We start from the raw sequence: 55,678 nt of genomic DNA, 5'->3' as shown, positions 1-55,678 counted from the left end.
ACGCTCACCGCAACGGGGAGACACATGGCGGCATCGAAGGACGTCATCTGGCCACGCGACCCGCACACCGCCGCGAAGCACGCACTGCTCCGGCGCTACCTCCAGGCCTGGGCACCCATCATGCTCAGCCACAACGAGATCATCACTTACGCCGAAGGATTCGCGGGCCCCGGCATCTACACCGGCGAGGAACCCGGCTCACCCGTCGTCGCCCACCACGTGCTCGCCGGAGCGCTCCGCCGGTTCCCCCGGCGGGTGAAGATGGTCCTGGTCGAGGAGGATCCCCGGCGCAAGACCGAGCTGGAGCGCCGCATCGCAGCAGCGGCAGGCACAACCCAGCAAACCGGCCGACTGGACGTGCACATCACCCAGGGCCAGTGCCATCCCGACCTCCTGCAGCAGCTCGCCCGGGCCCGCAGCCTGCAGCACCCGATGTTCGTCCTGCTCGATGGCTTCGGCGGCCCCGTAGTCCCCTTCCACCTCCTGCAACGGATCGCAAACCAACGCCGCAGCGAGGTCATGGTCACCTTCCAGCCGTCCTTCCTCGTGCGATTCGCCGAGAAGAACGAACACCACCGCGCAGCTGGCGACTCCTTCTTCGGCGACCGCGGCTGGCACGGCGTCTTCAGGGAACCGTCCTCCAGAAAGGCCGCCTACCTACGGGACCGCTACCGCGAGGCCCTCGGCCGGGCCGGATTCCAGCACACCCTGGTATTCGAGATGATCGACGAGGCGAGCCACCTGCTCTACCTCATCTTCGGCACCCGCCACGAACGGGGTGTGGAAAAGATGAAGGAAGCGATGTGGGTCGTCGACTCCACCTCCGGTGTCCGCTACCGCGACCCCAAGGACCCCAACCAGCAGGCCCTCGATCTCGAACTCGAACCGGACACCGGACCGCTACGCCGCATCCTGCTCGACCACCTGCGCACGAACCCGATTCCGCACACCGTCGATCAGCTCAAGAACTACACCCTCCTGGAGACCGTCTACCGCCCCACCCAGGTGATACCACTGCTGAAGCGGATGCGCGACGAGCGAGACATCGACGTCTCTCCAGGCCGGATCATCGGAACCAGCACAGTCGCAACCCTCCACCAGAGCGCCCTTTTCTGAGCTCCATCGGATCGGTCAGCAGTGTCAGTTCAGCGGTGCTCGGGGTTCTCGAAGTCGAAGCGGCAGCCGGCGTCCCACTCGGAGCGCTGGTTGCCGTGCGCCGGGATGCCGCCGGCGTCCTTCAGCATGCGGGCCAGGTGAAGCTGGTTCCACGTCATGAAGGTGGTGTTGCGGTTGGTGAAGTCGTTCTCCGGGCCGCCCGACCCCGGGTCGAGGTAGGACGGCCCGGGGCCGGCCTCCCCTACCCAGCCGGCGTCAGCCTGGGGCGGGATGGTGTAGCCGAGGTGTTGGAGGCTGTAGAGGACGTTCATCGCGCAGTGCTTGGCGCCGTCCTCGTTACCGGTGATCAGGCAGCCGCCGACCCGGCCGTAGTAGGCGTACTGGCCGTCGGAGTTGAGGATCGAGGAGCAGGCGTAGAGCCGCTCGATGACCTTCTTCATCACCGACGAATTGTCTCCCAGCCACACAGGTCCAGCTAACGTAAGAATGTCGGCGGCCATGACCTGCGAGTAGATCACCGGCCACTCGTCGGTCTCCCAGCCGTGCTCGGTCATGTCCGGCCACACGCCCGTGGCGATGTCGATGTCCACCGCCCGCAGGACGTCGACGGCGACGCCCTGCCGCTCCAGGATGCGGGTGCTGACGTCGATCAGGCCCTGGGTGTTGCTGCGCTCCGGGGAGCGCTTCAGCGTGCAGTTGATCACCAGGGCGCGCAGGTCGGCGTACGACGTCGTCGGGTCCGGCACGGGTTCCTCCTCCAGATGCCATGGGACGCCGGTCGGGCCGCGGGCTCCCCGCACAGCTCACCAGCCCGGCGTGCTGGGCGCCCGCGGGGCTGAGCCGGTTGCCTGACCGCCTCCGCCCGGGTGTGCCGTCTGGTGGCGGTCCCCCGGCCGGGCGAGGATGGCGGCATGGGTGTCGACGGCTCCACCGGCGGGCTGCTGGTGACGAACGTGGGTGTCTTCGACGGGATCGGCGCGGAGGCGGTGCCGGGGCACGTGCGGATCGAGCGGGACAGGATCGTGGAGGTGGTGCGGGGCGCCCAGCCCCCGCGAAGTACGCAGGGGGCGACGGTGCTCGACGGCGGCGGCCGCACGCTCATCCCGGGGCTCACGGACGCGCACGTCCATCTGTTCGCGATCGGCGGCAGCATGGCGGAGTTGCAGCTGGGAGCGACCGGCGCCGTCTACTACCAGGCGCTGACCTCGGCCCGCGAGATGCTGATGCGCGGCTTCACCACCGTCCGGGACATGGCCGGTGACACCGAGCCGCTGCGGCGGGTCCTCGACCGCGGGCTGTTCCCCGGTCCGCGGATCTACCCGAGCCAGGCGGCCGTGTCCCAGACCTCCGGCCACGGTGACTTCGGGACCGCCTACGACACTCCGACCGCCCTGGGCGGTCCGCAGGCCCGCACCGAACAGCTCGGGTTCACGCGGGTGGCCGACGGGCCGGAGCGGGTGCTCGCCGCGGTGCGCGAGCAGCTGAGGAAGGGCGCGGCGCAGATCAAGCTGATGGCCGGCGGCGGAGTCGTCTCCGAGTTCGACCCGCTGGACGTCCTGCAGTTCACCACCGCGGAACTCGAGGCGGCGGTGGCCGCGGCCGCCGACTGGGGCACCTACGTGGCCGCGCACGTCTACACCGCCGAGGGCGTGCGCCGCGCGGTGGACGCCGGGGTGCGTTGCATCGAGCACGGACACCTCGTCGACGAGGACGCCGTCCGCCACCTCGCGCAGAAGAACGTGTGGCTGAGCACCCAGCCGTTCGAGGTCGACGACCACCACTACGCCTCCCCGGACAGCGACCGCAAGAACCGCGAGGTGTGCGAGGGCGTCGCCCGTACCTTCGGCTGGGCGCTGCGGCACGGCGTTCGGCTCGCCTTCGGCACCGACCTGGTGTTCGATCCCGGAAAGGCCCACCGACAGAACGAGATGCTCGTCCGGCTCGGCAACCACCTCAGCCCCGTCGAGGCCCTGAAGCTCGCCACCTCCGGCAACGCCGAACTCTTCCGCATGTCCGGCCGCCGTGACCCCTACCGGGCGGCGCCGCTCGGAGTCATCGCACCGGGGGCCTGGGCCGACCTCCTGGTCGTCGACGGCGACCCGACCACCGACCTGTCCGTCCTCGCCAACCCCGCACGCAACCTGCGCCTCATCGTCAAGGGCGGCGTCGTCCACAGGAACGAACTCGACTGACCTCCCCACCGCACGGCGGAACACCGAGGGCCCGTCACCACGGGTGATGACCCTGCTCGGCGCACCGGGATTGCCGGGCCCCGCCGGTCCCGGGAGGCTGGGAGCCCGGGGGGAACCACCCGAGCACCAGGAGCCCCCGCGCATGTCCCCGAAGTCCATAGCCGTCGCCGTCGCCGCCCTCGCCGGCACCGTCACCCTGGCCCACTTCGCCTACGCGGGCGCGCCCGTCACCCTGAACATGGCCACCGGCAGCGCCGACTGCACGGTCTCCTGGACGAAGGACGGCGTCACCTTCAAGCCCCTCACCCCCGGCAGCAACGCCTCGGCCTTCCTGGACAAGGACGCCACCGGGACGGTCACCATCGACCTCACCGCCGCCGGCAACCCCGTCACCCTGGCCAACTCCGTCTACATCCGCACGGCGGCCAAGGGCGGCTTCACCCTGACCGACACCTCCGGCCACTACGTGCAGGCCACCAACCTCGAAGGCAGCCTCTCCGGCGACAGCACCTTCGTCGTGCAGACCAGCAGCGACCCCGCGGGCACCCGCATCCCCGTGTACAACATCCCCACCCGGCCCCAGATCACCCCCTTCGTCCAGTCCGTGGTCCCGCCCCGGGTCGACCTCGCGCTCTCCGACATTCGGATGAGCGTCCTGCCCGAGTTCGCCACCGTCATGAACCAGGCCTTCGGCGACGGCAGCATCCAGCCCGGCGACCGATTCGGCACCTGCACCGCCCAGACCAGTTCCTGACCCGACTGACCGGGCCTCAGCGGGGCGGAACGCCGGCACAACGGACACGGCGGCTGCTCGGGTTCAGCATCCCGGGAGGGAATGTTCCCGAAAGGGAAGTCCCCAGGTCAAAGGAGTGCACTGGAGCCGGAGTTGTGAAATGTGCACGCCCTTTCAGGGGCTTCTCCCCTGGCGCCGATGCCGCCAATTCAAGGAAAGATTCCGTTACTTACTCGATCGGTGCGAATCCCTTCCGCTCGCCGACCGAATCTGACAGCATCGTCCGCTATCCGGCGACCGAAGGCCGGTGATCGCTGCGCCGGTACGCCCGTGGGGAGCGGTAGTAGGACGAGGGGGAAATGTGACCACCCAGGCCGGCACCACCGGGCCCACCCCCGCGCCCACCCGCACCCCCACCCCCGACTCCGCCCACGCCCACCGCCCCGCCCCCTGGGTCCGCACCAGGCTGCGGGCGAACCCGCTGGCCGCGCTGCTCATGGCGGCCCTCGCGTTCGTCACCGTCTTCCTGGCGGCGGCCTTCCCCCGCGTCACGGACCGGGGCGCGGACACGGCGCTCCAGGAATTCGTCCGGCTGAAGGGTCTCCACCCAACCAGCCTGCAGACCACCTCCAAGACACGGGACGACGACACCGCCGCCGCACTCGACCGGGTGCAGCAGCAGCTCGTCGAACAGGTCGGCGGGCAGCTGACGCTGGCCCAGCGGAACCAGGCCTACGGCGCCCGCGCCCTGAGCGACCACTCCATGGCCAATCCGGGGTACGCCCACATCTCCGACAAGGAGCCCTACCCGGCCCTCGGCCTGCTCTACCTGCACGACCTCGCCTCCCGGGCCACCCTCACCGACGGCACCTGGCCCACCCCCGGCACCGTCGGCGAACCGCTGCCGATCGTGGTCAGCAAGCAGGCCGCGGAGACCATCCACATCAAGCTCGGTGACGTCATCGACAACGGCGCCGAGGGCTCGGGCGCCAAGCGGACCACCGTGGTGGTCGGCCTCTACCAGGTCGACGACCCCCAGGACCCGTTCTGGGACGAGCTCGGCTGCCCCGCCCGTGCCTGCCTGAACACCCAGGCCGACCACGAGCACTGGTCGACCAGCGGGTTCGTCGACGGCGGCAGCCTGCCCGCGATGGTCCGCTGGGGTTCGAACGCCGAGAACTTCTGGCGGCTGTCCGTCGATCCCGCCTCGCTGCGCACCGACCGGATCGACGACACCCGCGGCGTCATCACGTCCTTCCTGACCGGGCGCGACGCCACCGCCCTGGTCGACCGGACCAGGCGCGCCGACCTGCACACCGTCTCGGGCCTGCCCGAGATCCTCGCCGAGGCGGACCGGCGCTACCGGGCCACGCTGCCGCTCAGCGCGATCGGCCCGGCCGGTGTCGCGGGCGTCGCCACCGTGGTGCTGTTCCTGGCCGCCGCGCTCACCACCGACCGGCGCGCCGCCGAGATCCGGCTGCTCCAGGCCCGCGGCGGCTCCCGCACCGGGGTGCTGCGACGGCTGCTCGCCGAGGGCGCGGTCACCGTACTGCCCGCCGCCGTGCTCGGTACGGCCCTCGCCCTGGTGCTGCTGCCCACCGCCCGGTGGGAGCGCGCGGTGCTGGCGGCGCTGGTCGCGACCCTGGTCGCGCTGCTGGCCTTTCCGGTCCGCGCGGCCCTGCTGTGGTCCCGGCGGCGGCCGGTCGGCGGCCGCCGCCGACTGGTCGGCGAACTCGCCGTCCTGGCGGTCACCGTCGCGGCCGTGGCGGAGGTCCGGCGCCGGGGCGTCGGCCACCCCGGGGCCGGGGTGGACCCGCTGCTGGTCGCCGCGCCGCTCCTGCTCGCCGTCACCGGCGGACTGGTGCTGGCCCGGATCGAGCCGGTGGCGGTCGGCCGGCTGGCCGCCCTCGTCGGCCGGGGCCGCGGCCTGATCGGCTTCCTCGGCCTCGCCCGGGCCGCCCGCGACGGCTCGGGCCGCCGCAAGCCCTCCGTACTGCCGCTGCTCGCCCTGCTGATCGCCGTCACCACCACCGGCTTCGGCGCCACCGTGCTCGACACCGTCGACCACGTACGGACCCACGCGGCGCGCCTCGCCACGGGCGGGGACATCGCCGTCTCCCTCCCGGACTACGCCACCCTGACCGGGTCGTTCACCGAGGCCGCCGCCGCCCTGCCGGGCGTCCGGGCCTCGACCGCGGTCCAGATCCAGCCCAAGGTCCGCATCGTCGACGACGACCGGAGTGCCACCGAGGCCTACCTGGTGATGGTGGCCGATCCGGCGGCGTACGCGGAGATCGCCCGGACCCTCGGGGTCGACGGGTTCGACGCGGCGAAGCTTGCGGGGACGCCCGGCGGCCGGGACACCCCGGTGCCCGCGCTGGTCAGCCGCGACCTGGCGGAGCGCTTGGCCGCAGGGCCGTCCCAGGTCCGCACGCCCAACGGCAACGACCTGCGCCTCGGCGTCGCCGGGATCGTCGCCGCCACCCCCGCGCTGCCGGACCCGGGCAAGCCGTTCGCCGTCGTCTCGGCCGGCGCCGCCTGGGAGCGGCTGCCGGACGCCCGGCGGCCGAACCAGTGGTTCGCCGTCGGTGACATCGACCCCGAAGGGGTCAGGACCGCCCTGCGGGACAACAGCGGCGCCCGGCCGGTCGGTCTGGCCAAGCTGATCGCGGACAGCGCCACGGCCGTCGGCAAGGACACCCACGGCCTGCCCGCCGGATTCACGGTGCACAGCAGCCGGGAGACCGCCGCCGCGCTCGGCGACGACCCGCTGCAGCACGCCGCCGAGCGGCTGTTCTGGTACGCGGCGGCGGCCGGCGCCGGGTACGCCCTGCTCGCCGTGCTGCTGACGCTGGTCCGGGCCGCGGCCGACCGTACGGCCCTGCTCGCCCGGCTGCGCACCATGGGTCTGCGGCCCCGCCAGGGGCTGGCACTGATCGTCACCGAGGCGCTGCCGCGGACGCTGGCCACGGCCGTCGGCGGCGGCCTGGTCGCGGCCGCGGCGGTCGCTCTGCTGGGCGGCGCGTTCGACATCTCGACGCTGGTCGGCGTCAGGGTCGGCGAGGTCGTCACCCCCACCCTGCTGCCGGTGCTGCTGCCCACCGCGGGTCTGGCCCTGCTGGTCGGGCTCGGGGTGGCGGCGGAGGCACTGGTCGCCGGCCGGCGTCAGATCGCCACCGAACTGCGGGCCGGGGAGCAGCCGTGACCGTCCCGCCGGACAGTCCCTACCCCGGCAACCGCCTCCCGGCCCCCGCACTCCCCGGCACTCCGCTCAGGCCGCGCGGCCGTACCCTCCGACCGGCAGGCCCGACGGGAGCGGAGCCGGCGGCCCGGCCGGTCACGCTCCCCGCCCCGGGCACCGCGCGCCAGGCCCGGGCGGCCAGCGCACCGGAGGCGAGGGCGACACCGCCGAGGGCGACGGAGGCCGCGCCGAGGCCCAGCGTGGCGCCGAGCCAGCCGGCCAGGGGGTAGGTGAGCAGCCAGCAGCCGTGGGACAGCGAGAACTGGGCGGCGAAGACGGCGGGGAGGTCCTCCCTGGCCACCGAGTCGCGCAGGACGCGGCCGGTCGGGGTGAGGATCAGTGAGCCCGCCGCGCCGAAGGCGGCCCAGACGGCGAGCAGGACGGGCCAGCGCCAGGCGCCCGGCCCGGCGGCCGTGAGCGCGGCGAGCAGGGCGAAGAGCCCGACGATGCCGAAGGCCGCCGGGAGCATGACGATCCGGTCCGGGACCCGGTCCAGCACCCGGGGCAGCAGCAGCGCCACGGCCATCGACCCGGCCCCGTAGGCACCGAGCGCGATCGGGACGTCGGCGGCCGGTCGGCCGAGCTGGCCGCGGACGTAGACGACGGTGTTGACGATCACCATCGCCCCGGCGGCGGCGGCCGCGAGGTCCAGGGCGAGCATCGCGCGCAGCCGGGGCACGGCGAGGAACAGCCGGGTGCCGCGCCCGGATCTCGCGAGGACACCGGCCCGTTCCGGGCGGGCCGACTCCGGGCGGACCGACTCCGGGCGGACCGGCCCCGGGCGGACCGGCCCCGGGCGGACCGGCTTGCGCAGGACCGGCTTCGGCAGGACGGCGGAGACCACCAGCGCCGCGGAGGCGAGGAACCCGGCCGCCGTACCCCAGAACAGCCAGTTGTAGCTGACCAGGGCGAGCAGGGCGGCCGCCAGCACCGGGCTGACCAGGCTCTCGGTGTCGTAGGCGAGCCGGGACAGCGACAGGGCGCGGGTGTACTCGCGCTCCGCGGGCAGCACCTCGGGGATCACCGACTGGAAGGCCGGGGTGAAGGCCGCCGAGGCGGACTGCAGGACGAAGATCAGGACGTAGACCTGCCACACCTCGGTGACGAACGGCAGGGTGAGGGCCACCGCGGCCCGGGTGAGGTCGGAGGCGGCCATCAGCCGTCGCCGCGGGATGCGGTGGGCCAGCGCGGAGACCACCGGGGCGATGCCGACGTACGCGAGCATCTTGATCGCCAGCGCGGTGCCGAGCACCGATCCGGCGTCCGCTCCGGCGAGGTCGTACGCCAGGAGGCCGAGCGCCACCGTGGCGAGGCCGGTGCCCACCAGGGCGACGATCTGGGCGGCGAACAGGTGCAGACAGGTGCGGTTGCGCAGCACGGACAGCATGGAGGACCCCGCTCGACTGGGCGCGGCAGGACGACACCATCAGGATAGGTCAACATGTGCACGCATGTGCACATGTTGACCGGAAAGCGGCCCGCACCCAGAAGGGCACGGGCCGGAGAATCGGGTCGAGCGGGGGTCAGTCGTGCGGCGGGAGCCCGCCGATCTGGTGGTCGGCGACGCTCAGCGCCTCGTCGACCAGCCGCCGCAGGTGGCCGTGGCGCAGCGCGTACACGACGCGCCGGCCGTCCTTGCGGGTCGTGACCAGCCCCGCCAGCCGCAGCTTGCCGAGGTGCTGGCTGACCGACGTCCGCGGGGCTCCGGTCGCCTCGGTGAGCGTGGTCACGTCCGCCTCACCGGCGCTCAGCCGCTGGAGCAGGGCGAGCCGGGTGCGGTCCGCGAGCAGCGCCAGGATGCCGGCTGCGGCGTCCAGCCGCTCGTCGTCCCGATGCTCCTGCGCATGGTGTGCACCTGATATCCGAAGGCTCCCGCTCATGGCGACATCGTAGGGCCCCGGGCGCCGCCAGCCGAAGCACCGTGGCACCGGACCGGCACGACGAGGCCGGAGGAGCCGCTCGCGACTCCTCCGGCCGGTTGGTCACCTCAGGCGTTCTTCGCCCAGAGGAAGCCCGGTACAGGGGTGTACCGCGCGGCCGCACGCCAGTCGTCGTCCGGCGGGCAGGGGGTGGGCGGACACGGGGGCGGCGGGCACTCCTTGCTGTCCTTGACCGTGATCTCCACGCGCGGGCAGTCCTCGGTCAGCTCGACCGTGGCCACCGCGGGCTGCGGCAGCTCGTAGCCGGGAGGTGCCTGCGTCTCCTGCCAGTAGTACGTACCCAGCGGCAGGTCGGCGGCGGAGCAGACACCCGACGCGGGGGTCACGCACGGAGCGCCCACGGGGGTGTCCGGGTTGGTCCCGTCGGTCTGCAGGCCCGCGAAGCCGTTGGTCTCGCGCCACAGCTGGAAGGTCGCCCCCGCCAGCGGCTTCCCGGTGTCGGCGTCCACCTTAGTGACGGAGGTGGACCCGGTCGGGGTGGACGACTTCGCGTCCTTGACGGTGACCTGGACGTCCGGCCGGGCCGCGTCGAGCACCACCGTCGTCACCGCGGGCTGCGGCAACTCGTAGCCGGGCGGCGCGAAGGTCTCCTGCCAGTAGTACGTACCCAGCGCCAGGTCGTCCGCCGAGCAGACGCCCGTGGCCGGGGTGACACACGGAGAGCCGACGGCCGTGTCCGGGTTCGCCCCGTTGGTCTGCAGACCGGGCACGCCGTTGGTCTCGTGCCACAGCTGGAAGACCGCACCTGCCAGGGGGTGGCCGGTCCCGGCGTCCACCTTCGTGGCGGTGGTGGACCCGGTCGGCACGACCGACTTCACGTCCTTCACCGTGACCTGGATGTTCTGCCCGTCGGTGTCCAGCACCACGGTCGTCACCGCGGGCTGCGGCAGGTCATAGCCGGGAGGCGCCTGCGTCTCCTGCCAGTAGTACGTGCCCAGCGGCAGGCCGTCCGCGACGCAGAGACCCGACGCGGGCGTCACGCACGCCGAACCCACGGCCGTGTCCGGGTTCGCCCCGGAGGTCTGGAGGCCGGCCACGCCGTTGCTCTCGCGCCACAGCTGGAAGGAGGCTCCGGCGAGCGGCTGTCCGGTGACGGAGTCGACCTTGGTGACGCTGGTGGCACCGGTCGGAGCGACGGTCTTGGCGTCGGCGACGGTGACCGCCACGTTCTGCCCGTTGGCGTCCAGTTCCACGGTGGTCACGTTGAGGTCGGGCAGCTCGTACCCGTCGGGGGCCGAGACCTCCTGCCAGTAGTAGGTGCCCAGCGGCAGGCCGGTCGCGGAGCAGACACCCGACGCGGGGGTCACGCACGGGGAGCCGACGGCGGTGTCCGGGGTCGCCCCGGTGGTCTGCAGGCCCGCGACACCGTTGGTCTCGCGCCACAGCTGGAAGGTCGCCCCCGCCAGCGGCAGCGAGGTCGCCGAGTCCACCTTGGTCACGCTGGTGGACGCCGTCGGGGCGGCCGTCTCGGTGTCGGCGACGGTGACCGGGACGTTCTGCCCGTTGGTGTTCAGCACGACCGTGGTCACGTTGAGCTCGGGCAGGTCGTAGCCGGGAGGCGCCGCCGTCTCCTGCCAGTAGTAGGTGCCCAGCGGCAGGCCGGTCGCCGAGCAGACACCCGAGGCGGGGGTCACGCACGGAGCACCCACGGGAGTGTCCGGGGTCGCCCCGGTGGTCTGCAGGCCCGCGACACCGTTGGTCTCACGCCACAGCTGGAAGGTCGCCCCCGCCAGCGGCAGCGAGGTCGCCGAGTCCACCTTGGTCACGCTGGTGGACCCGGTCTCCTCGACCGGGCTCAGGGTGTCCCTGACGGTGACCGGAACATTCTGCCCGGCCGTGTCGAGGACCACCGTCGTCACCGCGGGCTGCGGCAGGTCGTAGCCCGGAGGCGCCTGGGTCTCCTCCCAGTAGTAGGTGCCCAGCGGGAGGTCGGCGGCGGAGCAGAGGCCGTTCCTCGCGGTGGTGCAGGGGGCGCCGACCTTGGTGTCCGGGGTCGCCCCGGTGGTCTGCAGGCCCGCGACGCCGTTGGTCTCGCGCCACAGCTGGAAGGTCGCGCCCGCCAGGGTCTGGCCCGTGACGGAGTCGACCTTCGTGACGCTGGTCGAGCCGGTCGGGGCCGGCGGGTTGCAGTCCGGGAGGTCGCCGTCGAAGGGGTAGGCGTGGAACTCGGTCCCGGTCATGCCGCCGCCGGAGTTGTGCAGCAGCGTGCCGGTGGTGAAGAACCGTCCGTTCAGACCGGGCAGGCTCATCGAAGCGGTGCTGGCCGGGTTGCCGACGAGCACGCTGCCCTGGAACTGCCCCGATCCCGTGAGGGTGACGGTCGTCGCGGTGGGGAAGTTCCACAGCAGGCGCTCGCGCAGCTGGTTCCAGGGGTCGGTGTCCTCGAGGCTGCCGCTGTACGTGTTGATGGTGCGGGCGGAGCCCACCAGGTTGACCAGCACGGTCGCGTTCGCGGGGATCCCGGCGAACGCGATGCCCTGGGTGGAGCCGCCGCGCCCGACGAGGTCGAAGTCGACGTTGAAGACCTGCAGTGCGGAGGTGCCGTCACCGGTGAACAGGGTCTGGAACCCCTGGTTGACGGCGGTTCCGGTGGCCGGGCGGGGCGCGCTGACCCCGGCGTAGCACTGGCTCGCGGTCTGCAGCTCCCCGCGCAGCGGCGTGTAGGCGGCCACCGCCTGGGCGTCCTGGATCTTCGTGCCCGTGATGGTGCCGGTGGCCGTGCCCGCGTAGCGGACGACGCCGCCCTCGGCCAGCAGCGACTGCCCCGGGGCCACGGTGACGTCGCCCCCGGCGGTGAGGAAGTCGGCCCCGTCCGGCGGGGGGACGCGCGAGCCTACGCCGACGATGCCGATGTTGTAGACGGAGCTGACTCCGGCGGCCTTGTTCACGTCGAAGCTGCCGAGGGTCACCACGTGTCCCTCGGCCTCCGCGGCCGACTCGCTCACGTGGAAGTCGCCGCCGACGAAGATGTTCACGCCGGCGTCGCGGCCCGCGAAGGGCCCGTTGTTGACGGGCGGGAAGGTCGCCGGGCAGTCGGCGCCCAGGCACGGCCCCAGGCCTCCCGGGAGGCCGGCCGCCTGCGCCGCCGTCGGTGAGACGAGGGACATTCCGAAGGGGACGAGTGTCAGGGCCAGGGCGGTGCCCACCGCCCTGCCGAATCGGCGTCTCCAGGTGAGCGTCGTCACCGGATCCTGACTGGGCTTCACCTCGGTCCTTTCATCGTTCGAGCACAATGTGGCCCTCGGAGTGTGATCAGCCGGCGCGCCGGGCGCGTGCGACGCGCGCGCGGTGTCCGCTGAACGCGGCGCCCGTTGCACCCGATCGGGTGCACACGATGCGGCGGCCGCGCGGCCGCAGGGTCTCCCGGCCCCGGATCAGGGCCCTCCGGCCCTGATGCGCCATCGGCGACGGCCCCATCCTGGACGCGTCGAGGCCCCGTCCCGCCGCCTCGCCCGAACGACACCACGAGTCCCGGAGGACCTGCATGTTCTGCTTCCAGTGCGAACAGACCGACCGCACCGGCGCCACCCCCGGCTGCGCCGGTCCGATCAGCAACTGCGGTAAGGATTCCCCCACTTCGGACCTCCAGGACCTGCTGATCCACGCGGTCAAGGGCATCTCCCAGTACGCCGCGAAGGCGCGCGCCCTCGGCGACCCGGACGACGAGGCGGCGGCCTTCGTCCTCTACGCGGTCTTCACCACGCTCACCAACGTCAACTTCAACCCGACCCGCTTCGCCGCCCTGATCCAGCTGGCCGTCGGCGTCCGCGACCGGGCCCGGGAGCGGTACGAGCGGGCCGCGCGGGCCGCCGGGCAGGAGCCGCAGACGCTCACCGGGCCGGCCGCCTGGACCCCGGGGGCGGACCCCGCCACGCTGGTCGGCCAGGCGCCGGGCGTCCGGGTGGACATCGGGCTCCCGCTGGTGGGGCCGGAGGTGGTCGGGCTCCGCTCGCTCCACCTCTACGCGCTCAAGGGCATCTGCGCCTACGCCCACCACGCCGACGTGCTCGGCCGCCGCAGCCCCGAGGTGCTCGGCGGCGTCGAGGAGGCCCTCGCCTACCTCGCCGGCGACCCCACCGACCCCGCCGAACTGCTGGAGCGCGCCGTCGGCCTCGGCCGGCTGAACCTCGCGGCGATCGAACTGCTCGACGCCGCCAACACCGGCACGTACGGCCCCCAGCAGCCCACCGCCGTCCGCACCACCCCGGTCGCCGGCAAGGCGATCCTGGTCAGCGGCCACGACCTGCGGGACCTGGAGGCCCTGCTGGTGCAGACCAGGGACCAGGGCATCAACGTCTACACCCACGGCGAGATGCTCCCCGCCCACGCCTACCCGCTGCTCAAGGCCCACCCGCACCTGGTCGGCAACTACGGCGGCGCCTGGCAGGACCAGCAGCAGGAGTTCGCCGCCTTCCCCGGCCCGATCCTGATGACCTCCAACTGCATCATCGAGCCGCACGTCAGCTACCGCCGCCGGATCTTCACCGCCGGACCGGTCGGCTGGCCCGGCGTGCGGCACCTCGCCGACCACGACTTCCGCCCGCTGATCCAGGCCGCCCACGCCCTGCCCGGGTACCCGGAGACCGCGGCCGAGGAGGAGGCCGTCACCGTCGGCTTCGGCCGGGACGCCGTGCTCGCCGTCGCCGACCAGGTCGTCCACGCCGTACGGCAGGGCGACATCCGGCACTTCTTCCTGATCGGCGGCTGCGACGGGCCCACTCCCGGGCGCGACTACTACACCGACTTCGCCCTCGGCGCGCCCCGGGACAGCGTGGTGCTCACCCTCGGGTGCGCCAAGTACCGCTTCAACCGGCACGACTTCGGCGAGATCGCGGGCCTCCCCCGGCTGCTGGACCTCGGCCAGTGCAACGACACCTACTCCGCCATCCGGATCGCCACCGCGCTGGCCGACGCCTTCGAGTGCGAGGTCAACGACCTGCCGCTCACCCTGGCGCTGTCCTGGACCGAGCAGAAGGCCGTCGCGGTGCTGCTCACCCTGCTCGCGCTGGGCATCCGCAACATCCACCTCGGCCCCTCGCTGCCCGGCTTCCTCACCCCCGCCCTGGTCGACGAGCTGGTGAAGCGGTTCGACCTGAGGGTGATCGGCGACCCGGCCGCCGACCTGGCCGCGGCCCTCGAACGGACGGCGTCGTGAGCACGGAGAGCCTCGTCGGCACGGACGCCCCGCCGGCCGCGGCCGGATCGCACCCGGTCGCCCTCACCACCAGCGACGGCGGCCGGTTGGAGTTCGACTGCGCCCCCGGCCGCAGCGTCCTGGAGGCCGCGGCGGAGGCCGGCGCCGCTCTGCCGGCCTCCTGCCGCCAGGGCACCTGCGGCTCCTGCCACGCCTCGGTCACCGGCGGGCCGTACGAACTCGGCCCGCACAGCGAGCAGGCCCTCCCGCCGGGCGCGCGCGAGCGCGGCGAGGTGCTGCTCTGCCGCACCTTCCCGTGCGGGCCGCTGACGGCCGTCCTGCCGTACGAGCAGTCCCGCATCCTGTACGGCGGCATCCCGGTCCGCGAGGCCGTCGTCTCGGCGCTGGACCGGGTGACCCCGGACACCGTCCGGCTGGAGCTGCACCTCGACGACCCGGACTGCCAGTTCGACCCGGGCCAGTTCGTGGAGCTCCAGGCCCCCGGCGACGAGGTCAGGCGCGCGTACTCGCTCGCCAACACCGGCAACTGGGAGGGCCGGCTGGAGTTCTACGTCCGGCTGCGGGAGGGCGGGCACTTCTCGTCCTACCTCGCCGACCGGGCCCGCCCGGGCGACCGGCTCACCGTGCACGGCCCGCAGGGCGCCTTCGGTCTGCACGAGACCGGCCTGCGTCCGCGCTGGTTCGTGGCCGGCGGCACCGGCCTGGCGCCGCTGCTGGCGATGGTCCGCCGGATGGCCGAGTGGCAGGATCCGCAGCCGGCCCGGCTGTTCCTCGGCGTCAACGAGCCGCAGGACGTCTACGGGTTGGACGAACTCGCCGCCGTGGCGGCCGAGTTGCCCGGCTTCCGGTACGAGGTCTGCGTGTGGAGGCCGGGCCCCGGCTGGTCCGGGCCGACCGGCACCCCGGCCGACCTGCTGGCCGCCGCTCTGCCCGAACTCGGCGGCGCCGCACCGGACCTGTACGTCTGCGGGCCGCCGGCCATGGTGGACGCGGTGCTGCACGCCGCCGCCTCGGCCGGGGTGCCGCCCGAGCAGGTGCACCGGGAACGCTTCCTGGCGACCTGACCGCCCGCACCGCTCCCCCGGCCTCACCTGACCGGGCCGTCGCCGACCCGCTCGGCGGCGGCCCGGTCCGCTTCCGGGCTCCCGTCCGCGCCGCCGGCGGAGTCGTACTCGGCGAGGGTCTCGCGGGTGAAGCCGAAGAAGTAGGTGGCCAGGAAGCCCACCAGGTAGCCGGTCAGCAGCCCGCCACCGTAGACGGCGGCGGCCGCGAGCAGTCCGTGCGGACCGGCCAGCAGCGGGAAGAGGGCCCAGCCGGAGGGGCCGATGGCGGTGGAGCCGACGGCGCCGCCGAGCTGGCCGGCCACCCCGACGAAGGCGCCGCCGGCCGCGCCGCCGACGCAGGCGGTGACGAAGGGGCGCCCCAGCGGCAGGGTGACGCCGTAGACCAGGGGCTCGCCGACGCCGAGCAGGCCCGCCGGGAGCGCGGACCTGATGGTGGCCCGCAGCGAGGCGTTGTGGCGCAGCCTCAGGTAGACGGCCACGGCGCAGCCGACCTGCCCGGCCCCGGCCATGGCGAGGATCGGCAGCAGGACGGTGGAGCCCTGCTGCTGGATCAGGGTGGTGTGGATCGGGATCAGCGCCTGGTGCAGGCCGAGCATGACCAGCGGCAGGAAGAGGCCGCCGAGCACGAGCCCGGCGAGCAGCCCGCCGTGGGCGAGCAGCCAGGTGGCGCCGTGGCCGATGGCGGTGGAGATCTCCCCGGCGACGAACATCAGGCCGAACAGCGCGGCCAGCCCGCCGAGCAGGACGGTGACGGTGGGGGTGACCAGGACGTCCAGGGCGGCGGGGACCAGTCGGCGGGTCCAGCGCTCCAGGTACACCGCGAGCAGCGCGGCGCCGAGCGCGCCGACCACGCCGCCCTGCCCGGGGGTGAGGTGGTGGCCGAAGGCCTCCACCTTGGCGACCCCGGCGTAGACGATCACGGCGGCCACGGCTCCGCCGAGCACGGGCGTGCCGCCGAACTCCTTCGCCGTGTTGTAGCCGACGAAGACGGCGATCAGGGACATGAATCCGGCGGAGACCGGCCCCAGGGCGGTGACCAGCGCCGGCGCCCAGCCGAGGTTGGCGAGGGCCCCGGAGAGGCCGGCGACGATCCCGCAGCCGATCAGGGCGGGGATCAGCGGGACGAAGATGTTCGCGATCCGGCGCAGCGCCAGCTTCACCGGGGTCGCGTTGCGCACCCGGGCCCGTGTCCGGATGCGCTCGCCGCGGGCGGCGAGTTCCTCGGCGGTGGGGGCGGGCCCCGGTCGCTCCCGTTCGCCCGCCCGGGCCGCTCCGGCCGTTCCGCCCGCCCCGGCCGGTGCGCCGGGGGACTCCAGGAGGCGGTTCAGCTGGGCGGTGACCCCGGCGACGGCGGCGGGCCCGAGCACGATCTGGTAGGTGTCGTCCTCGACCGTTCCCAGGACCGCCGGCAGCGCCCGGAGCGCCTCGGTGTCGACCAGGGAGCGGTCCGCCAGGCCCAGCCGTAACCGGGTCATGCAGTGGGCGACCGAGCGGATGTTGGCGGCGCCACCGACCAGCGGGAGGATCGCCTCGGCCACGGCGCGGTTCTTCTCGTCCGACATGCCGGGTGACGTACCCGGGTGCTCCCCCGGCTCAACCGCCGTCGTACGCGGCGGTGCCGAGTCGGGCCGCCGGCCGGGGGGCGCCGGCGTCCGCCCGGTCCGGGAGCGGGTCGTCCTCGGTGAGGCCGATGCGCACCCGGTGCACGTACCGGTCGATCAGGTGGCGCAGCACGCTGACGGTGGCGGCGACGTCCGGCTCGGGGACCCCGTCCAGCACGTTACCCAGGGAGGCGAGGTTGGCCTGTTTCAGACGGTCGATCAGTTCCCGTCCGTCGGCCGTGATCGCCACCCGGCGGGCCCGTCGGTCCTGGGTGTCCTGGGTGCGTTCCACCAGCCGCTGACCCTGGAGGCGGTCGATCTGCCTGGTGACGTGGGAGGACTTGACCATCAGCCGGGCGGCGAGGTCGCTCACCCGGCTGGGCCCGTCGGTCTCGACGAGCGCGCGCAGCAGGTAGACGTCCGAGCGCGCGGCCGTGACACCGGCTCTCGCCATCCGGCGCTCGTGCTCCTGTGAGCGCGTCAGCAGGTAGGCCAGGGTGTCCAGGACGTCCTCCAGTCCGTCCAGGCCCCCTGATTCGGTGGCGGCGGTCCGACCGTCCTCGGCGTCTTCTTCGTCCGACATGGGGGAACCTTAGCGATCCGGGACGGCCGTGGCAGCAACGGGGAGCCACGGCCGGATTTCGGACAGTTTCGGCCGACGTCCGCACACCCCTTTCGCCACCACGGAACGCGAGTTAGCGTGACGTTCAGTTAGTTGCTTTGGGCACGTAAATATGGACCCGACTCAGCTCCCGGAAGGGGATTCACCGATGGCCACCGCCGAGAAGACCCCGCGGTTCACCCACCCCGCCGCCCGCGGCGCCTGCCCGTTCGCCCCGCCGCCCGCCTACGACGAGGCCCGGCGGGAGGAGCCGGTCAGCCGCGTCACCCTGTGGGACGGCTCCACCAGCTGGCTGGTCACGCGCCACGAGGACATCAAGGCCGTCCTCTCCGACCCCCGGTTCAGCGCCGACTCCACCCGCCCCGGCTTCCCCTTCGTCAGCGAAGGCGCCCGGCAGCTGAACACCGGCCGGCCCACCATCATCCGGATGGACGACCCCGAGCACGCACACTTCCGCCGGATGCTGACCGGCGAGTTCATGGTCAGGAAGGTCGAGGCGCTGCGCCCCGAGATCCAGCGGATCGCCGACGAGCTGCTGGACCGGATGACCGACGGACGCACCAGCGCCGACCTGGTCCGCGAGTTCGCGCTGCCGCTGCCCTCGCTGGTCATCTGCCTGCTGCTCGGCGTCCCCTACCAGGACCACGACTTCTTCCAGGGCTGCAGCCGCGTCCTGCTGCGCCGCGCCTCCACCGCCGAGGAGGTCTCCACCGCCCAGGCCGAGCTGGCCGCCTACCTGGTCGAGCTCACCGAGGCCAAGCGCGCCCGGCCCGACGACAGCATCCTCAGCCGTCTGGTGGAGCGCGGCGAGCTGAGCACCGAGGAGATCGCCGGCATGGGCCGGCTGCTGCTGGTCGCCGGACACGAGACCACGGCGAACATGACCTCGCTCTCCGTGCTCGCCCTGCTGCGCAACCCCGACCAGCTCGACCACCTGCGCAAGCACCCCGAGTCCGTGCCCGGCGCGGTCGAGGAGCTGCTGCGCTACCTGAGCATCGTGCACTCCGGCCTGACCCGGGTCGCCACCGAGGACGTCGACGTGGCCGGCGTGCGGATCACAGCGGGCGAGGGCGTGATCTGCATGGTCAACACCGCCAACCGGGACGAGCGGGAGTTCCCGGGCGCGGACGAGCTCGACCTCACCCGCGACGCGCGCCGCCACCTGGCCTTCGGCTTCGGCGTCCACCAGTGCCTGGGACAGCCGCTGGCCCGGCTGGAGCTGCAGATCGCGCTGACCAGCGTCCTGCGGCGGCTGCCCGAACTGCGCCTGGCCGTACCGTTCGAGGAGGTCCCCTTCCGCGGCGAGATGCTCGTCTACGGCCTCCACGAACTGCCCGTCTCCTGGTGACCAGGCTCCCCGGGGAGCCGCCACGACCGCACCGACCCACCTGCCCCGCCGCGGAATCCACCGCAACCGGGGCACCCGTTCCGAAGGGAAGACCATGCTCGTCCGGATCGACCAGGAAAAGTGCTGCGGCGCCGGGAGCTGCGTGCTCGCCGCCCCCGACGTCTTCGACCAGCGCGACGAGGACGGCATCGTCGTCCTGCTCGACACCCGGCCGCCCGCCGGGCTCCACCAGGCCGTCCGGGACGCCGCCGCGGTCTGCCCGGCCTCGGCGATCCAGCTGGAGCAGGTGTGACCGCACTGCGGGAGGTGGCCGTGGTCGGCGCGGGCGCGGCCGGGCTGCACGCCGCCGAGGCGCTGCGCCGGTCCGGCTACGACGGCCGCCTCACCCTGATCGGGGCCGAGCCCGAACCCCCCTACGACCGGCCGCCGTTGTCCAAGCACGTGCTCGGCGGCGAGTGGCAGCCCGAGCGCCTGGCCCTGCGCGGCCCCGAGGCGCTGGACGAGCTCAGGCTCGACCTGCGCCTCGGGGTCAGGGCCGAGCGGCTGGACCGCCGGGAACGGACCGTGCTGCTCTCCGACGGCCGGGCGGTGCGCTGCGACGCCGTCATCCTGGCCACCGGGGTCCGCCCGCGCCGGCTGCCCGGCGCCGACGCGCCGCGGCCCGGGGCGCACGTGCTGCGCACCCTCGCCGACGCCCTCGCCCTGCGCGAGGAACTGCGCCCGGGCGTACGGCTGTTGGTGGTCGGCGGCGGGCTGCTCGGCGCCGAGGCGGCGGCCACCGCGGTCGGTCTCGGCGCCGAGGTCACCTGGCTGACCTCCACCGCCACGCCGCTGGCCGCCGTCCTGGGCACCGAGACGGCCGCACTGCTGGCCGGCCTGCACCGCGAGCACGGGGTGCGGCTCCACCGGGGCGCGGCCACCGCGCTGCTCGAACGGCGCGGCCGGGCCGCGGGCGTCCGGCTGGCCGACGGCTCCGAACTGGCGGCCGACGCCGTGCTGATGGCCGTCGGGTCCGAACCGGCCACCGAGTGGCTGGCCGGCAGCGGCGTCCCGCTGGACGACGGCGTGGTCTGCGACGCCTACTGCGCCGCCGGCCCCGGCGTCTGGGCGGCCGGGGACGCCGCCTCCTGGCCCGACCCGCGCACCGGCCGGCACCGGCGCGTCGAACAGCGCACCAACGCCTCCGAGCAGGCCATGCACGCGGCCCGGAACCTGCTGGCCGGCCCGGACGGCGCCCGCCAGGCCTACCGGCCGGTCCCGTACCTGTGGACCGACCAGTACGGGCTGCGGGTCCAGGTGTTCGGCCGGCCCGGCGGCGCCGAGCACTTCGAGGTGGTCGACGGCAGCCTGGCGGAACACCGCTTCGCCGCCGTCTGCGTCCGGGACGGCCTGGTCAGCGGCGCGGTGGGGATCGCCTCCGCCCGGGCGCTGCGCGGGCTGCGCGCCCAAGTGGCGGCGCACGGCCCGTGGCCGCCCGAGCCGGTCCGGACGCCCGAACCGGTCGGGGCGCCGGAACCGGCCTGAGGACCCGAGCCTGCCTGAGGGCCCGGCTGCCCGAACCGGCCCGAGGGCCCGGGCCGGGGGCGGTGCGCCCGCCAACCGGGCGAGGCGGCGGGCGGCCCGGCATGGTGCGAGGACCCTGGCCGCCCGGGCCCGGAGACTGGTGGCCCGCCGCCGGCCAGGGGAGAACGCATGGACGACCGCGACCGCAGCCGCCGAACCGCCCGGGAGCCCGCTCCGATCCCCGGAGTGAGCCCCCGGGCCGGGGTCCTGGGCACCGCCCTGGCCGCCGTGCTCGCCTTCTCGCTCTCCTCCGGCTCCTGGCAGTGGTTCTCCAGCTACATCGGGCTGACCCTCCTCGCCGTGGTGCTCTCCTCCACCCACCCACCGAGCCGCGCCACGGACGCCGGGGCCGGCTACGCCCGGAACCTGGCCGCCTACACGCTGGTCATCGGCCTGACCGTGGCCCTCACGCTGGCCCCCGCGATGCAGCGCTGGCCGTGGCTCTTCCCGATGCCGGGCACCCGAGGTGACTGCCCCCACCTCGGCGACTACGCGCGGCTGCAGGCCCAGGCCGCCCTCGGCGACCTGGCCGCCCGCGACGGTGCCGCGCTCGCCGCCGCCCAGGAGCAGCAGGCCGGTCACGCCGTCGCCGACTGCCTGGCCGCCACCACCACGCTCTGGCTGCCGGTCTACGCGCTGGGCGCGGCGCTGCTGGCCGCGGTCGTCGTCCTGCTGCTGGACCGGGCCCGCACCCGTCGGCAGCCGTCCGGGGCCGCGGCGGGATGACGGGCCGCACCCGCTCGCCCACCGTCGGCGGCCTACCGGTCGAACGGCCTTCGGACTATCGTTAGTTGGCGGAAGCTATCGAAATCCCCACTCCGACCGGGCGGCCCGCCGAGCGGCCGGGCCCGGCCCAGGCCCGGGCGGCCGGCAGGAGGCAGCGGTGGCGACACGACTCTCCGACAGCGGCAGGACGGGGCGGCTTCGCCCGGCCCGTACCGGGGTGGCACCGGACCACCCCCGGTACAAGTGGGTGGCCCTGTCCAACACCACGCTCGGCACCCTCATCGCCACCATCAACGCCTCGATCGTGCTGATCTCGCTGCCCGCGATCTTCAACGGCATCGGCCTGGACCCGCTCCAGCCGGGCAACGTCAGCTACCTGCTGTGGATGCTGATGGGCTACATGCTGGTCACCGCCGTCCTGGTGGTCACCCTCGGCAGACTGGGCGACATCCACGGCCGGGTGCGGATCTACAACGCCGGCTTCCTGGTCTTCACCCTGACCTCGGTGGCGCTCTCCCTCGACCCGCTGCACGGCGCGGCGGGGGCGCTGTGGCTGATCGGCTGGCGGGTGGTGCAGGCGGTCGGCGGCTCGATGCTGATGGCCAACTCCGCCGCGATCATCACCGACGCCTTCCCGGCCGACCGGCGCGGCACCGCGCTCGGCGTCAACATCGTCGCCGGCATCGCCGGTTCCTTCATCGGACTGGTCCTCGGCGGGCTCCTGGCCGAGTGGAACTGGCGGTCGATCTTCTGGGTCAATGTGCCGATCGGCCTGCTCGGCACGGTCTGGGCCTACCGGTCGCTACGCGACACCGGGGTGCGCAAGCCGGCCCGGATCGACTGGTGGGGCAACATCACCTTCGCCGTCGGACTGACCGCCCTGCTCGCCGCGATCACCTACGGCATCCAGCCGTACGGCGGCCACACCATGGGCTGGACCAGCCCCTGGGTGCTGGCCGGGCTGTTCGGCGGGGTGGCACTGCTGGCCGGCTTCTGCCTGATCGAGTCCCGGACCGCCGAGCCGATGTTCCCGCTCTCGCTCTTCCGCGACCCGGTCTTCGCGGGTGGCAACGCCGCCACCCTGCTGGGCTCGATCGCCCGCGGCGGGCTGCAGTTCATGCTGATCATCTGGCTCCAGGGCATCTGGCTGCCACTGCACGGCTACGACTACGCCGACACCCCGCTGTGGGCCGGCATCTACCTCGTCCCGCTGACCGTCGGCTTCCTGGCCGCCGGGCCGATCTCGGGCTACCTGTCGGACCGCGCCGGGGCCCGGCTCTTCGCCGCCGGCGGGCTGGTGGTGATGGCGCTCTCCTTCGCCGGGCTGCTCCTGCTGCCCACCGACTTCGGCTACCCCTGGTTCGCCCTGCTGGTGTTCCTCAACGGCCTGGGCGGCGGCCTGTTCGCCGCCCCCAACACCTCGCTGATCATGTCGAGCGTGCCGGCCGCGGCCCGCGGCGCCGCCTCCGGCATGCGGGCCACCTTCCAGAACGCCGGCATGGTGCTGTCGATCGGCGTCTTCTTCTCCCTGATGGTGGCCGGCCTGGCCGGTTCGCTGCCGCACACCCTCACCGCCGGACTGACCGCCCAGGGCGTACCCGCCGCCGACGCCCGCACCATCGCCTCGCTGCCGCCGGTGGGCACCCTGTTCGCGGCCTTCCTCGGCTACAACCCGATCCAGCAGCTCCTCGGCCCGCACGTGCTCGGCCAGTTGCCGCCGGACAACGTCCGGACGCTGACCGGCCGGCAGTTCTTCCCCCAGCTGATCTCCGGCCCCTTCCACGACGGGCTGGTGGTGGTGTTCTGGCTGGCGATCGCGATGTCGCTGGTCGCCGCGGCCGCCTCGCTGGTCCGCGGGCGGCCCCGGCCCGCCACCGGGGAAGCCGCCGACCCGCCGCCCGCCTCGGCACCGGCCGCCGCCGGGGCGACGGCCGCGACGAACCGACCGGCCCCCACCACCCCACCGACCCCGCCGTCCGAGGAGCACGGGCCGTGAGCGCGGACGGCGAGGGCCTCTCCGCCGAAGCCGTGGTCCGGCTGCGGCTGGCGATAGGCCGGCTCAACCGCCAACTGGTCCGCGCCTCCGGAGACCAGGACCTCACCGCCGCCCAGCTCTCCGCCCTGGCCCGGGTGGAGCAGCACGGGCCGCTACGGCTCGGCGAACTCGCCGCCCGCGAGGGCGTAGCCGTCCCGTCCATGGTCCGCACCGTCGCCCCGCTGGTCACCGACGGCCTGGTCGCCAAGACCCCCGACCCGCAGGACGGACGCTCCCAGCTGCTCGCCCCCACCCCGCTCGGGCTGGAGACCCTCGCCCGGATCCGCCGCGAGCGCACCGCCCTGCTGGCCCGCCGCAGCACCCGGCTCACCCCCGAACAGTGCCGCACCCTGGAGGCAGCCCTCCCCCTCCTGGAACTGCTCCTCGACGAACCCGCCACCCCCTGACCCGGCCCGGGGAAGCGCCCTCGGGCTCTGGAGCACCCGCGGGCGTACGCCGCTTCCGAGCGCGGTACCGCCCCCGGCCCGGCTGGTGGCAGGCTGACGGGCATGACTCACGACCCCACCGCCGTCCCCGAAGACTGGCACACCCCGGCCGAACTGACGCCGTTCCAGGGCGGCGAGACCTTCCTGGGTACGGACGCCGGGACGGTGCTGGAGTTCTGGCGCTACGCGATGCCCGACCTCCGGACGAACACCACCCGGGGCCTGCTGGCCGAGTTCCTGGTCCACCGGGCGGTGGGCGCGGTCCGGCGCAACGCGGAGTGGGAGAGCTTCGACGTCCTGGCGCCGAACGGGCTCAGGATCGAGGTGAAGACGAGCGCCTACCTCCAGGCCTGGGGCCAGCGCCGGCTGTCGGAGATCCGCTTCTCCCGGCTGCGCGGACGCACCTGGACGCCCGGCGACGGAGACGCCCCGGAGCAGTCCTACAACGCCGACGTCTACGTCTTCGCCCTCCACACCGCGCGCACCCATGCCGACTACGACCCGCTGGACATCGGCCAGTGGGACTTCTACGTCGCTTCCCGCGCGCTGGTGGAGGCCACCGGACGGGCCAGCCTGGGGCTGGCCTCCGTCCGGCGGCTGTGCGGGGAACCCGTCGCCTACGAGCAGCTCCCGGACCACATCAGGGCTGCCGTGAACGAACCTTCGCCTTACGCGGGCCAGGGCACCGAGGTCTCGACCGCGGCGGTGTAGTCGACGCCGGGGACGTCCCAGCCGTAGAGCTGCCGGAACTGGTTGTAGAACCAGGCCGATCCGGTCGGGTCGGCGGCCAGCGCGGCCGCCGGGTCGGCCCACAGCTCCCGCACCCGGTCCTGCACGGCGGCGTCGAGCTCCCAGCCGTCCAGGCGGATGCGGCCCTGGTCGTCCAGGGTGAGCTCCTTCGCGCCGGTCAGCTGCTCCCACAGGTCCACGGCCTGGTCGTCGGTGGTGCGCCAGCCGTCCTCGCCGAGGACGTTGCGCAGCAGCGAGGTGTAGAGGGCGATGGAGGGGATGGCGGTGGACGCCTGGGTGACGGCCGCGCCGGCGACGACGGTGAACGCCCGGCCCCGGTCGGCGAGCAGCCCGGTCCGCAGCTGCCCGGCGGTGGCCTCCAGGTGCTCCTTGGCGGCGCCGATCGTGCCCTGCCGGTAGACCGGCGCGGTGAGCTCGGAGCCGACGTAGGACAGCGCCACGGTGGTGAAGTCGGGGCCGAGCAGGTCCGCCTCGGCCAGGGCCCGCACCCACAGCTGCCAGTCCTCGCCGCCCATCACCTTGACGGTCGCCGCCCGCTCGGCCTCGTCGGCCGGGGCGAGGTCGACGGTGCCGATCTGCGGGGCGCCGTCCTCGAAGAGCAGGGACGGTGAGGTGTACGGGGCGCCGATCGCCTTGAGCACCGAGTGGTGGACCTCGCCGGTGGCCGGGTCGGTGCGGCGGGGCGAGGCGAGCGAGTAGACGAGGTAGTCGACCGGGCCGTAGCGCTCGGTGAGGAGCTTGAGCACCTCGGCGCGGGTGGCGTCGGCGTAGGCGTCGGCGTTGACGAAGGTGAAGTCGCCCCCGTCGCTTTCGACCAGGGCGGAGGTCGCGGCGGTGCGGTACCAGCCGGCGGTGGCGGTGCGCCGCTCGGTGGCGGCGGCCTCGTAGGCGACGCCGATGCCGCGGATGCCCTGGCGGCGCAGCCCGGCGAGCAGGATCGCCTGGCCGTAGCCGGCGCTGGCGCCGAGGACCAGGGCGACCGGGGCCCGGCCGGCCGGCGCCGCGGGCTCGATGCGCCGCCACTGGCGGTCGACGGTGGCTTCGCTGCCGGCCGGGTGGGAGTTGACGATCAGGTAGCCCCGCTGCTTGGGGGTGATCTGCTGGTTGCTCACGCGGTGGCGCCCTCTCCGATCCGAAGATCGTGATCATGGTGTCGGTCGTCCGGAGCCTATCCGCGCCGGCGGGCGCCACCGCTGCCCTGCCGTCACGAAGATGCCGCCCGCGCTTGTCGGAGGTCGTCATTGCGGTGGGCGTCCGCGTCGGCTACTCCGTCCCGTCTCCCCGGCGGTTCGCGGGGCCGGTCAGCGGGCCGCGCGCCCCGGGCGGTCCAGCCGCCAGACCACGGCGGTCCCGCTGCCGGCCGGGGCGACGGGCAGTGCCGCCGGCTCCTGCCGGAGTTCGGTGAAGCCCAGGCGGCGCGGGACGGCGGCGCTGGCGGTGTTGGCCCGGTCGTGCACGACCTCCAGGTACGCCACGTCCGGCAGGGTGAACATCTCCTCGGCCAGCGCGGCCACCGCCCGGGTGGCGAGGCCCCGGCCGGTGGCGGCCGGGTGCAGCCAGTAGCCGACGCGCCGGACGCCGGGCTCGTCCGCGCGGACGGTCTGACACATGCCGACCGGGGTGCCGTCCTCGGCGATGGCGTAGGTGTACACCTCGCCGCTCACCCACCAGGTGTCGCACCTGGCGAGCAGGGCCCGGGTGTGCTCCTCGTCGTGCCCGGCCACCCAGGACTCCCAGGGCCGCAGGTGGTCCAGGGACTCCTCGATCAGCGTGAAGGCCGCCGTGAAGTCGCGTTGCCCCTGCCAGCGCCGCAGCGCGAAGGCCCCGCAGTCGATGACGTCCCTCGGTCGCACCATGTCGGCCGCTGTCCTCTCCGGCCCGGATCGACTCCGCAGCCCGTCGTCGACTTCCGTTTACCGTACGACTGGTGGGTGTCAGGGGTCTCGCCGGGGCAGGGGAAGTCGACCGGCTTGCCCTGGGCCAGAGTCGCGGCCGTCGTCGGCGTGCCGGTGCCCGCGTCCTGGGCGCCGGCACCCACGTGTCTCGTCCCGCACCCCGCCGCCAGCACGGCGAGCGCCGCCAGTGCCGGTATGCCGAGGCGCCCCCGCCGGGTCCTGATCGTCGTCATCCCGCGATGATGCCCCGGCCGGCCGACCCGCGTCACCCCTTCGCACCGCGCGCCCGCACCGCGCGGCCGACCACGCCCGTTCCGCCGTTGGAGTGCTCTGCCGACGCCCGGCGCGGCAACCGCGGCACTCGGCCGCCCCGCGCGCCGCGCGGCCCACTAGGTTCCTGCCGTGGACGAAACCAGGGCTTCGAAGGGGCGCGAACCGTCCGCCGGCGAGCGCCTCACGGCCCGCCTGGACGGGCGGCTGCCGGTCACGGAGGCGGGCCGTGAGCTGCTGCGCAAGGTCTTCCCGGACCACTGGTCCTTCCTGCTCGGCGAACTCGCGCTGTACAGCTTCGTGGTGCTGCTGCTGACCGGCGTCTACCTGACGTTCTTCTTCCGGCCGAGCATGAACGAGGTGGTCTACCAGGGTGCCTACCTGCCGCTCAGCGGCGTACGGGTGTCCGAGGCGTACGCGTCCACCCTGCGGATCAGCTTCGAGGTGCGGGGCGGACTGCTGATCCGCCAGGTCCACCACTGGTCGGCGCTGCTGTTCGCCTCGGCGATCGGCGTGCACCTGCTGCGGGTGTTCTTCACCGGGGCGTTCCGCCGCCCGCGCGAGCTCAACTGGGTGATCGGGGTGACGCTGTTCAACCTCGCGCTGCTGGAGGGGTTCTCCGGCTACTCGCTGCCCGACGACACCCTCTCCGGCACCGGACTGCGGATCGCCGAGGGCGTGCTGCTCTCGGTGCCGATGGTCGGCAGCTACCTCACCCTGTTCGCGTTCGGCGGCCAGTTCCCCGGGACCGAGATCATCCCCCGGCTGTTCACGGTGCACGTCCTGCTGGTCCCGGGCCTGCTGCTGGCCCTGGTCGGGGCGCACCTGACGCTGGTGGTGGTGCTGAAGCACACTCACTGGGCCGCGCCCGGCCGCACCAACCGCAACGTGGTGGGGATGCCGTTCTTCCCCCAGTTCCTCACCCGTACGGTGGGCCTGATGTTCGCGGTGGGCGGCGTGATGGCGCTGTCGGCCTTCCTCGCCGAGGTCAACCCGATCTGGCGGTACGGCTCCTACCGCCCCGACGTGGTCGGGACGGGCGCGCAGCCGGACTGGTACATCGGCTTCATCGAGGGGGCGCTGCGGCTGATGCCGGCCGCGGAGACCAGGGTGTTCGGGCACACCGTGTCCTGGAACGTCTTCCTGCCCGCCCTGGTGGTGCCCGGCCTGCTGTTCGCGGCGCTGTACGCCTACCCCTTCGTCGAGCGGTGGCTCGACGCCGACACCGGCGAGCACCACCTGTGCGACCGTCCGCGCAACCGGCCCACCCGCACCGCGCTGGGCACCGCCGGGATCACCGTCTACGCGGTGCTGCTGGTCGCCGGCGGCAACGACGTGATCGCGTACACCTTCGAGGTCTCCGTCAACGCGCTCACCGTGGCGCTGCGGACGGCGCTGATCGTGCTGCCGCCGGTGGTCTTCCTGCTCACCCGGCGCCTCTGCCTGGCCCTGCAGGCCAGGGACCGCGCCCGGCTGCTGGACGGCGACGAGACCGGCCGGATCGACCAGTCGCAGGACGGGGGCTTCTCCGGCCACCACCGCCCGGTGCCCGAGGCCGAGCGGTACGTGCTGCTGGCGCGCGCCGCGGAGGAGCCGGTCACCGCCGCCGAGGGGGCGCCGCGGCACGAGCGGGTCCGGGCCGCGGCGAGCTCCTGGTTCCACCGCGACCGGGTCGAACTCCCCTCCACCGAACGGGAGTCGGAGCGGATGACGGCCGTCCTCACCGCCCCGGCCCACCCCGCTCCCCCGGCCGTCCGGGCGCCCGAGCCCACCCGGGGCGGCCCGCTCCGACGGGTGCTGCGCCGGCTCAGCCCGCGCCGTGGTCGCGGTACTGGAAGATGAAGCCGGCGACGGCGAGCGCGAGCACCAGGGCGCCGACGACGATCAGCCACCGGGCGAAGACCAGCCCCAGGGCGAAGACCGTCACCCCGACCGCCGCGAGCACCGGGTAGCCGCTGCGGGCCGGGAAGAACCCCACCGGCCCGGCGGTCTCCGCGATCTCGGCCTCCTTGCGGTCCTGCGCCCGGCCGCCGCCCAGCCGCTGGTGCTGGACGAACCAGAACAGCGCGACCAGACCGGACATCAGGAACGCCACCGTCAGGATCGCCTTGCCGGCCGGCTCCCGGGCCCAGAAGCCGTAGACGAGTCCGGTCACCGCGAAGAACGCCGTCATGACGGCGAACAGCCACCCCTCCGCCTTCACCGTCCGCTCCCCCGCTCGCCGCCGCGGCCCCGCGGCACACCGGAGCCGCCCGAGGCCTCCTCCGACGGCACCTCCGGATGGTGCAGGTCGAAGGCGGGCGACTCGGAGCGGATCCGGGGCAGCGCGTGGAAGTTGTGCGACGGCGGCGGGCAGGAGGTGGCCCACTCCAGCGACCGGCCCCAGCCCCACGGGTCGTCCTCGGCGGTCTTCTGGCCGTACCTGGTGGTCCGCCAGACGTTGTAGAAGAACGGCAGGTTGGAGACCCCGAGCAGGAACGAGCCGATCGAGGCGCACACGTTCAGGGCGGTGAAGTCGTCGACCGGCAGGTAGCCGGCGTAGCGGCGCGGCATCCCCTGGGCGCCGAGCCAGTGCATCACCAGGAAGGTGGTCTGGAACCCCGTGAACAGGATCCAGAAGTGGATCTTGCCGAGCCTCTCGTCGAGCAGCTTCCCGGTGAGCTTCGGCCACCAGAAGTAGAAGCCCCCGAAGGTCGCGAAGACGACCGTGCCGAACAGCACGTAGTGCAGGTGGGCCACCACGAAGTAGCTGTCGGTGACGTGGAAGTCGATCGGCGGCGCGGCCAGCAGCACCCCGCTCAGCCCGCCGAACAGGAAGGTCACCATGAAACCGATCGACCAGAGCATCGGGGTCTCGAAGGACAGCGAGCCGTTCCACATCGTCCCGACCCAGTTGAAGAACTTCACCCCGGTGGGCACCGCGATCAGGAACGACATCAGCGCGAAGAACGGCAGCAGCACCTGGCCGGTGGCGAACATGTGGTGCGCCCACACCGACATGGACAGCGCGGTGATGGCGATCGTCGCGCCGATCATCCCGTAGTAGCCGAACAGCGGTTTGCGGCTGAACACCGGGATGATCTCGCTGATGATGCCGAAGAACGGCACCGCGACGATGTACACCTCCGGGTGGCCGAAGAACCAGAACAGGTGCTGCCACAGCAGCGCCCCGCCGTTCGCCGCGTCGAAGGCGTGGGCGCCGAACTTGCGGTCCGCCTCCAGGCAGAGCAGCGCGGCGGTCAGCACCGGGAAGGCCAGCAGCACCATGACGGAGGTGAACAGCACGTTCCAGGTGAAGATCGGCATCCGGAACAGCGTCATGCCCGGCGCCCGCAGGCAGGTGATGGTGGTGACGAAGTTGACCGAGCCCAGGATGGTGCCGAGGCCGGCCACCACCAGCCCGAACGCCCACAGGTCCCCGCCCGCCCCGGGCGAGAACAGCGGACCGTTCAGCGGCGCGTACGCGAACCAGCCGAACGAGGGCGCGCCCTGGGTGGTGAGGAAGCCGCTCAGCACCATCAGCCCGCCCAGCAGGAAGGCCCAGTAGGTGAAGGCGTTCAGCCGGGGGAAGGCGACGTCCGGCGAGCCGATCTGCAGGGGCATGATCGCGTTGGCGAACCCGGCGAAGGTCGGGGTGGCGAACAGCAGCAGCATGATCGTGCCGTGCATGGTGAACAGCTGGTTGTACCGCTCGTTCGACAGCAGCCCGGTGTCCGGCCCCATCAGCTGGGCCCGCATCAGCAGCGCGAGCACGCCCCCGACCAGGAAGAAGCCGAAGGCCGTCGCCAGGTAGAGGTTCCCGATGACCTTGTGGTCCGTGGTGAACAGCCAGCGCAGCAGCGTGCTGCCCTGCCGGACCCGCGCCCGGGTGCGGTCCTGCGCACGGGGCGGCGCGGTGGACGAAGCGCTCATGGAACCTCCGCTACGGAGCCGGTGACGCCCCCGGTCACGGCGCCAACCCCTCCCCGGAACGGCGGAGGGCCCGCCCTCGCACGCCATCGCCGACCCTAGCGGCGGCGGCCCCGGCGGCCGGGGCGCCACGCGGTACCTTCGACCGGGTGGCGCCGCCGTCCCCGGGGGCGCGTCGGGCTCAGCGCTCCCGCAGGTCGGGGACCACCTCGCGCAGGCGCTCGGCGCCGATCGCGCCCGCCCTCAGCAGGACCGGCACCTCGCCGGTGATGTCCACGATCGAGGAGGGCACGGCAGCCGCGGTCGGGCCCCCGTCGAGGTAGACGGCCACCGAGTCGCCGAGCATGCCCTGGGCGGCGTCGCAGTCCTGCGGCGAGTCCTGCCCGGTCAGGTTCGCGCTGGAGACGGCCAACGGCCCGGTGGCTTCGAGCAGTTCGATGGCGACCGGGTGCGCGGGCATCCGCACCGCGACCGTTCCGCCGGTCTCGCCGAGGTCCAGCTCGACCGACGCCAGGTGGCGGGCGACCACCGTCAGCCCGCCCGGCCAGAACTCCTTGACCAGGTCCCGCGCGCGCTCCGTCACCTCGACCAGCCCGTCCAGCGCCTCCGGGGAGCCGACCAGCACCGGCGAGGGCATGTTCCGCCCCCGGCCCTTGGCCCGCAGCAGGCGGTCGACCGCCCCCGGCGCGAAGGCGTCCGCGCCCACCCCGTACACGGTGTCCGTAGGCAGCACCACGAGTTCACCGCGGCGCACCGCGGCCACGGCCTCGCGCAGCCCGGCCGCGCGCTCGGACGGGTTCGAGCAGTCAAAACGACGAGTCATCAGGGGTCTCCACCGGCGGGCCGCCGGCCCGCACCGTTCCTCCGGCCCGGCCACCTCTCCGGCCGGACACGACCTGGTCAGCCTACCCTTCCCGGGTCCGCGGCCCGGCGGCGGTGGGTGCCTCCCCCTCGGCCGCTCGGGTGGCGCGGGACGGCGGCACGGCACCGGGCCGTCCTCCCCGGGGGCGGGTACCGGCGGCCGGACGTAGGTTGCCGACATGACCAGTGACGAGACGGTCCCGGCCGTGGGAGTGCGCCCGGTGGACGAGGTGTTCGCCGCGATCGACAAGGTCAACCGGCGGCCCCGGCCCTGGAGCGGCTTCGAGCACGGCGTGCTCGGCGCCTACCGGTGGGCCGCCGGCGCCCAGATCGCGGCACCGGTCACCGCCGCCGCCACGGCCGCCGCCACCGACGGCGCCACCGGCCCGTGCCACGCCCAGCTGCTGGCCGAGTGCCAGGCCGCCGCCGTCCACCTCCACCGGGTCCGCGCCCAGGGCTCGGACCACAGCTACGTGCTCGGCGTCCACCGGGCACTGGCCTGGCTCTGCGGACTGCACGAGGACCGCCCCTGAGCGGGGGCGGTCCTGAGACTCACGGCACTGGACGACTCACGGCGCTGAACAGGGGTCAGACCGGGTCAGTAGTAGTGGCGGCGGCCGCCGACGGCGTGTCCGAGCGCCCCGACGACCCACAGGACCAGACCGATGGCGACCAGCACGATGCCGATGGTCCAGAGGATCGCGATGCCGGTGACGAAGCCGATGACGAGCAGGATGACGCCGAGGATTATCACGAGGGTCTCCCTGGTTGACGGGTGGCTGGTGGCGGGGGCGGCCCTCGTCGGCTCGAACCGGCCGGGCCGTCCCCGGGAAACCGGGCCGGTCTCGCCGGCCCGTCTCCACACCCCACGCGTGTACCGCGGTACGGCTGGAGCAAACCGGGCGGCCACTCCCCTCAGCGCCGGTGGCGGCCGCCCCGGCGGGGCGGGGCGGCCACCCGGGGTGCGGGCAGGAAGAGCCGGGCCAGCTCGCGGCCCAGGTTGACGCCGATGGCGAGGGCCATCGCCATCGCGCCGGCCCGGCCGATGAGGCTCAGCCCGGCCTCGGGCTCGCCCCGGACGAAGGCGAGCATCCCGAAGTACAGCACCGAGCCGGGCAGCAGCGGGCCCAGCGCGGCGGTGATGTGCGGCAGCGCCGAGCTGCCCCGGCAGCGCGCCATGAGCTGGCCGGAGAGGCCCACCAGCCCGGCGGCCAGGCCGGTGGCCAGGATCGGCTCGCCGCCCGCGTTCACCAGCACCCCGTACGTGGTCCAGCCGGCCGCGCTGTTCAGCAGGACCGCCGGCAGCGTGGCCGGCTCGGTGTTCAGCATGACGGCGAACGCCAGGGTGAGCAGCACCGCGGCGGCGAGCTGCAGCGGCGGGTTCACCGCCCCGGGCGGGACGTCCTGGGCGGCGAGGTCGGCGCCGTTGTTGACGCCGACGTAGAGCACCGTCATCACCCCGATGACCACGCCGGCCATCAGGTACAGCGCCTCGAGCAGCCGGGCGGCGGCGGTGAGGTAGAAGCCCGCCAGGCCGTCCTGGGCCGCGGCCACCATGGGCCACCCGGGCAGCACCGCGTACAGCCCTCCGGTGATCACCACCGAGCCGCGCAGGTGCAGCCCGTTGAACGAGAGCAGGATGCCGATCACGGCGGCGGGCACCGCCGCCACCACGAACTGGTAGAACGCCGGGAGGTCGTGGCGTGCCACCAGCGCCGAGCACCGCTCGCCCGTCAGCGCGGCGACGACGGCGCTGGCGAACACCAGCCAGGCCCGGGCGTCGGCCCGGCCGCCGATCAGCAGGGTGGCGGCCCCGGCCATCCCCCCGCAGGAGAGCACGAACAGCCGCCCGGAGTAGCGGCGGCTGTTCCGGCGGGCCGCCAGCAGGTGTCGGTGCGCCTCGGGGACGGTCATCCCGCCCACGGCGATCCCGGTGACCAGCCGGAACACGGCGGCCAGCCGCGCGTAGTCGACGGACGGGCGGCGGACGGAGCACTCGGCAGTCAGCGAGGGCTCCGACGGCCCGGGCTGGTACGAGATCGCCACCCGGGTGAAGGTGACCTGCGGGTCGCACGGGTGGAGCCGGTAGGCGTGGGCGACGGCCAGCATGGCGGCCTCGACGTCCTCCGCCGCCTCGCCGCTGGCCAGCAGCAGCTCGCCGACCAGCAGCGCGAGGTCCAGCACCTGAGCCGGCTCGACACCCGCCGGCGGATCCGCGCCGGCGCCCTCCGGCGCGGGCCGCCGGTCGGCCGTCGGGGTGCGCAGCAGCGGCAGCATCATGTCGGGCCAGGGGGCCGCGGTGGCGTCACCCTCGGGGCCGGGACGGGCGCCTGGCTCGCGCCGTCCGGGCGCGGGGGCCTGGGGCGGCACCCGTTCGGGCCGGGTGGGGTGTCCTTCCGGGCCGGCGGGCGCGCCGAGCTGCTCGTGTTCCGTCATCGCGACTCCCTGACCCCACCCCCTCCGTCACCATCGTGCAGCCCTTCAACTACCCGGAGTGACGCTGCGACGAACGCGCCACACCCGGCACACCCGTCCGAACCGGAGCACGAGCGGCCGTACACGCCCCGTCGCCCCGCGCGTGCCGACCTCGGCGGCCGCGGGGCGGGCCGGTCGACGGTCCCCGGGCGGGCCACCGGAGGGCCTCGCGGCCGGATTCGCGACGGCTTCGGCGGGTACACGCGGCTGCGCGACGACCCGAACGCCGCTCGAAGACGAACAAGCGCCGGCCGGCCCACGCACTCGGCCGCCGAGCGGCGCGTGCCGCCCGAGGAGGTGCCCCGATGACCGTCCCGATGCCCCCCGATCCGGACACCCGGCCGATACCCGGCCCCGACCCGACGCCGGGGCCGCGCGAGCCCGATCCGGCGCCGCCGCCGATCCCGCCCTTCCCGCCCGTCCCGCCCGTCCCGCCGCCGGAGCCGATTCCGGACCCCGATCCGGCACCGCTTCCGCAGCCGCACCCCGGGCAGGCCTGACGGCGCCGTCCGGTCTGCCCGGCGCCGGCAAGCGGCCCGGCCGGGCGGCGCGGCGCGGCGCGGCGCGGCGCGGCGCGGCGGCCGTCAGAACCCCGGTGCCAGCAGGCCGTCCAGTTCGGCTTCGAAGAGCAGCGCGGGGCGGAAGCCCATGCCGGTGAAGTGCCCGGCGAGCTCCAGTGACAGCACGCCGTGCAGGCGGGTCCAGAAGGCCAGGAAGCGGTGCAGCACCTCGGGCGGGGCCGGCCGCTCGCCGGCCCAGTCCCGGTGGCCCAGCAGGTGGGTGGTGAACGCCGTCTCCTGGACGTCCGGGGCCCGCGGCCCGGCCGGAGTGAGCGCAGCGCAGGCGTCGACCAGCGTCCGCATCACCTCGTCGGCGATGGCGGTGGTGTCCTCGGGCGCGTGGTAGCCGGGCACGGGAGTGCCGTAGACCAGGAAGTACCGCTGGGGGTCGGCCAGGGCCCAGCCGCGCAGGGCGTGGGCGAGCCCGGCCAGGTCGGCGCCCTCGGCGGCGGCCGCGCCGAGGGTGTCGGCGAGGCTGCGGTACGCGTCCCGGACGAGTTCGGTGATCAGCTCGTCGCGGCCGGCGAAGTAGCGGTAGAGCGCGGGGCCGCTCATGCCCATCCGCTTGGCGATCGCGTTGACGGACAGTGCCGAGGCGCCGGCCGTGGCGATCTGCTCCCAGGCGTGCGCCTTGATCTCCTCGCGCACCTGGGCCCGGTAGCGCTCGCGCGGGGTGTCCGCACCCGTTGTCGCCATCGCCCTCGCCCGCTCCCCGCTTCGCCCGACTAGATACTCACGCTTCCGTTAGAAGGTATCACTGCACCGGTTGACCACTCACCCCTCGCGGAGTTACAACTTCTAACGAGAGCGTGAGCCTCTAGCTCGCGACGACCGCGCCGACCGCGCCGCCCCGGCGGCCGACCGTGAATGGGGAGTCCCATGTCCGCCACCCGCAGCACCGGCATCCGCACCGCCCTCCTGACCGTCCCGCTCGCCCTCGGCCTGCTCGGCGCCGCGGTGGCGCCGGCCGGGGCCGCCACCGGCCACCGCGCCGGCACCTCGCTCACCTGCCACGGGGCGGGCGTCGACCCGTCCGCCCGGGTCCGCTACCGGACCGAGACCCTGATCCACGCACCGCTGCGGACGGTCTGGCGACTCCAGACCGACGTGGCGCGCTGGCCCGACTGGCAGGCCACGGTGCGCAGCGCCGAGCGCCTCGACGACGGCCCGCTGCGCGCGGGTTCGGCGTTCCGGTGGACCACCCCGCTGCCGCCGAACCCCGCGTCGACCGACCCCACCCTGGAGATCACCTCCACCGTCCGGCAGCTGCGGCCGGGCTCCTGCCTCCGCTGGACCGGCCCCGCGGTCGCGGCCGGGCTGCGGATCGACGGCGTGCACGTGTGGAACTTCACCGAGGTGCCCGGCGGCGTCCTGGTGCGCACCGAGGAGACCCACACCGGCCCCCAGGTCGACGCGAACGTCCCCGCCGCCACCGGGATCCTCCGCCAGGGCCTGGAGGGCTGGCTGCACGACCTGAAGACCACCGCCGAGTCCGGCGCCCGGTAGGGCCGGGTGCATGGAAGCCCGCGCCCCGGTCGGGCGCCCGCTCAGCGGGCGAGCAGTCCCTGCCGGCCCGCGTAGGCCGCGAGGCCGTCCGCCGTCGCGCCGGCCCAGCCGACGTACCCGTCCGGCCGGACCAGGAACACGCCGGTGCCGTACACCGCGTAGGCCGGGATACGGACCACCGGGGCGGTGAGGGCGGGCAGCGGGGCGTCCGTGCCGACGGTGAGCAGCGTCCAGTGCGGCCCGCGGAAGGCGTCGAACAGCCGGGTTCCGCCCCGGCGGCCGTCCGGCGCGCGGTCGCCGGCCCGCAGCGCGTCCGCCGGGAGATCCGGTCGGGTCTCCACGGAGAGCGCGGACTCCCGGTAGCCGACGCCGAGTTGCTGGGTCACCCGGCCGCGGCGCTGCTCGCCGCGGTGCACCCGGGTGGACAGCGCCAGCATCTGCGCCGCGTTGGCGCGGCGTTCCTCCTCGTAGCTGTCCAGCAGTTCCCCGCCCGCTCGGCCGGCCAGCACCGCGGCCAGCTTCCAGCCCAGGTTGTAGGCGTCCTGGACGCTGGTGTTCAGTCCCTGCCCGCCGGCCGGCGAGTGGACGTGCGCGGCGTCGCCCGCGAGGAACACCCGGCCCGCGCGGAAGCGGTCGGCGAGCGCCGCGCGCGGGCGGAACTCGGAGATCCAGCGCAGTTCGGTGACCTGCTCGGCGGTCAGGTGGGAGCGGGCCGCGACCAGCTCGCGCAGCCCGTCGAGGGTGTGGTCGACGACCGTCCCCTCGGGGAACCCGGCGACCAGCTGGAAGTCCTCGGTGCCGCCGAGCGGGCAGATCGCCAGCACCCCCTCCTCGGCCGGGAACACGTGCCAGTGGTCGCGGCCCAGCCCGTCGACCCGGACGTCCGCGACCAGCATCGGGGCGGGGTCGACGGTCTCGCCGGTCATCCCGATGCCGAGCAGCCGCCGCACCGTCGAGCGCCCGCCGTCCGCCGCGACGAGGTACCGCGCCCGGACCGGGCCGCCGGTGGCGAACTCGGCGGTCACGCCGTCCTCGTCCTGCGCCAAGCCGACCAGTTCGCGCCCGAACGCGACCTCGCCGCCCAGCTCGCGCAGCCGCCCGTACAGCACCTGCTGGGTGCGCCACTGGGGCAGCATCAGCGTCTCGGTGTACGGCTCGGCCTCGGAGGGCTCGGTCGGGTCGTACATCGCCTGCTCGCCCTGCGGTTCGCCGTCCCGCCAGAACAGGTTGGGCGGGTAGGGGCCGGCCAGCGCGCAGACCCGGTCGAGCACGCCGAGGTCGTCGAGCACCTCCAGCGTGCGCGGCTGCAGGCCCTTGCCGCGCGAGCCGGGGAAGAGTTCCGTGCCGCGCTCGACCAGGAGGGCGGTGGCGCCGTGCCGGGCGAGGTCCGCCGCCAGGGCGAGTCCGGTGGGGCCGGCGCCGATGACCAGGACGTCCGTGTGCATGCCGCGAGAAGTCACGGCAACCTCCTTAACGTTGTTAAGTAGCCGTTGCCGACAGCCTGCACTTAACGGCGTTAAACTGTCAACCGTGACCTCGCAGAGAACGCAGAGAACCCCCAAGCTCGACCGCGGCCAGGTCGTCGACGCCGCCCTGGACCTCTTGAACGAGGCCGGTCTGGACGGCCTGACGCTGCGCGCCATCGCCGCCCGGCTCGACGTCAAGGCGCCCGCGCTGTACTGGCACTTCAAGGACAAGCAGGCGCTGCTGGACGAGATGGCGACGGAGATGATGCGCCGGATGACCAGCCGGGTGGGGGAAGGCCGGCGGGGCGACTGGCGGGAGGCCTACCTGAGGACCATGCGCACCCTGCGCGCCGAGCTGCTGCGCTACCGCGACGGCGCGAAGGTCTACAGCGGCGCCCGGTTCACCGACACGAGTTACGCGGCGGGCCTGGACGCCTCGCTGCGCGTGCTGGTCGAGGCCGGCTTCACCCCGGCCGCCGCCACCCGGGCCTGGCAGACCGCCTACAGCTACACCATCGGCTACGTCATCGAGGAGCAGGCGATGGGCCCCAACCCCTTCGACGGCGAGGAGGGCTACGACGTGGACGCCCGCGCCGAGCGCCTGGCCGCCCACCCGCTGGCCGCCGAGTCGGGCCGGGTGATGTTCCAGGACTTCGACGAGGGCTTCGAACAGGGCCTGGCGGCGGTGCTCGCCGGGGTCGAGGCCACCCTGCTCGGCTGAGAACGGAACCGCCGGGCCCGTACGGGGGCCCGGCGGCGTCCGCACGCGCAGGAGCGGTCAGGCGGTCATGAACTCGCCCACCCGCAGCGCCCGCCGCACGATCCGGACGTCCCCGATGTACCCGTGGAAGACCTTGTCCAGCACCCCCGCGTACGCGTAGCCGCCCAGCATCCACGGCCGTCCCAGCGTGGCCAGCCCGACCGCGGGCGTCGCCGGGTTGCGCGCCACCTCGCAGCCCTCGACGTACATCCGGCTGAGCTTCCCGTCGTTGACCACCGCGACGTGCCACCACCGGTCCAGCGGCAGCTGGTGGCCCCAACAGGTGGACGCCCCGGTCTGGTTGAGCGGGTAGACGCACCACTGGAGGGCCGGTGCCTCGGAGAGGCTGAGCGTCACGACCGGCTCGTCGGCGTCCGTGCCCGGCCCGCTCCTGCCCGCCTCACTGCTCATCCCCCACCGGCTGAGCAGGGCGGACCAGCGGCTCTGCGCGGAGTCCCAGTCGGCGGGCAGCTTGAAGAAGGCCTCGACGGTGAACCCGCGCTCGAAGGTCTCCCGGTTCAGCGGCGCGGTGGGCACGGTCTGGAGGTAACTGCCGCGCACCGGCGAGCGGGTGCCCCTGAACTGCAGGCTGCCGTGGCCCGGCTGGTCCGGGTGGTGCTCGGCGGACCAGCCGAGCGCGCCGTCGGGCGTGCCCGGGGCGCTCTGCCACAGCAGGTCGTTGCCCTGCCCGGTCAGGTCCTTGACGACCTGCTGCGGGGCGACGGCCGTACCGTCCCCGCCGCCGTCGAACCGCCAGTAGGCCGCCGTGTCCCGCACCAGCAGTTCGCTCGCCCGGCGCGCCGGGCGCGGCGGGACGGGGGCGAAGCCGGCGAAGCGGCGCTCGAAGTCGATCGCCAGCGAGAAGCGGTCCACGTCCGAGGTCAGCTCGGCGTGCTGGGCGGCCAGCGTGTTGCGCTCCTCGGCCGCGATCTGCTGGATCCACGGCGAGAAGGTCGACACGTCGACGGTGTCGCGGTCGAGGTCGAAGCGGTACGCCCGGATCATCGCCGCGCCGCCGTAGTAGCGGTCCTGGTAGTTGGTGATGTGCACGTGCACGTCGTGGCCGGCCCGGTTCTTCAGCACGGTGCGCCCGGGCGGCCAGTAGTGCCCGTTGACGGTGAGGAAGATCTGGTCGTTGCCGTCGATCAGCCGCTCCCAGAGCCGCTTCCCGTTGTCGGACAGCTCGGCGCGGCCGCTGTCGTCGGCGTACGCCAGGTCGTGGGTGGTCAGGATCACCGGGACCTTCGGGTTGGCCGCAATCATCGAGTTCGCCCAGGCGAAGCCCGCGTCGGAGAGCCGCCAGTCCAACGAGAGCACCATCCAGTCGCGGCCGGCCGCCCGGAACACGTGGCAGGTGTTGTAGCCGTCCGGGCTGGAGCCGCGGTACCCGGCGGTGCGGGCGGCCCTGGCCTTGCTGAAGGTCTCCAGGTACGGGGTGCTGCCGCGCTGGTCGTCGGTCGAGGAGCGGACGTCGTGGTTGCCGGCGAGCACCCCGTAGGCCGCGCCCGCGTCGTCCAACAGGCCGAACACCTTGGTGACGGCGGCGTACTCGACGGCCAGCCCGTTCTCGGTGACGTCGCCGAGGTGGGACAGGAAGACGATGTTGTCGTCCGTCCCGTCCTCCCGGTTGACCCCGCCGTCCAGCACGTAGCGGACCGAGGCCTCCAGCGGCGCCGGGTGGATCCGGTCCTGGTCGAACAGGTACTGGGTGTCGGGCAGGACCACGACGGTGAACTGCCGGGCGTCCGGGTCGGGCTGCCAGCGCCCGTTCCCCTTGCCCTTCCCGGGCTTCTTGGCCGCCGTACCGGCCCCGCCCGTCGGCTCGGACCCGGCCGCCGTACCGGGCCCGGCCGCCCGCGCGGGCGCCGCACCGAGCAGACCGAGCCCGGCGGTGCCGACCCCGGCGCCCACCAGACCGGCCCCGCGCAGGAACCGGCGCCGGCCGGCCGCGGCCGGCCCCTCCCCGTCGAGGTCGGCGGTCCGCGGGCAGCCGCACTCGTGTTCGGTCGCCTGGATGTCGTGCATGTTTCGCTCCCGGTAGTGGTGTGGGCCCTGACGGTAGGTACCGGAATCGGTCGTGGATCATCGGCCGGGCCACGCCCCGTTGAACAGCGGCCGAATCCGACGGACGGCGCCGGGGCGGCGGCCCCGCCGACCGGGGCGCCCGGAGTGCGTGTCCGCACGGACCGGCCGTAGAACGGAAGGAGCCCGCCGGCGAGTGCCGCCGGGACGGAGGAGGTGGCTGCGATGGGACTGCCCCTGGCGGCCGGGCACGTGCTGGTACGGCTCGGCGAGGGCCCGCAGGACGCGGCCGAGGCGGTGCTCGACGCGCTGGAGGCCGCCTTTCCGACCCACACCGGGCGCGGCCGGACCCTGATGGGCAACGTCTGGGAGGATCCCGCCACCGTGACCTCGGAGGGCGTCCGGGTGGTCGCCGCGCCCCGGATCCACCGCACCCCCTCCGCCCCGACGCCGAACCCGTCGGCGAGGCTCTCCCAGTCCTTCGACGCCCACCGGGCGGGCTCGCCGGGGCCGCCGGTCACGCTGTCCGGCGGGCTGGCCGCGGACCTGCTCGGCGGTCCCGAGGACGTCGAGCGGGTGCTGCTCGTACTCGCCGCCCTCTGCCGGACGCGCGAGGAGGGCCGCGAGCGGCAGGGGCCCCAGCTGGCGGTCCGGCTGCGGCTCGACCCGCGCGACCGACGCGGCTGAGCGCCCATCGACGTGTGCCGGCGCGACCGAGCGCCCACCGGCGTGTGCCGGCGCCGGACCCGGGTAGGCGCGCCGACGGAACACAAACCGGCTGACTCCGTTCGGGGGCCGTCATGGCCGTACAGCGCAGACCAGACATGCAGCACGGGAGCGGGGCGCGCCGCCCGAGCGGCGAGCGCCACGACTTCCCGCACACCCCACAGGGCCCCGGCCGGACGACGCCGCAGCTCCGGCCCCAGAAGACGGTGCGCCGGGGCACCGAGCCGGTGACGGCCCGTTCCGACCTGGAGCTGCGGCGGCTGCTGTCCCGGATCTTCCTGGTCCTGTTCGCCGCCGGGGCGGTGGCCTTCGCCGTACTGGCCGCACTGGCCGCCCCTGGCCCCGTGCCCAACCAGGGGACCTACGCCTTCTTCGCCGCCCTGTGCGGCGGGTTCGCCGGCCTCGCCGGGCTCGACCTGGTGGTGATCAGGCGCCGCCTGGCCGCCGGGCAGGGCCGCGACCGGGGCGATGCCCCGGGCACGACGTCAGGGCTCGGCAGCGCGGCGCGGCCGGATGCCGACCGGCGGAGCTGAGCGGGTGCGGCGGTTCCCGGGCCGGGGATTTTCCCGGGCCCGGGGTTTCCTGAGCGCAGGGTTCCTGAGCGGGTTTCCTGAGCGCAGGGTTCCTGAGCGCAGGGTTTCCGAACCGCGGAGCACCGCCCGGCCGCCCGTGCGCTCGGTCCCTTGGGTTCCCGGGCGAATCCGGTGGTCGCACGTCCCAACCGCTTCCGGCCCAGAATCATCCCACCGGGTCTGGCCCGGTGGCCGTTCGGCAGACCCCGGGTTTGCATGGACTCACCGAGCCCCCAGCGATCCGGAGGTAGCGCCGTGTACGAGATGTGGGCCGAACACGACCCGGCGGTGACCCCGCCCGCCGTGGTGTGGCACGTGATAGCGAAGGACGACGCGTCGTCCTCACTCTGCGGACGATTCCTGGAACCCTCCCAGCGCGTCGTCCCGGCAGCCGACGACACCGGTTCGACCGCCGGGCCGGACCGGTACTGCGACCCCTGCCTGGTCACCGTGCGCGAGGCCCTGGCCGCCAGCGCGCGCTGACCGTCCCTCGCGACGCCCGCCTCGTCGCCTGCTCTCCTTCACCGCATGCTCAGGGCAGCGGCACCGCCATCAGGCACGGGTGCCGGCTGCCGGTTCCGGAGTCAGCCAGGACGGTGGCCACCTCGCCGGTGATCTCCACGCGAAGGCCGCCGTCCGCGCTCTCCCAGACCAGGCCCCCGTCGGGCCCCACGGTCTGCGTCTCGTGCACGACGACCACACTCGGGGGTGCGTGCCCGCCGATCGGGCCGGGGAGCGTCACCGCGTAACGGCGCGTGAGGCTTCTCATCTCGGCCTCCTTCTCTCCCACCCTGCGTCATCGATTCTCCCCACGTCCAACCGCTTGTACACGGAGGACCTTGGTCCGCCCGGGAGACCGGTGCCAACCGGCGCGTCTACCCCCGCCCGGCGCGCTCACACACCGGAATGCCGGGAATCCCGGTGACCGGACGAGCGGATCGGGTCGACGCCACAGACCGGATCGGGTCGGCGCCGCAGAGCGAACCGTCGCGGCATGGGTCATCGTGACTGAGAGGACACGGCCGAGCCCGAGGAGACCGCCCGTGGGAGACAACGGCGCCGGACCCGACCGGCGGTCCGCGCCGCTGGGCAGCCGCCGTCCCCGGGTGTCCGCGGGCCGGAGCCGACCGGGAGCGGCGGGCCCCGGCCCTTCCGGAGACCGGGTCCCGTCCGGGGACCGCGTCCCCTCCGGGCTGCGGACGACGGCCGGGTACACCTGGCGGCTGGCGCTGCTCGGACTCGCCGTCTACCTGGTCGTCCACGTCCTCGCCCGCCTCCAGCTACCGGTCATCGCCGTGTTCGTGGCACTGGTCATCACCTCCGTGCTGCGCCCGCCGGTCGACCTGCTGGCCCGGGTGACGCCGCGCTCACTGGCCGTCCTGCTCTCCTTCCTCTGCACCCTCGCGCTCGTCGGCGGGGTGCTGGCGCTGGTCGGCACGACGGTCGCCGACGAATGGACCCGGCTGGGCAACGAACTGCGCGGCGGCCTCTCCCGGATCGACCACTGGCTCACCGGCGCCCCCTTCCACCTGCGGCCCGGCACCGTCACCGATCTGCGCTCCAAGATCGGCGACTTCATCTCCGCCCACCGCTCCGCCCTGCTCAGCACCGCGCTCAGCGGCGCCGGCCGGGTCGTCGAGCTGGTCACCGGGCTGGCGCTCGCGGTGTTCTGCTCGGTGTTCTTCGTGCACTCCGGCGACCGGATGTGGTCCTGGGCGCAGCAGCAGCTGCCGGCCCGCAGCCGGGCGACGTGGGACGGCGCCGGTCGCGCCGCCTGGCGCACCTTCGCGGGCTACACCCGGGGGGTGCTGATCGTGGCGGCCTCCAACGCCGTGCTGGTGGGCATCGCGCTGGCGATCCTGGGCGTTCCGCTGGTCCTGCCGCTGATGGTGCTGGAGTTCGCGGCGACCCTCGTCCCACTGATCGGCTCCCCGATCGCCCTGGCGATCGCCGCCGTGGTCGCGCTCGCCGCCCGCGGCCCGGTGATCGCGCTGCTGGTGCTCGCGCTGATCGTGGTCATCGGCCAGATCGAGGGCCACCTGCTGCATCCGCTGGTGCTCAGCTGGTCCGTCCGCATCCACCCGGTGGTCATCGCCGTCTCGGTGGCCGGCGGCGCCGTGCTGGCCGGGGTCCTGGGCGCGGTGGTGGCGGTGCCGGTGGTGTCGGTCGGCTGGGCGGTGCTCACCGAGCTGCGCTCCCGGGGCGGACCCGGCCGCTCACGGGCGCAGCCCCCTGCGGCGGGCGACCTGTCGGGCCACCGCGAGGACGAAGGTCGGCGCCCAGACCAGGGCGAAGCCGACCAGCACGGCGGGTGAGTGCGCGTCGGCGCTGACCAGCAGCAGGCCGGCCGACAGCGCCAGCAGCACCGCCAGCACGGCGGACGGCACCCGCGCGGCGACGCCCAGGGCCCGGACCAGCAGTGGGCCGGGCCGGCGCCGCATGGTGCGCATCGCGCGGTCGAGCCGTTCGTCCGCCCGCAGGTCGTCCTCGATCTCCAGCAGGAGCCTCAGCTCCTCGCGGGAGAGCCCGGGCCCGTCCATGGCCGTCACCTCCGGTCCCCCGGCACGTAGGGCCTGTCTCTTGGATTTTGTCGCGGCCCCGGCAAGGATCCAAGAGACAGGCCCTATAGGCGGCTGCCCGGCTCGGGCGCTCCGTAACACCGGCCGGGCGACCTCGGGCCGGAATGGCCCGCGGCCCGGGTGACCTGGCAGGATTCCCGCTGACCGGTGCCGAAGGAGCCACTCACCGCTCCTGCGGCACGCCCCGCGACCGAAAGGCCACCCCGTGTCCACTCCCAGCACCGTCGCCGTCGAACGGGCCGACGACCGGAACCGGTACGAGATCTCCGTCGACGGCGAGCTCGCCGGCTTCACCGAGTACCGGGACCACGAGGAGCAGCGCGTCTTCTACCACACGGAGATCGACGAGGCCTTCGCCGGCCGGGGCCTCGCCTCGCACCTGGTCCAGGAGGCACTGACGGACGTGCGCGCGGCCGGGAAGCGGATCGTGCCGATCTGCCCGTACGTCGCCAAGTTCCTGCTGAAGCACGAGGAGTTCGCCGACATCACCGACCCCGTCACCCCGGAGGTCAAGGGCTGGCTGCGCACCCAGCTGTACTGATCCGGCCGCACCGACTCCCCGGCCCGCGGCTGGTCCGGGCGGCCCACCGAGGTGGGGCCGTTGGGCCCTGGCCGCGTGGTCGGGTGGCCCGGGATCCTGGTCGCCGGTATGCGCCGGTTGGGAGTGGAAGGGCCTGGGATGGGCGAGTTGGTCACGGTGAGGGCGTTCGAGGGGCTGACCGGCGAGGTCCTGGCCGAGGCGCGGGCCCGGGTGGCCGCCGCGGCGGCGGCTCCGGGGGTGGGGACGCTGGTCGAGGCCCTGCGGGTCCGGTTCGCGGCCGTGGCCGGGGGTGTGCTGGCACAGGTGAACGCCGAGGTCGACGGCCGGCGGATCCGCGTCCAGGAGGCCGCCTCCGGGCTGGGCGACTCGCTGGACCGGGTGAGCGAGGCGCTGCGCTGCAGGATTCGGGCCGTCACCGGGGCCTGGGCGCCGCGCCCCTGGTCGGGCCTCCGTACGGCGGCGTCCACCGGCTCGGGCGGCGTGGGCGTCCCCGGGCTCCGGGTGGTCCGGCGCAAGGAGCCCTCGCTGGTCTGGTGCTCGCCGGAGGCCGCCGCCCGGACCATGGACGCGATGGACTACGACATCCACCTGTTCACCGATCCGGCGACCGAGACCGACGCCGTGGTCTACCGGGTCGGGCCGACCGGCTACCGCCTCGCCCGTACCGTCCCCGCCGGGCCGGCGGGCCGCCGCACCTCGCCGATCACCCTCAGCCCGTACGGCGCGCCCCGGCTGACGGAGGCGCAGGCCGTCGACCGGCTGGCGGGCGCGGAGCTGCCGTTCCTGTTCTTCGCGCACCCGGACAGCGGCCGGGGCCGGGTGCTCTACCGCCGCTTCGACGGCCGGCTCGGCCTGATCGCCGGGCGCTCCTGACGGTCGCCGGAACCGCGCCGCGCCCCCGCCGAGCGACTGCTCGGCGGGGGCGCGGCACATCTGCCCGGGACGGCCGCGTCACATGTTGATCATGTGCCCGGCGAGGCCGTGGATGGCCTCCTTGACCGCCTCGCCCAGGGTCGGGTGGGCGTGCACGTTGCGGGCGACCTCGTGGACGGTCAGGTCCCACTGCTGGGCCAGCGTCAGCTCCGGCAGCAGCTCGGTGACCTCGGGGCCGATCAGGTGGGCGCCGAGCAGCTCGCCGTGCTCGTTGTCGCTGATGACCTTGACGAAGCCGATCGGGTGGCCGAGGCCGTGTGCCTTGCCGTTGGCGGTGAACGGGAACTTGGCGACCTTGACGTCGTGACCCAGCTCGCGCGCCTGGGCCTCGGTGTAGCCGAAGGAGGCGATCTGCGGCTGGCAGTAGGTGGCGCGCGGGATCATGACGAAGTCGACCTCCATCGTCTCCACCCCGCCGATGGTCTCGGCGGCGATCACGCCCATCGTCTCGGCGGCGTGCGCGAGCATCAGCTTGGCGGTCACGTCGCCGATCGCGAAGATGTGCTCGACGCTGGTGCGGCCGCGGCCGTCCACCGCGATGGCGTTGCGGTCGGTGAGCTTGACCCCGGTGTTCTCCAGGCCGTAGCCGTTGACCCGCGGCGCGAAGCCGATCGCCTGGAGCACCTTGTCGGCCTCCAGTACCCGCTGCTGCCCGTCCTTGGTGACGGTGACGCGGACCTTGGCGTTCGGGTCGCTGTCGTCGATCGACTCGACCCGGGTGGAGGTCAGCACCTCGATACCCAGCTTGCGGTACTGCTTGGCGAGTTCGGTGGAGACCTCGACGTCCTCCAGCGGCACCACGCGGTCCAGGAACTCGACGATGGTGACCTTCACGCCGTAGTTGTGCAGCACGTAGGCGAACTCGACGCCGATCGCGCCGGCGCCCGCGATGATGATGCTCTCCGGCAGCTGCTCGGTGAGGATCTGCTCCTCGTAGGTGACCACGCGGTCGCTCAGGCTGGTGCCGGGAAGGAGGCGGGTGGTGGCTCCGGCGGCGATGATGCAGTGGCCGAAGGTGACGACCTCGAAGCCGCCGCCGCTCAGCGCGACCTGGAGGGTGTGGTCGTCGACGAAGGTGCCCCAGCCGTCGTACTCGGTGATGCCGTTCTTCTTCATCAGGTAGTGGACGCCCTTGACCCGGCCGTCGGCCACCGAGCGGCTGCGCCGGAAGGCCTCGCCGAAGTCGAAGGTCACCTGGCCCTCGACCTTGATACCGAAGGTCTTGGCCTCCTTGGTGAAGATGTGGGCGAGCTCGGCGTTGCGCAGCAGGGCCTTGGAGGGGATGCAGCCGACGTTGAGGCAGACGCCGCCCCAGTACTTGGCCTCGATGACCGCGACCTTCAGGCCCAGCTGGGCCGAGCGGACGGCGGCGGTGTAGCCGCCGGGGCCCGCGCCGAGGACGACGACGTCGTAGTGCGTGCTCATGTTGCTGACTCCTCCGAGGATGTCACCGTGTCGTGATCTCGGTCCCATGGTGTCAGGACCGGGCTCCGCGCACCCACCGGGTCTCGGTGGATGCGCTCCGCGCGGCACCGTACCGGCCCACGGCCGGATTGTCAGTGGCCTCCACTACGGTGGCCGCACCCGCAGCCACCGGAGGCGTTGACGGAGGGAGGTCCCGGATGGAGCAGCATCGGACGGAGCAGTCGGGTACGGCGGTCGGGTGGGCCCGCCGGCCGGCGGCGGCGGGCCCACCCGGGGGTCAGGCCGTCACCCCGTGGGTGCTCCCGCCGCTCGTGCCGCTCATACCCGTCGCGCCCGCGCCGGGCGCCGCCTTCACGGCCTGGCGCTGGGCCGGGACGGGCCGGTGGAGCGAGGAGAGGTCCCAGGCGTAGGTGCCGACGGCGTTCGCGATCACGTCGATGTTGACGTCGAAGACACCCATGTCGATGTTGCCCAGGTCGTCGCAGGCCTGGTGGTAGCAGGCGTCGTACGCGGCGCCGGCCGTACCCCCGTAACGGGCGGCCTGCTCCGGGGACTTGACCTTCTCGGCGCCGGTGTCGGTGCCGCCGGCCGGGATGCCCGCGTCGATGAACGGACCGTAGTCGGAGCGGCCGTCGAAGACGGTCGGGTCGTGCGGCAGGCCCCGGCCGTCCAGGTAGCCGTTGATGTCCCGCTCCAGCTGCGCCGAGCCCTCGGGGCCCGCGTCGCCGCCGGCGCTGCCCGAGCCGTTGTAGACGAACTGCGCGTAGTTGGGGGAGGCGATCATGTCGAAGTTGAGGTAGAGGCCGATCTTCTTCTTCTCCGCGTCGGAGAGGGACTTCACGTACGCCTCGGCGCCCTTGAGGCCGAACTCCTCGGCCGACCACCAGGCGAACCTGACCTTGTTCTTCACCGGGTGGACGGCGAGGTTCTTCGCGACCTCCAGGATGCCGGCGGTGCCGGAGCCGTTGTCGTTGATGCCCGGCCCCTCGGGGACGGAGTCGAGGTGCGCGCCGACCATCACGGTGTTGTCGGGGTCGCCGCCGCGGGTCTCCGCGATGACGTTCCAGGTCCTGCGCTGCTCCATGAAGGTGCGGATGTCCAGTGTCACCCGGACGGGCCCGGTGGCGGCCTCGGCGGCCAGGGCCTCGCCCGCCGCCTTGGTGATCCCGCCGGTCGGGATCCTCCCCGCCGTCGGCTCACTGAGCGTCCCGTTGAGGGTGCCCTCGGTGTTGTTGTAGACGATCGCCCCGGCCGCGCCCACGGCGGCCGCGGCGGCCTGCTTCTCGGCGAAGGTGCATCCGCCGCGCCGGATCAGGGCGATCTTTCCGGTGAAGGCGCCCGCCGGGTAGTCGGCCGGTGTGCAGCCGGTGGTGGCACTGACCGGAGCGACCACCAGGTCCGCGGTCAGGCCCGCCTCCGGGCCGCTCACCGAGTACGTCATGGCGATCACCGGCACCGACTCGGCCTTCGGGGAGAGCACGTCGAGGTGCTCGGAGCGGGCCTCGAAGAAGGTGTACACGAACTCCTGCTTGGACACCTTGAGCCCGGCCCGCCGCGCCTGCTCGTAGACGTACTGCGCCGACTGGTCGTGCCCCTTCGAACCGGCCACCCGGGTACCGCCGTTGCGGTCCGCGATCAGCTGGAGGGCGGCCAGCGTGGCCCGCGCGTCCCGGGCACTGCTCGCCTCGACCAGCCGGGAGGCCAGCCTGGCGCCCTTGCGCGCCGGGTCCGGGTCGGCCGAGGCGCTGCCGGCACCGGCCAGCAGCAGCGGGGCGACCAGGGCGGCGACGGTCAGGGCGGCGCCCGCGCCACGCCGGGTGACGGCGGTTCGCGGGCGTCCTGGGGAGGTGTCGTGGTCGTACGGGGTGTCGTGGTCGTACGGGGTGGAACGGTCGAGCGGGGAGGTGGAGCGACGGGTGCGCAGCATCAAGGCAACTCCTTCCGACGGGCCGTGAGGGTCATGATTTGACATGACCGGAATCCCGTTGCCAAGCCTTTACGCAGACCTTGCGAGATGCGGACCGCGACGCGCCCGGTGATATTGGAGAGGTGGGGGGTGTCTCATCCAGGAGTGTGACCAGATGTCCATGATGGATAAGCTCAAGAACCTGCTGAAGGGCCACGAGGAGCAGGCCGACAAGGCCGTCGACAAGGCGGGCGACGCCGTCGACCAGCGCACCGAGGGCAAGTACAGCGGTCAGGTGGACGCCACCCAGGAGCAGCTCAAGAACCAGTTCCGCGACCAGCCGCCCCAGTAGGAGCGACTCCGCGGGGCGCCGCGCCCGGCGCCGTCCGACCGGCTCGCCGCCCCGGCCCGGCCGCCCGGTCGGGCCGGGGTTCAGCGTTCGTCGCGCCGGGGTTCGGCAGCCGGGGGTTCGTACCTGGGGCTACGCCTCCGGGGATTCGTACCTGAGGGTCACGCGTCCGGGGGTTCCGTCTCCAGCGGGCTCCGCCGCTCCGGGCGGTTCGCCCCCACTCTCGCCGTCGGCACCGCAGTTCTCGCAGGGCCCCGGCCCGGGCTGCTCGCGCAGCCGTCCGCACTCCGGGCACACCCGGTCCAGCCAGCAGGCCGACTCGCCGCCTTCGTCCATACGACCGATTCTGCCGGGCGGACCCTCGCAGGCGCGAGTAGACACTGTCTACGGATGCCTGGTAGACAGTGTCTTCATGACCGAACAGGAACGGGACCTGCGGGCCCGACTGGTGGCCGCCGGCGTCGAGTTGCTGGCCGAGGGTGGCGTGCAGGCGCTCGGCCTGCGCGAGATCGCCCGCCGCGCCGGGGTCTCGCACGGCGCGCCCCGCCGCTACTTCCCGACCCACCGCGAACTGCTCGCCGCCATCGCCCGACAGGGCTTCGGCAGGCTCACCGACACCCTCGCGGGCGCCGACACCCTCGCCGCCGGCACCGGCGCCGACGCGCGTGCCCGCCTCGACGCGCTCGCCCGCGCCTACCTCGGCTTCGCCGACGCCAACCCCGGCATGTTCGAGCTGATGTTCCGTCACGACCTGCTGGAGGGCAGCGGGGTCGAACTGCGCCGCACCACCCTGCCGCTGTTCCAGACCTTCGTCGGGCTGGTCTCCGAGGTGCACCCGCGGTCCGACGATCCGGCCGCCGCCACCGCCGCCCTCTGGTCCAACCTGCACGGCCTCGCCCAGCTGCGCACCTGGGGCAGCCTGCGGCTGATCACCGGCGACGAGTCCGTCGAGCCGCTGCTGCGCGCCGTGCTGGACGCCCACCTCGGCCCGGGCGCCGCTGCCGGCCAGGGCGCCTCGCTCGGCCCGGATGCCCGGCGCGGTCAGGATGCCCCGCTCGGCCCGGATACCCGGCTCGGTCCGGGTGTCCGGTGAGGCCGCCGTTGCGCCGTGGGCTCGTCCTCGCCGCGAGCACCACCGGCGCGGTCCTGGTCGCCGTCGACGGCACCACCCTGACCGTCGCCCAGCCCGCCCTCCGGCACGACCTGCACGCCTCGGTCACGGCCGTCCAGTGGGCGAGCACCTGCTACCTGGTCACCGTGGCGGCCCTGCTGGTCTTCGCCGGCCGGCTGAGCGACCGATACGGACACCGGCGGCTCTTCGCGCTCGGTGTGGCGGGCTTCGCCGCCGGCTCGCTCGGGATCGCCCTGGCACCCGACATCGGCTGGGTCGTCGCGCTGCGCGTGGTCCAGGGCGTGGCGGGCGCGCTGCTGCAACCGGCCACCCTGGGCATGCTGCGGGCGGCCTGGCCCGCCGACCGGCTGGCCGGGCCGATCGCGGTCCGCACCGCCGCCATCGGGCTCGCGGCAGCGGCCGGACCGCTGGTCGGCGGGGCGCTGACCGCGCACTTCGGCTGGCGGTCGGTCTTCCTGCTGGGCCTGCCGCCCGCCGCGGCCGCGCTCCTAACGGCCCTCCTGGTACCGGCCGGGACGGGTGCGCCGGGGACCGGTCCGGCGGGGGCCGATCCGGCGGAAGCCGGGCGTCGCGGCGGCGGACTCGACCTGCCCGGGGCGGCCCTGCTCGCGCTCGCGCTGGCCTGCCTGGTGCAGAGCCTGGTGGCGCTGCCGGGCTCCGGCTGGTCGGCCGGCCCGCTGCTCGGCCTCGCCGCGACCGGAGTCCTCACCCTGGCCCTGGTCCGGCACGAACGCCGCACCGCCGACCCCCTGCTGCCGCCGGCCCTGCTCCGCTCACCGGCGGTCGCTCCGCCGCTCGCCGTCCTGCTCGCGGCCTCGGCGACGCTCCAGGGCGCGCTCTTCCCGGCCACCTACTACCTCCAGGACGTGCTCGGGCTGGACCCCTGGCAGAGCGCCCTGCGGGCGGTGCCGCTCGCGGCGACGATGATCCTCGCGGCCCCCGGCTCCGTCTGGCTGGCGAAGCGTCACGGCGAACGGGCGGTGGTGCTGTCCGGGATGACCCTGCTCACCACGGGGGCGCTGCTCACCGCGGGCCTCGGGCCCGGCTCCGGCACGGCCGCGATCGGCGGCTGCTTCGCGCTGTTCGGCACCGGCTTCGGCACGGTGATGGCCACCGCCACCGCGGTGGTGGTCCGCGGTGCGTCCGCCGCCCGGGCCGGGGTCGCGGGAGGTCTGCAGCAGACCGTGCTGAACATCGGCCCGGCGCTGGGCATCGCCCTGGCCACCATCGCCGCCGACCGTACCGACCCCGGCGCGGCGCTCGCACCGGCCGCGCTGACCATGGCGGTGGTGGCCGGCGCGGGGACGCTGCTCGCCGCGCGGCTGCCCGGCCGGGCCTCTTCGGTGGCGCCGTCCGTGAGCGGCGCCCGTGCCGTCAGACGCCGGTGACGCCGTCGATGCGCTCCCGGAGCAGGTCGGCGTGGCCGTTGTGGCGGGCGTACTCCTCGATCAGGTGCACCAGGATCCAGCGCAGCGAGACGCTGTCCGCGCCGAGCACCGCCGCGGCCTGCGGGGAGAGCGCGCCGGCCGCGTCCAGTGACTCGTCCGCGGTCAGCTCCCGGCCCCGGTCGATCTCCGCCTTCCAGTCCGCCAGCGCCTCGGCCATTCCGCGTGCAGGGTCCAGCCCGTAGCCGCCGGCGTTCTCCGGACCGTACACCGGCGGGACCTCCCGACCGTCGAACACCCGCTGGTACCAGTTGCGTTCGACCTCGGCAAGGTGCTGCACCAGACCCAGCAGGGTCATCGTGGACGGCGGGACGGACGCCAGCCGTACCTGCCGGTCGTCGAGCCCGGCGACCTTCCGGGCGAGGGTGGCCCGCTGGAAGTCCAACCAGCTCTCCAGCATGGCGCGTTCAGCGGCGTGCGGGGGCGGGATCGGCCGCCCGTCCGGGGTGAGTGCCATGGCCCCCACTCTGGCACACGCCCCCGCGCGTCTCCCACGCCGACCGGGACCGTGTCAGCGCGGCGAGCAGCGCGAGTTGCACGGCCGCGCCCACCGCCGGGCCGAGCCACACCCCCGACACTCCCAGCGGCCCGGACAGGGCCGCCGAGACGGCGAGTTGGGCCCCGAGACCGAGCAGCACGGAGACCACCAGCGGTCGGCCGGCGCCCGCCGCCTGGTGCACCCCGCCGAGGGCCACCACCAGGGCGTACGGCAGCAGGTAGAGCGCCGCCATCCGCAGGAAGCCGACGGACTGCGCGGCCAGCGCCCGGTCCTCGGTGAAGAGCGCGGTCAGCGGTCCGGCCAGCGCCGCGGAGAGCACGGCCGACACCGCACCGAGCAGTGCGGCGAGGCGGCCGGTGGCCCGGCTCAGGGTGCGCAGCGCGGCGCCGTCCCCCGCGCCGGCCAGGCGGGCGGCCTCTATCGCGGCGGCCTGGCGCAGCGCGTAGAAGGCCATGGTGACGACGAGCAGGACGCGGTAGCCGAGGCCGTACCCGGCCACCGCGGCGACGCCGAAGCCTGCGACCAGGCCGAGTTGGGCGGCTCCGACGGCCATCCGGGCTGTGAAGTCCAGGCCGAACGGTGCGCCCGCGCGCACGATCCGTACCGCTGCCGCGCCCACTCCCCCGGCCGCTCCGTCGGCGGTCCGCGACTGCGGCCCCGTACGCCGCCTCGCCGGTTGCCCCGTCGGTCGTCGTGGCCTCCGGCGCAGGTGCAGGGTGACGGCGAGGGCGATCGCCCGGGAGAGGGCCAGAGCCAGGGCCGCGCCCGGCACCCCGAGGGCGGGCAGCGGCCCCGGGCCCAGGATGAGCAGCGGGTCGAGGAGGAGCAGCAGGGCGTTGGAGAGCAGGGCGATCCGCATCGGGGTGCGGGTGTCGCCGGTGCCCTTGAACAGCTCGTCGGCGACGCGTTGGCCGAAGAAGAGCGCGAACGCCGGGAACGCGACGGTGAAGTACCCGGCGGCGTGCGCGGCGGCCTCGCCGTCCAGGAAGGCGCCCGCCAGCCGGTCGCGCAGCAGGAAGCCGGGGACGGCGAGCGCCACGCTGCCCACCGCGCAGAGCCACCCCGCCGCGCGGGCGGTACGGGCGGCCTCGGCCCGGTCGCCGGCTCCGAGGGCGTGGGAGAGCCGGACGCTGGTGCCGGAGCCGACCACCAGCACCAGTCCGAGCAGCAGGTTCTCCACGGTGCCGGCCAGGGTGACGGCGGCGACCGCGGCCCCGCCGAGACCGGCCACCCAGAACGTGCCGATCACCGAGGCGACCACCCCGGACAACAGCTCCGCGTAGACGGGTACCGCCAGTGCCGTGAGCCGGCGCGACTGTCCGCGCATGGCCCTCCCCCTTCCGCTGTGGCGCTCCTGCTCGGGCTCGGTCGGCGTCGACTCGGCCTCGGCTCAGCGTCGACCTGCCACCAAAGCCTCGAATAGAGATACATCGTTTCGAGGCACATCGACAAGAGGTAGCATTGCTGCTCCACAGGGCGCACTCCGACCGAAGGGCTCCAGCCGTGTTGACGCTCGCGATCCTCGGCTTCCTGTACGACCAGCCGCTGCACGGCTACGAGCTCAAGTCCCGGATCACCGGACTGACCGGCCACGTCCGGCCGGTCAGCGACGGCGCGCTCTACCCCGCCATCGCCCGACTGGAGAAGGCCGGGCTGCTGCTCCGGCGCACCGAACCGGGCAGCGGCGCCGTTCCACGGCAGACGCTGGAGCTGACGACGGAGGGCCGGGCCGAACTGCTGCGCCGGCTGGCCGATCCGGAGCAGGTCGAGATCACCGACCAGATCCGCTTCTTCACCGTCACCGCCTTCCTGCACCACCTCGCCGATCCGCCCCGACAGGCCGCCGTCCTCCGCCGCCGACTGGGCTTCCTGGACGCACCGAGCAGCTTCTTCCACGACGGGGCGGGCCGGCCGGTGACCGCCGAACGCGAGCCGAACCCCTTCCGGCGCGGGATGCTGCTCGTCGCCCGGGCCTCCACGGCCGCCGAGCGGGCCTGGCTGACCGAGACCATCGCGGAACTGGAACGGCCGGGCGGCGCGGCACCCTCGGAAACCCCCGGTACGCCGGCGGAGCCGAAGCCCTCGGAACGCTAGGCCGACAGGCGGACCGAAGGCGGAAACGAAGGCGCACGTCCCTGCCGAACAGCAGAGCGAAGAAGCGGATTTGGGCCGTTCCACACCTGGCTCTCCCCGGCCCCGGCATCGCTATGATGATCCGCCTCACGTCCTCGGCGCCCCCTCCGCGGCGTGACCCGCCACCGCGCCCCGCCGTCCCCCTGGAGGCCGCCGTGCCCACTTCCGAGACCGCGGTCGAGGCCGCAGTCCACTCCGCGCCGCTGAAGCGGGACGACATCCCCGGCTGGTTCTTCAGCCTCGACCGAGCCGCCTTCAGCCACCTGCTGTCCGCCCAGACCTCGGCCGGCGTCACCGGCGACATCCTGGAACTCGGCAGCTACCTCGGCCGCAGCGCCGTCCTGCTCGGCGACCACCTGCGGCCGGGCGAGCGGCTGACGGTCTGCGACCTGTTCGACTCCGAGGCCGGCGACGCCGAGAACGCCGCCGAGATGGACATGTCCTACCGAAAGACCCTCACCCGCAGCGCCTTCGAGGCCAACTACCTCGCCTTCCACGGCGAGCTGCCCGAGATAGTGCAGGCCCCGACCGCGGTACTGGCCGACGGCCGGATCCGGGCGAACAGCTGCCGCTTCGTCCACGTCGACGCCTCCCACCTCTACGAGCACGTCGCCGGGGACATCGCCGTGGCCCGCGCCGCGCTCTCCGAGAACGGCCTGGTCGCCCTGGACGACTACCGCTCCGAGCACACCCCGGGCGTCGCCGCCGCGGTCTGGGAGGCGGTCTTCACCGGCGGGCTGCGGCCGGTGCTGCTCACCCCGATGAAGTTCTACGGCACCTGGGGCGACGCGGCGGCCGCCCAGGCGGTCCTGCGGGAGCGCGACTGGCAGGCCGACGGGTACACCGCCGACGAGGACACCATCGCCGGCGCCCGGGTGATGCGCCTCAACTACCGGGTCAAGGCTCCGGTCCAGCGCTCCGTCCCGCGTCGGCTGGCCCTGGAGCTGCTGCCGCCGGTCGCGACCAAGGCCACCCGGCGGATGCTCCGGACGCTGCGCGAGCGCCGCGCCGTGCCCCCGGTGCCGAGCCCCTGAGCCCCCGGACCCCTGAGTCCACACCGGACCGCACGCCGGACCCCAGCGCCGGGGGGGCCCCCCCCCCCCCCGGGGGGGCGCCCCCGCGGCGGGGGGGGGCGGCCCGCCACCGAGAACATAAAAAAACTGACCACAAGAGAGTTAAGAT

General features: G+C 74.0%; 50 protein-coding genes (1 of these 50 cut by a window edge). 28 read left to right on the top strand and 22 right to left on the bottom strand.

The window, feature by feature from the left end; all coding sequences use genetic code 11:
* Positions 1-1,116: the 3' portion of a three-Cys-motif partner protein TcmP gene (locus ACGF0D_RS22360; protein ID WP_392918760.1), read on the top strand. The gene continues 54 nt to the left of window position 1, outside the view; the window shows 1,116 of its 1,170 coding nt (coding positions 55-1,170); the start codon falls outside the window, past its left edge; it ends in the stop codon at positions 1,114-1,116.
* A gap of 29 nt (positions 1,117-1,145) precedes the next feature.
* Here the strand turns inward: ACGF0D_RS22360 and ACGF0D_RS22355 are convergent, their stop codons facing one another.
* Positions 1,146-1,862, bottom strand: coding sequence for a flavodoxin family protein (locus ACGF0D_RS22355; protein WP_392918757.1), 717 nt, complete (start codon positions 1,860-1,862; stop codon positions 1,146-1,148).
* A 165-nt stretch (positions 1,863-2,027) separates the two neighbouring features.
* On the opposite strand from ACGF0D_RS22355, the gene ACGF0D_RS22350 reads away from it, so the two are divergent.
* From ACGF0D_RS22350 to ACGF0D_RS22340, 3 genes are all read left to right on the top strand, one after another.
* On the top strand, positions 2,028-3,308 hold the full coding sequence (locus tag ACGF0D_RS22350; RefSeq protein ID WP_392918755.1) for an amidohydrolase family protein: 1,281 nt from the start codon (positions 2,028-2,030) through the stop codon (positions 3,306-3,308).
* A gap of 142 nt (positions 3,309-3,450) precedes the next feature.
* Positions 3,451-4,062 (top strand): hypothetical protein, encoded by a 612-nt coding sequence (locus tag ACGF0D_RS22345; RefSeq protein WP_392918752.1) that lies wholly within the window; start codon positions 3,451-3,453, stop codon positions 4,060-4,062.
* A gap of 340 nt (positions 4,063-4,402) precedes the next feature.
* The gene (locus tag ACGF0D_RS22340; RefSeq protein ID WP_392918750.1) at positions 4,403-7,246 is read left to right on the top strand and encodes a hypothetical protein; all 2,844 of its coding nucleotides are present in this window, start codon (positions 4,403-4,405) and stop codon (positions 7,244-7,246) included.
* 19 nt (positions 7,247-7,265) lie between these two features.
* On the opposite strand, the gene ACGF0D_RS22335 is transcribed toward ACGF0D_RS22340, so the two are convergent.
* The 3 genes from ACGF0D_RS22335 to ACGF0D_RS22325 form a co-directional block, all read right to left on the bottom strand.
* A complete protein-coding gene (locus ACGF0D_RS22335) occupies positions 7,266-8,669 on the bottom strand; it encodes an MFS transporter (protein ID WP_392918747.1) in 1,404 nt (467 codons plus the stop codon).
* Between the two features lie 136 nt (positions 8,670-8,805).
* Entirely contained in the window at positions 8,806-9,162 is a 357-nt protein-coding gene (locus ACGF0D_RS22330) for an ArsR/SmtB family transcription factor (protein WP_392880600.1), read from the bottom strand.
* A gap of 107 nt (positions 9,163-9,269) precedes the next feature.
* A complete protein-coding gene (locus tag ACGF0D_RS22325) occupies positions 9,270-12,329 on the bottom strand; it encodes a SpaA isopeptide-forming pilin-related protein (protein WP_392918744.1) in 3,060 nt (1,019 codons plus the stop codon).
* A gap of 377 nt (positions 12,330-12,706) precedes the next feature.
* Here ACGF0D_RS22325 and hcp point away from each other — a divergent pair, with 377 nt between their 5' ends.
* Positions 12,707-14,377: a hydroxylamine reductase gene (gene hcp / locus ACGF0D_RS22320; protein WP_392918742.1), complete on the top strand. Its 1,671-nt coding sequence runs from the start codon at positions 12,707-12,709 to the stop codon at positions 14,375-14,377.
* Positions 14,374-15,441 carry an FAD-binding oxidoreductase gene (locus ACGF0D_RS22315; RefSeq protein ID WP_392880593.1) on the top strand — a complete coding sequence of 356 codons (1,068 nt, stop codon included), beginning with the start codon at positions 14,374-14,376 and terminating at the stop codon, positions 15,439-15,441. The genes hcp and ACGF0D_RS22315 overlap by 4 nt, the downstream gene beginning before the upstream one ends.
* A 23-nt stretch (positions 15,442-15,464) precedes the next feature.
* Here the strand turns inward: ACGF0D_RS22315 and ACGF0D_RS22310 are convergent, their stop codons facing one another.
* Positions 15,465-17,003, bottom strand: coding sequence for a PTS transporter subunit EIIC (locus tag ACGF0D_RS22310; RefSeq protein WP_392918739.1), 1,539 nt, complete (start codon positions 17,001-17,003; stop codon positions 15,465-15,467).
* A 31-nt stretch (positions 17,004-17,034) separates the two neighbouring features.
* The gene (locus ACGF0D_RS22305) at positions 17,035-17,625 is read right to left on the bottom strand and encodes a MarR family winged helix-turn-helix transcriptional regulator (protein ID WP_392918736.1); all 591 of its coding nucleotides are present in this window, start codon (positions 17,623-17,625) and stop codon (positions 17,035-17,037) included.
* A 187-nt stretch (positions 17,626-17,812) separates the two neighbouring features.
* Between ACGF0D_RS22305 and ACGF0D_RS22300 the strand changes: the two genes are divergently transcribed.
* The 7 genes from ACGF0D_RS22300 to ACGF0D_RS22270 all read left to right on the top strand — a co-directional run bounded on the left by ACGF0D_RS22300 (position 17,813) and on the right by ACGF0D_RS22270 (position 24,493).
* Positions 17,813-19,012: a cytochrome P450 gene (locus tag ACGF0D_RS22300; protein WP_392918733.1), complete on the top strand. Its 1,200-nt coding sequence runs from the start codon at positions 17,813-17,815 to the stop codon at positions 19,010-19,012.
* A 94-nt stretch (positions 19,013-19,106) separates the two neighbouring features.
* Complete coding sequence (locus ACGF0D_RS22295; protein ID WP_392918730.1) at positions 19,107-19,304, top strand: ferredoxin; 198 nt, start codon at positions 19,107-19,109, stop codon at positions 19,302-19,304.
* Positions 19,301-20,536 (top strand): NAD(P)/FAD-dependent oxidoreductase, encoded by a 1,236-nt coding sequence (locus tag ACGF0D_RS22290; protein WP_392918727.1) that lies wholly within the window; start codon positions 19,301-19,303, stop codon positions 20,534-20,536. Before ACGF0D_RS22295 ends, ACGF0D_RS22290 begins: the two co-directional genes overlap by 4 nt.
* A gap of 168 nt (positions 20,537-20,704) precedes the next feature.
* Complete coding sequence (locus ACGF0D_RS22285) at positions 20,705-21,301, top strand: hypothetical protein (protein WP_392918724.1); 597 nt, start codon at positions 20,705-20,707, stop codon at positions 21,299-21,301.
* Between the two features lie 217 nt (positions 21,302-21,518).
* Positions 21,519-23,297: an MFS transporter gene (locus ACGF0D_RS22280; RefSeq protein WP_392918886.1), complete on the top strand. Its 1,779-nt coding sequence runs from the start codon at positions 21,519-21,521 to the stop codon at positions 23,295-23,297.
* Positions 23,294-23,743: a MarR family winged helix-turn-helix transcriptional regulator gene (locus tag ACGF0D_RS22275; protein WP_392918721.1), complete on the top strand. Its 450-nt coding sequence runs from the start codon at positions 23,294-23,296 to the stop codon at positions 23,741-23,743. Before ACGF0D_RS22280 ends, ACGF0D_RS22275 begins: the two co-directional genes overlap by 4 nt.
* 102 nt (positions 23,744-23,845) lie before the next feature.
* Entirely contained in the window at positions 23,846-24,493 is a 648-nt protein-coding gene (locus tag ACGF0D_RS22270; RefSeq protein ID WP_392918719.1) for a hypothetical protein, read from the top strand.
* Here the strand turns inward: ACGF0D_RS22270 and ACGF0D_RS22265 are convergent.
* Positions 24,451-25,644 (bottom strand): enoyl-[acyl-carrier-protein] reductase FabV, encoded by a 1,194-nt coding sequence (locus tag ACGF0D_RS22265; RefSeq protein ID WP_392918716.1) that lies wholly within the window; start codon positions 25,642-25,644, stop codon positions 24,451-24,453. The genes ACGF0D_RS22270 and ACGF0D_RS22265 overlap by 43 nt on opposite strands.
* Before the next feature lie 189 nt (positions 25,645-25,833).
* On the bottom strand, positions 25,834-26,388 hold the full coding sequence (locus ACGF0D_RS22260) for a GNAT family N-acetyltransferase (protein ID WP_392880572.1): 555 nt from the start codon (positions 26,386-26,388) through the stop codon (positions 25,834-25,836).
* Positions 26,389-26,829: 441 nt separating this feature from the next.
* On the opposite strand from ACGF0D_RS22260, the gene ACGF0D_RS22255 reads away from it, so the two are divergent.
* The gene (locus ACGF0D_RS22255; RefSeq protein ID WP_392918713.1) at positions 26,830-28,539 is read left to right on the top strand and encodes a cytochrome bc complex cytochrome b subunit; all 1,710 of its coding nucleotides are present in this window, start codon (positions 26,830-26,832) and stop codon (positions 28,537-28,539) included.
* On the opposite strand, the gene ACGF0D_RS22250 is transcribed toward ACGF0D_RS22255, so the two are convergent.
* The 3 genes from ACGF0D_RS22250 to ACGF0D_RS22240 all read right to left on the bottom strand — a co-directional run bounded on the left by ACGF0D_RS22250 (position 28,505) and on the right by ACGF0D_RS22240 (position 31,429).
* Positions 28,505-28,900: a cytochrome c oxidase subunit 4 gene (locus ACGF0D_RS22250; protein ID WP_392880565.1), complete on the bottom strand. Its 396-nt coding sequence runs from the start codon at positions 28,898-28,900 to the stop codon at positions 28,505-28,507. The two genes, ACGF0D_RS22255 and ACGF0D_RS22250, sit on opposite strands and share 35 nt — an antisense overlap.
* Positions 28,897-30,609: a cytochrome c oxidase subunit I gene (gene ctaD / locus ACGF0D_RS22245; RefSeq protein WP_392918710.1), complete on the bottom strand. Its 1,713-nt coding sequence runs from the start codon at positions 30,607-30,609 to the stop codon at positions 28,897-28,899. The genes ACGF0D_RS22250 and ctaD overlap by 4 nt, the downstream gene beginning before the upstream one ends.
* Positions 30,610-30,787: 178 nt before the next feature.
* Positions 30,788-31,429, bottom strand: coding sequence for an L-threonylcarbamoyladenylate synthase (locus tag ACGF0D_RS22240; protein WP_392918707.1), 642 nt, complete (start codon positions 31,427-31,429; stop codon positions 30,788-30,790).
* Between the two features lie 217 nt (positions 31,430-31,646).
* Here ACGF0D_RS22240 and ACGF0D_RS22235 point away from each other — a divergent pair, with 217 nt between their 5' ends.
* Entirely contained in the window at positions 31,647-32,000 is a 354-nt protein-coding gene (locus ACGF0D_RS22235; protein WP_392880557.1) for a hypothetical protein, read from the top strand.
* 65 nt (positions 32,001-32,065) lie between these two features.
* Here ACGF0D_RS22235 and ACGF0D_RS22230 read toward each other — a convergent pair whose 3' ends face one another.
* The 3 genes from ACGF0D_RS22230 to ACGF0D_RS22220 form a co-directional block, all read right to left on the bottom strand.
* A complete protein-coding gene (locus ACGF0D_RS22230) occupies positions 32,066-32,221 on the bottom strand; it encodes a DUF6131 family protein (protein WP_392880555.1) in 156 nt (51 codons plus the stop codon).
* A gap of 161 nt (positions 32,222-32,382) precedes the next feature.
* Complete coding sequence (locus ACGF0D_RS22225; protein ID WP_392918704.1) at positions 32,383-33,903, bottom strand: threonine/serine exporter family protein; 1,521 nt, start codon at positions 33,901-33,903, stop codon at positions 32,383-32,385.
* A 623-nt stretch (positions 33,904-34,526) separates the two neighbouring features.
* Entirely contained in the window at positions 34,527-35,198 is a 672-nt protein-coding gene (locus ACGF0D_RS22220) for a TetR/AcrR family transcriptional regulator (RefSeq protein ID WP_392880550.1), read from the bottom strand.
* Between the two features lie 183 nt (positions 35,199-35,381).
* Between ACGF0D_RS22220 and ACGF0D_RS22215 the strand changes: the two genes are divergently transcribed.
* Positions 35,382-36,008: an SRPBCC family protein gene (locus tag ACGF0D_RS22215; protein ID WP_392918702.1), complete on the top strand. Its 627-nt coding sequence runs from the start codon at positions 35,382-35,384 to the stop codon at positions 36,006-36,008.
* A 41-nt stretch (positions 36,009-36,049) separates the two neighbouring features.
* Here the strand turns inward: ACGF0D_RS22215 and ACGF0D_RS22210 are convergent, their stop codons facing one another.
* On the bottom strand, positions 36,050-37,453 hold the full coding sequence (locus ACGF0D_RS22210) for an FAD-dependent monooxygenase (RefSeq protein ID WP_392918883.1): 1,404 nt from the start codon (positions 37,451-37,453) through the stop codon (positions 36,050-36,052).
* 85 nt (positions 37,454-37,538) lie between these two features.
* Here ACGF0D_RS22210 and ACGF0D_RS22205 point away from each other — a divergent pair, with 85 nt between their 5' ends.
* Entirely contained in the window at positions 37,539-38,195 is a 657-nt protein-coding gene (locus tag ACGF0D_RS22205) for a TetR/AcrR family transcriptional regulator C-terminal domain-containing protein (protein ID WP_392918699.1), read from the top strand.
* Between the two features lie 57 nt (positions 38,196-38,252).
* On the opposite strand, the gene ACGF0D_RS22200 is transcribed toward ACGF0D_RS22205, so the two are convergent.
* Positions 38,253-40,259: a LamG-like jellyroll fold domain-containing protein gene (locus ACGF0D_RS22200; RefSeq protein WP_392918696.1), complete on the bottom strand. Its 2,007-nt coding sequence runs from the start codon at positions 40,257-40,259 to the stop codon at positions 38,253-38,255.
* Positions 40,260-40,481: 222 nt separating this feature from the next.
* On the opposite strand from ACGF0D_RS22200, the gene ACGF0D_RS22195 reads away from it, so the two are divergent.
* The 3 genes from ACGF0D_RS22195 to ACGF0D_RS22185 all read left to right on the top strand — a co-directional run bounded on the left by ACGF0D_RS22195 (position 40,482) and on the right by ACGF0D_RS22185 (position 42,037).
* The gene (locus ACGF0D_RS22195) at positions 40,482-40,943 is read left to right on the top strand and encodes a hypothetical protein (RefSeq protein ID WP_392918693.1); all 462 of its coding nucleotides are present in this window, start codon (positions 40,482-40,484) and stop codon (positions 40,941-40,943) included.
* Positions 40,944-41,080: 137 nt separating this feature from the next.
* The gene (locus ACGF0D_RS22190) at positions 41,081-41,515 is read left to right on the top strand and encodes a DUF6343 family protein (RefSeq protein WP_392918691.1); all 435 of its coding nucleotides are present in this window, start codon (positions 41,081-41,083) and stop codon (positions 41,513-41,515) included.
* 294 nt (positions 41,516-41,809) lie between these two features.
* Positions 41,810-42,037, top strand: coding sequence for a hypothetical protein (locus tag ACGF0D_RS22185; RefSeq protein ID WP_392880536.1), 228 nt, complete (start codon positions 41,810-41,812; stop codon positions 42,035-42,037).
* 49 nt (positions 42,038-42,086) lie between these two features.
* Here the strand turns inward: ACGF0D_RS22185 and ACGF0D_RS22180 are convergent, their stop codons facing one another.
* The gene (locus tag ACGF0D_RS22180; protein WP_392880533.1) at positions 42,087-42,323 is read right to left on the bottom strand and encodes a DUF6296 family protein; all 237 of its coding nucleotides are present in this window, start codon (positions 42,321-42,323) and stop codon (positions 42,087-42,089) included.
* Between the two features lie 274 nt (positions 42,324-42,597).
* Here ACGF0D_RS22180 and ACGF0D_RS22175 point away from each other — a divergent pair, with 274 nt between their 5' ends.
* Entirely contained in the window at positions 42,598-43,869 is a 1,272-nt protein-coding gene (locus ACGF0D_RS22175; RefSeq protein ID WP_392880530.1) for an AI-2E family transporter, read from the top strand.
* Here the strand turns inward: ACGF0D_RS22175 and ACGF0D_RS22170 are convergent.
* Positions 43,771-44,094 carry a hypothetical protein gene (locus tag ACGF0D_RS22170; RefSeq protein WP_392880528.1) on the bottom strand — a complete coding sequence of 108 codons (324 nt, stop codon included), beginning with the start codon at positions 44,092-44,094 and terminating at the stop codon, positions 43,771-43,773. The genes ACGF0D_RS22175 and ACGF0D_RS22170 overlap by 99 nt on opposite strands.
* Positions 44,095-44,338: 244 nt before the next feature.
* Between ACGF0D_RS22170 and ACGF0D_RS22165 the strand changes: the two genes are divergently transcribed.
* Together ACGF0D_RS22165 and ACGF0D_RS22160 are read left to right on the top strand one after the other, a co-directional pair.
* Positions 44,339-44,674, top strand: coding sequence for a GNAT family N-acetyltransferase (locus ACGF0D_RS22165; RefSeq protein WP_392918688.1), 336 nt, complete (start codon positions 44,339-44,341; stop codon positions 44,672-44,674).
* 138 nt (positions 44,675-44,812) lie between these two features.
* On the top strand, positions 44,813-45,547 hold the full coding sequence (locus tag ACGF0D_RS22160) for a sigma 54 modulation/S30EA ribosomal C-terminal domain-containing protein (protein WP_392918685.1): 735 nt from the start codon (positions 44,813-44,815) through the stop codon (positions 45,545-45,547).
* Between the two features lie 78 nt (positions 45,548-45,625).
* On the opposite strand, the gene lpdA is transcribed toward ACGF0D_RS22160, so the two are convergent.
* A complete protein-coding gene (lpdA, locus tag ACGF0D_RS22155) occupies positions 45,626-47,032 on the bottom strand; it encodes a dihydrolipoyl dehydrogenase (RefSeq protein ID WP_392918682.1) in 1,407 nt (468 codons plus the stop codon).
* Positions 47,033-47,309: 277 nt separating this feature from the next.
* Positions 47,310-48,959 carry a M28 family peptidase gene (locus ACGF0D_RS22150; protein WP_392918679.1) on the bottom strand — a complete coding sequence of 550 codons (1,650 nt, stop codon included), beginning with the start codon at positions 48,957-48,959 and terminating at the stop codon, positions 47,310-47,312.
* Between the two features lie 154 nt (positions 48,960-49,113).
* On the opposite strand from ACGF0D_RS22150, the gene ACGF0D_RS22145 reads away from it, so the two are divergent.
* The 3 genes from ACGF0D_RS22145 to ACGF0D_RS22135 all read left to right on the top strand — a co-directional run bounded on the left by ACGF0D_RS22145 (position 49,114) and on the right by ACGF0D_RS22135 (position 51,807).
* A complete protein-coding gene (locus ACGF0D_RS22145; RefSeq protein WP_392880517.1) occupies positions 49,114-49,290 on the top strand; it encodes an antitoxin in 177 nt (58 codons plus the stop codon).
* A 409-nt stretch (positions 49,291-49,699) separates the two neighbouring features.
* On the top strand, positions 49,700-50,380 hold the full coding sequence (locus ACGF0D_RS22140) for a TetR/AcrR family transcriptional regulator (RefSeq protein WP_392918676.1): 681 nt from the start codon (positions 49,700-49,702) through the stop codon (positions 50,378-50,380).
* Between the two features lie 8 nt (positions 50,381-50,388).
* Positions 50,389-51,807, top strand: coding sequence for an MFS transporter (locus ACGF0D_RS22135; protein ID WP_392918673.1), 1,419 nt, complete (start codon positions 50,389-50,391; stop codon positions 51,805-51,807).
* Here the strand turns inward: ACGF0D_RS22135 and ACGF0D_RS22130 are convergent.
* Together ACGF0D_RS22130 and ACGF0D_RS22125 are read right to left on the bottom strand one after the other, a co-directional pair.
* Positions 51,794-52,321, bottom strand: a complete 528-nt coding sequence (locus tag ACGF0D_RS22130) for a DinB family protein (protein WP_392918670.1) — start codon at positions 52,319-52,321, stop codon at positions 51,794-51,796. The genes ACGF0D_RS22135 and ACGF0D_RS22130 overlap by 14 nt on opposite strands.
* Entirely contained in the window at positions 52,272-53,690 is a 1,419-nt protein-coding gene (locus ACGF0D_RS22125) for an MATE family efflux transporter (protein ID WP_392918667.1), read from the bottom strand. Before ACGF0D_RS22125 ends, ACGF0D_RS22130 begins: the two co-directional genes overlap by 50 nt.
* Positions 53,691-53,866: 176 nt before the next feature.
* Between ACGF0D_RS22125 and ACGF0D_RS22120 the strand changes: the two genes are divergently transcribed.
* Positions 53,867-54,457 carry a PadR family transcriptional regulator gene (locus ACGF0D_RS22120; RefSeq protein WP_392918665.1) on the top strand — a complete coding sequence of 197 codons (591 nt, stop codon included), beginning with the start codon at positions 53,867-53,869 and terminating at the stop codon, positions 54,455-54,457.
* A 194-nt stretch (positions 54,458-54,651) separates the two neighbouring features.
* The gene (locus tag ACGF0D_RS22115; RefSeq protein ID WP_392918662.1) at positions 54,652-55,530 is read left to right on the top strand and encodes a class I SAM-dependent methyltransferase; all 879 of its coding nucleotides are present in this window, start codon (positions 54,652-54,654) and stop codon (positions 55,528-55,530) included.
* The last annotated feature ends 148 nt before the right edge of the window (positions 55,531-55,678 follow it).

The sequence above is a fragment of the Kitasatospora sp. NPDC048298 genome, from assembly GCF_043201465.1.
Taxonomy (GTDB): Bacteria; Actinomycetota; Actinomycetes; order Streptomycetales; family Streptomycetaceae; genus Kitasatospora.
The sequence above is the reverse complement of the archived record's forward strand: the minus strand, read 5'-3'. Positions and strand labels throughout refer to the sequence as shown.

Excerpts from the sequence above, each read along its gene's own strand:
- ACGF0D_RS22350 (WP_392918755.1), top strand. The coding sequence starts at position 2,028 with ATGGGTGTCGACGGCTCCACCGGCGGGCTGCTGGTGACGAACGTGGGT.
- ACGF0D_RS22345 (WP_392918752.1), top strand. The coding sequence starts at position 3,451 with ATGTCCCCGAAGTCCATAGCCGTCGCCGTCGCCGCCCTCGCCGGCACC.
- ACGF0D_RS22335 (WP_392918747.1), bottom strand. The coding sequence starts at position 8,669 with ATGCTGTCCGTGCTGCGCAACCGCACCTGTCTGCACCTGTTCGCCGCC.
- ACGF0D_RS22330 (WP_392880600.1), bottom strand. The coding sequence starts at position 9,162 with ATGAGCGGGAGCCTTCGGATATCAGGTGCACACCATGCGCAGGAGCAT.
- ACGF0D_RS22325 (WP_392918744.1), bottom strand. The coding sequence starts at position 12,329 with ATGTCCCTCGTCTCACCGACGGCGGCGCAGGCGGCCGGCCTCCCGGGA.
- hcp (WP_392918742.1), top strand. The coding sequence starts at position 12,707 with ATGTTCTGCTTCCAGTGCGAACAGACCGACCGCACCGGCGCCACCCCC.
- ACGF0D_RS22310 (WP_392918739.1), bottom strand. The coding sequence starts at position 17,003 with ATGTCGGACGAGAAGAACCGCGCCGTGGCCGAGGCGATCCTCCCGCTG.
- ACGF0D_RS22305 (WP_392918736.1), bottom strand. The coding sequence starts at position 17,625 with ATGTCGGACGAAGAAGACGCCGAGGACGGTCGGACCGCCGCCACCGAA.
- ACGF0D_RS22300 (WP_392918733.1), top strand. The coding sequence starts at position 17,813 with ATGGCCACCGCCGAGAAGACCCCGCGGTTCACCCACCCCGCCGCCCGC.
- ACGF0D_RS22295 (WP_392918730.1), top strand. The coding sequence starts at position 19,107 with ATGCTCGTCCGGATCGACCAGGAAAAGTGCTGCGGCGCCGGGAGCTGC.
- ACGF0D_RS22285 (WP_392918724.1), top strand. The coding sequence starts at position 20,705 with ATGGACGACCGCGACCGCAGCCGCCGAACCGCCCGGGAGCCCGCTCCG.
- ACGF0D_RS22270 (WP_392918719.1), top strand. The coding sequence starts at position 23,846 with ATGACTCACGACCCCACCGCCGTCCCCGAAGACTGGCACACCCCGGCC.
- ACGF0D_RS22260 (WP_392880572.1), bottom strand. The coding sequence starts at position 26,388 with ATGGTGCGACCGAGGGACGTCATCGACTGCGGGGCCTTCGCGCTGCGG.
- ctaD (WP_392918710.1), bottom strand. The coding sequence starts at position 30,609 with ATGAGCGCTTCGTCCACCGCGCCGCCCCGTGCGCAGGACCGCACCCGG.
- ACGF0D_RS22240 (WP_392918707.1), bottom strand. The coding sequence starts at position 31,429 with ATGACTCGTCGTTTTGACTGCTCGAACCCGTCCGAGCGCGCGGCCGGG.
- ACGF0D_RS22235 (WP_392880557.1), top strand. The coding sequence starts at position 31,647 with ATGACCAGTGACGAGACGGTCCCGGCCGTGGGAGTGCGCCCGGTGGAC.
- ACGF0D_RS22225 (WP_392918704.1), bottom strand. The coding sequence starts at position 33,903 with ATGACGGAACACGAGCAGCTCGGCGCGCCCGCCGGCCCGGAAGGACAC.
- ACGF0D_RS22220 (WP_392880550.1), bottom strand. The coding sequence starts at position 35,198 with ATGGCGACAACGGGTGCGGACACCCCGCGCGAGCGCTACCGGGCCCAG.
- ACGF0D_RS22215 (WP_392918702.1), top strand. The coding sequence starts at position 35,382 with ATGTCCGCCACCCGCAGCACCGGCATCCGCACCGCCCTCCTGACCGTC.
- ACGF0D_RS22210 (WP_392918883.1), bottom strand. The coding sequence starts at position 37,453 with ATGCACACGGACGTCCTGGTCATCGGCGCCGGCCCCACCGGACTCGCC.
- ACGF0D_RS22200 (WP_392918696.1), bottom strand. The coding sequence starts at position 40,259 with ATGCACGACATCCAGGCGACCGAACACGAGTGCGGCTGCCCGCGGACC.
- ACGF0D_RS22195 (WP_392918693.1), top strand. The coding sequence starts at position 40,482 with ATGGGACTGCCCCTGGCGGCCGGGCACGTGCTGGTACGGCTCGGCGAG.
- ACGF0D_RS22190 (WP_392918691.1), top strand. The coding sequence starts at position 41,081 with ATGCAGCACGGGAGCGGGGCGCGCCGCCCGAGCGGCGAGCGCCACGAC.
- ACGF0D_RS22180 (WP_392880533.1), bottom strand. The coding sequence starts at position 42,323 with ATGAGAAGCCTCACGCGCCGTTACGCGGTGACGCTCCCCGGCCCGATC.
- ACGF0D_RS22170 (WP_392880528.1), bottom strand. The coding sequence starts at position 44,094 with ATGGACGGGCCCGGGCTCTCCCGCGAGGAGCTGAGGCTCCTGCTGGAG.
- ACGF0D_RS22160 (WP_392918685.1), top strand. The coding sequence starts at position 44,813 with ATGGGCGAGTTGGTCACGGTGAGGGCGTTCGAGGGGCTGACCGGCGAG.
- lpdA (WP_392918682.1), bottom strand. The coding sequence starts at position 47,032 with ATGAGCACGCACTACGACGTCGTCGTCCTCGGCGCGGGCCCCGGCGGC.
- ACGF0D_RS22150 (WP_392918679.1), bottom strand. The coding sequence starts at position 48,959 with ATGCTGCGCACCCGTCGCTCCACCTCCCCGCTCGACCGTTCCACCCCG.
- ACGF0D_RS22145 (WP_392880517.1), top strand. The coding sequence starts at position 49,114 with ATGTCCATGATGGATAAGCTCAAGAACCTGCTGAAGGGCCACGAGGAG.
- ACGF0D_RS22140 (WP_392918676.1), top strand. The coding sequence starts at position 49,700 with ATGACCGAACAGGAACGGGACCTGCGGGCCCGACTGGTGGCCGCCGGC.
- ACGF0D_RS22130 (WP_392918670.1), bottom strand. The coding sequence starts at position 52,321 with ATGGCACTCACCCCGGACGGGCGGCCGATCCCGCCCCCGCACGCCGCT.
- ACGF0D_RS22125 (WP_392918667.1), bottom strand. The coding sequence starts at position 53,690 with ATGCGCGGACAGTCGCGCCGGCTCACGGCACTGGCGGTACCCGTCTAC.